The 57,671-nt window shown below is 39.1% G+C and carries 49 protein-coding genes and 2 tRNA genes (1 of these 51 only partly in view); 31 read left to right on the forward strand and 20 right to left on the reverse strand.

Annotated features, from left to right (window positions below):
• From WAO84_RS14045 to WAO84_RS14055, 3 genes are all read left to right on the forward strand, one after another.
• On the forward strand, window positions 1-284 hold the end of the coding sequence (locus WAO84_RS14045) for a hypothetical protein (protein ID WP_340066575.1). It extends 979 nt beyond the left edge of the window; 284 of the gene's 1,263 nt are visible here — the last part of the coding sequence; its start codon lies beyond the left edge, outside the window; it ends in the stop codon at window positions 282-284.
• A gap of 53 nt (window positions 285-337) precedes the next feature.
• Window positions 338-1,549: a Pycsar system effector family protein gene (locus WAO84_RS14050; protein WP_340066576.1), complete on the forward strand. Its 1,212-nt coding sequence runs from the start codon at window positions 338-340 to the stop codon at window positions 1,547-1,549.
• A gap of 107 nt (window positions 1,550-1,656) precedes the next feature.
• Window positions 1,657-2,190 carry a hypothetical protein gene (locus tag WAO84_RS14055; protein ID WP_340066577.1) on the forward strand — a complete coding sequence of 178 codons (534 nt, stop codon included), beginning with the start codon at window positions 1,657-1,659 and terminating at the stop codon, window positions 2,188-2,190.
• Window positions 2,191-3,250: 1,060 nt separating this feature from the next.
• On the opposite strand, the gene WAO84_RS14060 is transcribed toward WAO84_RS14055, so the two are convergent.
• Window positions 3,251-3,454, reverse strand: coding sequence for a hypothetical protein (locus tag WAO84_RS14060; RefSeq protein ID WP_340066578.1), 204 nt, complete (start codon window positions 3,452-3,454; stop codon window positions 3,251-3,253).
• A gap of 749 nt (window positions 3,455-4,203) precedes the next feature.
• Between WAO84_RS14060 and WAO84_RS14065 the strand changes: the two genes are divergently transcribed.
• The 7 genes from WAO84_RS14065 (at window position 4,204) to WAO84_RS14095 (ending at window position 8,342) form a co-directional block, all read left to right on the forward strand.
• The gene (locus tag WAO84_RS14065) at window positions 4,204-5,154 is read left to right on the forward strand and encodes a hypothetical protein (RefSeq protein WP_340066579.1); all 951 of its coding nucleotides are present in this window, start codon (window positions 4,204-4,206) and stop codon (window positions 5,152-5,154) included.
• Between the two features lie 48 nt (window positions 5,155-5,202).
• A complete protein-coding gene (locus WAO84_RS14070) occupies window positions 5,203-5,679 on the forward strand; it encodes an SRPBCC family protein (RefSeq protein ID WP_340066580.1) in 477 nt (158 codons plus the stop codon).
• Between the two features lie 64 nt (window positions 5,680-5,743).
• Window positions 5,744-6,589, forward strand: coding sequence for a metallophosphoesterase (locus WAO84_RS14075; RefSeq protein WP_340066582.1), 846 nt, complete (start codon window positions 5,744-5,746; stop codon window positions 6,587-6,589).
• A 55-nt stretch (window positions 6,590-6,644) separates the two neighbouring features.
• Complete coding sequence (locus tag WAO84_RS14080) at window positions 6,645-7,160, forward strand: hypothetical protein (protein WP_340066583.1); 516 nt, start codon at window positions 6,645-6,647, stop codon at window positions 7,158-7,160.
• Window positions 7,161-7,288: 128 nt separating this feature from the next.
• Entirely contained in the window at window positions 7,289-7,456 is a 168-nt protein-coding gene (locus tag WAO84_RS14085; RefSeq protein WP_340066584.1) for a Lacal_2735 family protein, read from the forward strand.
• A gap of 41 nt (window positions 7,457-7,497) precedes the next feature.
• Complete coding sequence (locus WAO84_RS14090; protein ID WP_340066586.1) at window positions 7,498-7,785, forward strand: TIGR03643 family protein; 288 nt, start codon at window positions 7,498-7,500, stop codon at window positions 7,783-7,785.
• A gap of 26 nt (window positions 7,786-7,811) precedes the next feature.
• Window positions 7,812-8,342 (forward strand): CIA30 family protein, encoded by a 531-nt coding sequence (locus tag WAO84_RS14095; RefSeq protein ID WP_340066587.1) that lies wholly within the window; start codon window positions 7,812-7,814, stop codon window positions 8,340-8,342.
• Between the two features lie 60 nt (window positions 8,343-8,402).
• Here WAO84_RS14095 and WAO84_RS14100 read toward each other — a convergent pair whose 3' ends face one another.
• On the reverse strand, window positions 8,403-8,528 hold the full coding sequence (locus tag WAO84_RS14100; RefSeq protein WP_340066589.1) for a hypothetical protein: 126 nt from the start codon (window positions 8,526-8,528) through the stop codon (window positions 8,403-8,405).
• Window positions 8,529-8,603: 75 nt separating this feature from the next.
• Between WAO84_RS14100 and WAO84_RS14105 the strand changes: the two genes are divergently transcribed.
• From WAO84_RS14105 to WAO84_RS14120, 4 genes are all read left to right on the forward strand, one after another.
• Window positions 8,604-8,978, forward strand: a complete 375-nt coding sequence (locus tag WAO84_RS14105; RefSeq protein WP_340066590.1) for a BlaI/MecI/CopY family transcriptional regulator — start codon at window positions 8,604-8,606, stop codon at window positions 8,976-8,978.
• Window positions 8,971-10,215: a M56 family metallopeptidase gene (locus WAO84_RS14110; protein WP_340066592.1), complete on the forward strand. Its 1,245-nt coding sequence runs from the start codon at window positions 8,971-8,973 to the stop codon at window positions 10,213-10,215. Before WAO84_RS14105 ends, WAO84_RS14110 begins: the two co-directional genes overlap by 8 nt.
• 12 nt (window positions 10,216-10,227) lie before the next feature.
• Window positions 10,228-11,637 carry a serine hydrolase domain-containing protein gene (locus tag WAO84_RS14115; protein WP_340066593.1) on the forward strand — a complete coding sequence of 470 codons (1,410 nt, stop codon included), beginning with the start codon at window positions 10,228-10,230 and terminating at the stop codon, window positions 11,635-11,637.
• Between the two features lie 218 nt (window positions 11,638-11,855).
• The gene (locus tag WAO84_RS14120; protein ID WP_340066594.1) at window positions 11,856-12,470 is read left to right on the forward strand and encodes an outer membrane beta-barrel protein; all 615 of its coding nucleotides are present in this window, start codon (window positions 11,856-11,858) and stop codon (window positions 12,468-12,470) included.
• 17 nt (window positions 12,471-12,487) lie between these two features.
• Here the strand turns inward: WAO84_RS14120 and WAO84_RS14125 are convergent, their stop codons facing one another.
• Complete coding sequence (locus tag WAO84_RS14125) at window positions 12,488-12,919, reverse strand: Lrp/AsnC family transcriptional regulator (protein ID WP_340066595.1); 432 nt, start codon at window positions 12,917-12,919, stop codon at window positions 12,488-12,490.
• Window positions 12,920-13,026: 107 nt separating this feature from the next.
• On the opposite strand from WAO84_RS14125, the gene WAO84_RS14130 reads away from it, so the two are divergent.
• A complete protein-coding gene (locus WAO84_RS14130) occupies window positions 13,027-13,965 on the forward strand; it encodes a proline dehydrogenase family protein (protein ID WP_340066596.1) in 939 nt (312 codons plus the stop codon).
• 152 nt (window positions 13,966-14,117) lie between these two features.
• Here WAO84_RS14130 and WAO84_RS14135 read toward each other — a convergent pair whose 3' ends face one another.
• The 5 genes from WAO84_RS14135 to WAO84_RS14155 form a co-directional block, all read right to left on the reverse strand.
• The gene (locus WAO84_RS14135; RefSeq protein WP_340066597.1) at window positions 14,118-14,882 is read right to left on the reverse strand and encodes a copper chaperone; all 765 of its coding nucleotides are present in this window, start codon (window positions 14,880-14,882) and stop codon (window positions 14,118-14,120) included.
• Window positions 14,879-16,405 carry a tyrosinase family protein gene (locus tag WAO84_RS14140; protein WP_340066599.1) on the reverse strand — a complete coding sequence of 509 codons (1,527 nt, stop codon included), beginning with the start codon at window positions 16,403-16,405 and terminating at the stop codon, window positions 14,879-14,881. Before WAO84_RS14140 ends, WAO84_RS14135 begins: the two co-directional genes overlap by 4 nt.
• Before the next feature lie 375 nt (window positions 16,406-16,780).
• Entirely contained in the window at window positions 16,781-17,452 is a 672-nt protein-coding gene (locus WAO84_RS14145; protein ID WP_340066600.1) for a DUF2459 domain-containing protein, read from the reverse strand.
• 147 nt (window positions 17,453-17,599) lie between these two features.
• Window positions 17,600-18,280, reverse strand: a complete 681-nt coding sequence (locus WAO84_RS14150) for a HupE/UreJ family protein (protein WP_340066601.1) — start codon at window positions 18,278-18,280, stop codon at window positions 17,600-17,602.
• Window positions 18,281-18,282: 2 nt separating this feature from the next.
• Window positions 18,283-19,326: a DUF4198 domain-containing protein gene (locus WAO84_RS14155; RefSeq protein WP_340066602.1), complete on the reverse strand. Its 1,044-nt coding sequence runs from the start codon at window positions 19,324-19,326 to the stop codon at window positions 18,283-18,285.
• 332 nt (window positions 19,327-19,658) lie between these two features.
• Here WAO84_RS14155 and WAO84_RS14160 point away from each other — a divergent pair, with 332 nt between their 5' ends.
• Both WAO84_RS14160 and WAO84_RS14165 read left to right on the forward strand, forming a co-directional pair.
• On the forward strand, window positions 19,659-19,994 hold the full coding sequence (locus WAO84_RS14160; RefSeq protein WP_340066603.1) for a PadR family transcriptional regulator: 336 nt from the start codon (window positions 19,659-19,661) through the stop codon (window positions 19,992-19,994).
• 10 nt (window positions 19,995-20,004) lie between these two features.
• Entirely contained in the window at window positions 20,005-22,587 is a 2,583-nt protein-coding gene (locus WAO84_RS14165) for an ABC transporter permease (RefSeq protein WP_340066604.1), read from the forward strand.
• Window positions 22,588-22,904: 317 nt separating this feature from the next.
• Here the strand turns inward: WAO84_RS14165 and WAO84_RS14170 are convergent, their stop codons facing one another.
• The 5 genes from WAO84_RS14170 to WAO84_RS14190 form a co-directional block, all read right to left on the reverse strand.
• Window positions 22,905-24,896: a heavy metal translocating P-type ATPase gene (locus WAO84_RS14170; protein ID WP_340066606.1), complete on the reverse strand. Its 1,992-nt coding sequence runs from the start codon at window positions 24,894-24,896 to the stop codon at window positions 22,905-22,907.
• 14 nt (window positions 24,897-24,910) lie between these two features.
• Window positions 24,911-25,327 carry a Fur family transcriptional regulator gene (locus WAO84_RS14175; protein WP_340066607.1) on the reverse strand — a complete coding sequence of 139 codons (417 nt, stop codon included), beginning with the start codon at window positions 25,325-25,327 and terminating at the stop codon, window positions 24,911-24,913.
• A gap of 151 nt (window positions 25,328-25,478) precedes the next feature.
• The gene (locus tag WAO84_RS14180) at window positions 25,479-26,735 is read right to left on the reverse strand and encodes an efflux RND transporter periplasmic adaptor subunit (protein WP_340066608.1); all 1,257 of its coding nucleotides are present in this window, start codon (window positions 26,733-26,735) and stop codon (window positions 25,479-25,481) included.
• 7 nt (window positions 26,736-26,742) lie between these two features.
• The gene (locus tag WAO84_RS14185) at window positions 26,743-31,176 is read right to left on the reverse strand and encodes a CusA/CzcA family heavy metal efflux RND transporter (protein WP_340066609.1); all 4,434 of its coding nucleotides are present in this window, start codon (window positions 31,174-31,176) and stop codon (window positions 26,743-26,745) included.
• Window positions 31,177-31,299: 123 nt separating this feature from the next.
• The gene (locus WAO84_RS14190) at window positions 31,300-31,614 is read right to left on the reverse strand and encodes a DUF6660 family protein (protein WP_340066610.1); all 315 of its coding nucleotides are present in this window, start codon (window positions 31,612-31,614) and stop codon (window positions 31,300-31,302) included.
• Between the two features lie 97 nt (window positions 31,615-31,711).
• Here WAO84_RS14190 and WAO84_RS14195 point away from each other — a divergent pair, with 97 nt between their 5' ends.
• Window positions 31,712-32,026: a hypothetical protein gene (locus WAO84_RS14195; RefSeq protein WP_340066611.1), complete on the forward strand. Its 315-nt coding sequence runs from the start codon at window positions 31,712-31,714 to the stop codon at window positions 32,024-32,026.
• A 283-nt stretch (window positions 32,027-32,309) separates the two neighbouring features.
• Here the strand turns inward: WAO84_RS14195 and WAO84_RS14200 are convergent.
• From WAO84_RS14200 to WAO84_RS14210, 3 genes are all read right to left on the reverse strand, one after another.
• A tRNA-Pro gene (locus WAO84_RS14200) sits at window positions 32,310-32,384 on the reverse strand.
• A gap of 44 nt (window positions 32,385-32,428) precedes the next feature.
• Window positions 32,429-32,512, reverse strand: a tRNA-Ser gene (locus WAO84_RS14205).
• Between the two features lie 133 nt (window positions 32,513-32,645).
• Window positions 32,646-34,691: an HD family phosphohydrolase gene (locus tag WAO84_RS14210; protein ID WP_340066612.1), complete on the reverse strand. Its 2,046-nt coding sequence runs from the start codon at window positions 34,689-34,691 to the stop codon at window positions 32,646-32,648.
• Window positions 34,692-34,816: 125 nt separating this feature from the next.
• On the opposite strand from WAO84_RS14210, the gene WAO84_RS14215 reads away from it, so the two are divergent.
• Together WAO84_RS14215 and WAO84_RS14220 are read left to right on the forward strand one after the other, a co-directional pair.
• Window positions 34,817-35,995 carry an acetyl-CoA C-acyltransferase gene (locus tag WAO84_RS14215; RefSeq protein ID WP_340066613.1) on the forward strand — a complete coding sequence of 393 codons (1,179 nt, stop codon included), beginning with the start codon at window positions 34,817-34,819 and terminating at the stop codon, window positions 35,993-35,995.
• Between the two features lie 23 nt (window positions 35,996-36,018).
• A complete protein-coding gene (locus WAO84_RS14220) occupies window positions 36,019-36,768 on the forward strand; it encodes a C40 family peptidase (RefSeq protein WP_340066614.1) in 750 nt (249 codons plus the stop codon).
• Between the two features lie 101 nt (window positions 36,769-36,869).
• Here the strand turns inward: WAO84_RS14220 and WAO84_RS14225 are convergent, their stop codons facing one another.
• Together WAO84_RS14225 and gyrA are read right to left on the reverse strand one after the other, a co-directional pair.
• Window positions 36,870-38,147 (reverse strand): tetratricopeptide repeat protein, encoded by a 1,278-nt coding sequence (locus WAO84_RS14225; protein WP_340066615.1) that lies wholly within the window; start codon window positions 38,145-38,147, stop codon window positions 36,870-36,872.
• A 47-nt stretch (window positions 38,148-38,194) separates the two neighbouring features.
• Window positions 38,195-40,714, reverse strand: a complete 2,520-nt coding sequence (gyrA, locus tag WAO84_RS14230) for a DNA gyrase subunit A (RefSeq protein WP_340066617.1) — start codon at window positions 40,712-40,714, stop codon at window positions 38,195-38,197.
• A 439-nt stretch (window positions 40,715-41,153) separates the two neighbouring features.
• Here gyrA and WAO84_RS14235 point away from each other — a divergent pair, with 439 nt between their 5' ends.
• The 4 genes from WAO84_RS14235 (at window position 41,154) to WAO84_RS14250 (ending at window position 46,190) form a co-directional block, all read left to right on the forward strand.
• The gene (locus WAO84_RS14235) at window positions 41,154-43,703 is read left to right on the forward strand and encodes an ATP-dependent Clp protease ATP-binding subunit (protein ID WP_340066618.1); all 2,550 of its coding nucleotides are present in this window, start codon (window positions 41,154-41,156) and stop codon (window positions 43,701-43,703) included.
• A gap of 176 nt (window positions 43,704-43,879) precedes the next feature.
• Complete coding sequence (rimK, locus tag WAO84_RS14240) at window positions 43,880-45,259, forward strand: 30S ribosomal protein S6--L-glutamate ligase (protein ID WP_340066620.1); 1,380 nt, start codon at window positions 43,880-43,882, stop codon at window positions 45,257-45,259.
• A 103-nt stretch (window positions 45,260-45,362) separates the two neighbouring features.
• Entirely contained in the window at window positions 45,363-45,755 is a 393-nt protein-coding gene (locus WAO84_RS14245) for an STAS/SEC14 domain-containing protein (protein WP_340066621.1), read from the forward strand.
• Window positions 45,756-45,800: 45 nt separating this feature from the next.
• The gene (locus WAO84_RS14250) at window positions 45,801-46,190 is read left to right on the forward strand and encodes a hypothetical protein (protein WP_340066622.1); all 390 of its coding nucleotides are present in this window, start codon (window positions 45,801-45,803) and stop codon (window positions 46,188-46,190) included.
• Here the strand turns inward: WAO84_RS14250 and hutH are convergent.
• Window positions 46,159-47,679: a histidine ammonia-lyase gene (gene hutH / locus WAO84_RS14255; RefSeq protein WP_340066623.1), complete on the reverse strand. Its 1,521-nt coding sequence runs from the start codon at window positions 47,677-47,679 to the stop codon at window positions 46,159-46,161. The two genes, WAO84_RS14250 and hutH, sit on opposite strands and share 32 nt — an antisense overlap.
• Before the next feature lie 61 nt (window positions 47,680-47,740).
• Window positions 47,741-49,285 carry an NAD(P)H-hydrate dehydratase gene (locus WAO84_RS14260; RefSeq protein ID WP_340066624.1) on the reverse strand — a complete coding sequence of 515 codons (1,545 nt, stop codon included), beginning with the start codon at window positions 49,283-49,285 and terminating at the stop codon, window positions 47,741-47,743.
• Window positions 49,286-49,565: 280 nt separating this feature from the next.
• On the opposite strand from WAO84_RS14260, the gene thrA reads away from it, so the two are divergent.
• The 7 genes from thrA (at window position 49,566) to WAO84_RS14295 (ending at window position 57,637) form a co-directional block, all read left to right on the forward strand.
• Window positions 49,566-52,013 carry a bifunctional aspartate kinase/homoserine dehydrogenase I gene (gene thrA / locus WAO84_RS14265; RefSeq protein ID WP_340066625.1) on the forward strand — a complete coding sequence of 816 codons (2,448 nt, stop codon included), beginning with the start codon at window positions 49,566-49,568 and terminating at the stop codon, window positions 52,011-52,013.
• Window positions 52,014-52,024: 11 nt separating this feature from the next.
• Window positions 52,025-52,951 carry a homoserine kinase gene (locus WAO84_RS14270; RefSeq protein ID WP_340066626.1) on the forward strand — a complete coding sequence of 309 codons (927 nt, stop codon included), beginning with the start codon at window positions 52,025-52,027 and terminating at the stop codon, window positions 52,949-52,951.
• A gap of 29 nt (window positions 52,952-52,980) precedes the next feature.
• Entirely contained in the window at window positions 52,981-54,279 is a 1,299-nt protein-coding gene (gene thrC, locus WAO84_RS14275; RefSeq protein ID WP_340066627.1) for a threonine synthase, read from the forward strand.
• 218 nt (window positions 54,280-54,497) lie between these two features.
• Entirely contained in the window at window positions 54,498-55,571 is a 1,074-nt protein-coding gene (gcvT, locus tag WAO84_RS14280; RefSeq protein ID WP_340066657.1) for a glycine cleavage system aminomethyltransferase GcvT, read from the forward strand.
• 3 nt (window positions 55,572-55,574) lie between these two features.
• On the forward strand, window positions 55,575-56,492 hold the full coding sequence (locus tag WAO84_RS14285) for a glutaminase (protein WP_340066628.1): 918 nt from the start codon (window positions 55,575-55,577) through the stop codon (window positions 56,490-56,492).
• A 3-nt stretch (window positions 56,493-56,495) separates the two neighbouring features.
• Complete coding sequence (locus WAO84_RS14290; protein WP_340066629.1) at window positions 56,496-57,323, forward strand: sugar nucleotide-binding protein; 828 nt, start codon at window positions 56,496-56,498, stop codon at window positions 57,321-57,323.
• Between the two features lie 26 nt (window positions 57,324-57,349).
• Window positions 57,350-57,637: a 4a-hydroxytetrahydrobiopterin dehydratase gene (locus WAO84_RS14295; RefSeq protein ID WP_340066631.1), complete on the forward strand. Its 288-nt coding sequence runs from the start codon at window positions 57,350-57,352 to the stop codon at window positions 57,635-57,637.
• Window positions 57,638-57,671 lie beyond the last annotated feature (34 nt).

Here is a 57,671-nt window from a genome sequence, read left to right on the forward strand (position 1 = left end):
CCGAACGGTTCAGGACGGAAGCTATTCGATTACAAAATCAGTTGAACAATAGGGAAATAGAAAAAGCTTTTAAAGCCTGGCCCGCAACTATCGATAGTTTGAATGGTCCCGAAATAAGAAAAAAAATAAAGGCAAGAAGAGCGGCACTTATAGACTATGCCGATGAATTTTATAGGATATTGAAAGAACGCCCTATGCAGAATATTGAACTGAAAGGTTCAGAAGAGCTTGAACTTTCCGGTCATCTTTTGCAGTGCTTTGATTGCAAAGATCCGGCACCTTAAAACTAAGTTAGTACGATCAGGCATGCAAGTCATTGAACCAAAACACTTAAAACATGAAAATTCAACAAGTTGAGGAATTCGTTACGAAATACCTTACCGAAAAATTACACCCTGAACATGTGTTCCATAGCTTGGACAGGACCAAAGAAGTCGTATCCAGAACAGAGGAGCTTTTAGAAAATTCAGAGATTAAAAACGTTGATAAAAGCATTACCCTTTTGGCGGCTTGGTTCCTTCATGTCGGTTTCGCCAAAGATTATCATAGCCATGTCAAGCAGAGCTGTATGCTGGCCGAAGACTATCTCTCCGGGGAAGATGCGCCAAAAGCAGATTACAACAAAGTACATTCCCTTATAGTTTCGGCCTGGGACGAGGAAGAACCCATAAGTAATGAAGCCAAGATCTTACGGGATGCACGCACCGCTTTTTATGGCTCCAAAGATTTTAAGGAACTCATTGAACTAAAGCGGATGGAGCTTGCCCATTTTGAAGCAGATGTACCCACGTTGACCGAATGGATGGAATACTTTCTCAAAATACTGCGTGGCAGGCACCATTATTTTACAAAGTACGCCAATGAAAACTGGACAGAACAAAAGGAAAAGAACTCTATTGCACTTGTAGGGGCGATCAAGAAGGTCAAAAAGAAGAAAAAAAAAGAAAAACTAAAGGTAAAGCTAAAGAACCAAAGCCCGGAGCGCGCCATCCAATCACTTTACCGGATACAATTGCGGAATCATATAAAGTTGAGCGATATTGCAGACACAAAGGCGAACATCCTTTTGTCTGTAAACGCTATTATCATTTCGTTATTGTTGGCCAATCTGCTTCCTAGGTTGGGGAGACCGGAAAACTCCTATTTGATCTACCCTACGGTAATATTTGTCATTTTCAGTATAGCCTCGATGATAATGTCTGTTTTGGCTACGCGCCCCAAGATAGAGAACGCAAAGTTGATCAAAAAGGAATTGGCCGATGCCGAGGTAAACTATCTTTTCTTTGGAAACTTTTATTCTTTAGAGTTAAAGGATTTTAAAAAAAAGATCGGAAGTATTATTCAGAGCAAAGAATCGGTATATGAGTCCCTGACGATGGATTTATATTATTTGGGAAAGGTACTTAAAAAGAAATATCAACTGTTGCGTTGGACCTATACCGTATTCATAATAGGTATAGTTCTATCTGTTTTAGCCTTTGCTATTGCCCTGAAGTACTTTGGGATGGGCGAGCAAATCCTGGATGCTGTAACACCTAAGGCACAATGATATCTCAACAGCGTTTTGAAGAGACTTCATAAGTGACGTACTCTTATTCTATATCATATTGGCTTTTGAATACCGATAAGCTTTGAAAGAGCTTTAAACTAAATAAAATGAAATTAAGCAGATACACGAGTAGGGCTCTTCTTGGAGGAGGCATATCACTTTTAGTCATTGCTACGGGAACCTATCTTTTGGGGCACCTTAGCGGATATGAAGCGAAAATATTGATCAAGAATTCGGTGGACGGCCTGAACACCCTTTGCAATACCATTGCCTTAGCCTCAGCTACTATTTTGGCACTTCTATTGACATTGCTGGGCCTTAGCTCAAGTTCAACATCCAAGCTCAAATCAGATCATTATCGACACGTGCTTTTAATTGCGAAAGTCGATACCGCGGTATTCATAGCCTCGGTAATGGCGTTTCTGTTTCTTAATTTGCCAATTACCGAGTCCGATTCGGTCCCGGAAAACTGGTTCAGTACCATCTATTATATTTCGTTGGCGATTTCAAGTGTTTTAAGTTCAGCTCTTATAGTCGTAGTACTTATGCTTTACAATACGGTAGCCAATATCATCAAAATAGTTGGCCTCGGGGTAACCGATCACTTTTTAACCATTCAAGAGGAAGAGGATAAGGAGTAATAGCTATGATCTAAAATAGGAAAAAGCCAATTACATTCTTTTGGAGAGAGATATGCGTTATATAGCAAAAACTGAGGGAACTATGGAAAAGAGAAAGTAGATGCTTAATATAAATGAGGGCCGCGAAGAATTAAAGGATTCCCCAATGGAGAAAGGGAGAAAATATACATCAAATATATTACCCAAAATACATTAGTAATCCTGTTTGATAGAGAAGAGATACAATTACATCTCCTGTAATTAGTAAATTCCCTATGAAACGGTATATAAGTGTATTAGTGGTTATTCTTAATTATAGCCAGTGCAGGTGTTTGAGTTCATTATGGAAATGTATCCAAATTCAACACACGCTTACCATAGTTTGGGAAAAGTATATGAGAAAAACAGACAAACAGAAAATACAATTATGTAATACAAGAAATCTTTATAATTAGATCCCGGGAACACGATGGCAACAGAAAGTTTAAAACAGTTAACTGAGAATTAAATAAATATGTATGCCCTACATAAAATGTACTTGCCATAAAGTATGGAGAGGAGAATACTCCTCTCCTGCTAAGAACGTTCTAGATTATTTTCCCAAATATGTAATACCTCTTTTGAAAACTCAGGTATTATATCATTATTCGTATGTAAAGTATGGTACATTTCGAGTAATTTATCAGGATTTTCTGTTACAAATTGCAACTTTTCATGTCCTCTGTGTTGCTCAATCTTCTATGGCGGCTTTTCTAAAGCCGCCATAGTGTATTTGAACAAGGATAATATTACAAACAGTTCCTAAAATCAGGAGCTGCCACTGCACATCTGAAGAGAACACCAGGGCTTCCTACTCTACCGCAGCAAAATCGGGAAGGACAGAAAGTTAGAGAATGAGTACCGCATTCCAAACCTTCATCAATCTCATCTTCTCTTTTAATTTTTCGCAATTCTTCTTTACGCAAGGGCTCTGATCCTGAAATACTAATTATTCTTTTTACGTATGTTTTTTTTAAATTATTTAGACAATAGCTCCCTTTATTTTACACCTTACACATGGGAAATAAATAGGGATCACCCTTTAAAGGCAGTTAATAAACCCCGGTAGCGGCACTACGCAGGCTTGTCGTATATTTTGTCCGCGACCACAACAATAACCCGGGGGACAGGATTGGCCGGGTCCGCCACAGGGAATTTCTCCAACAGGAACTATACCGCCTTCGATTTTTCTTAATTCTTCTTTTCCTAAAGGCTTTGCGCCTAAAACATTTAAAACTTTTTTCATATCTATTTAGTTTATTAATTAATTCAATTTTCGTGATTGTATAAGTGGTTGTAGCCTATTCTAAAAACAAGTGCTAAAGTTGGGAAAGGTGACACACAGGTATGAGGAAACTTTTGCTAACAGCCATAACAATAACCCGGAGAACCATTTTATCCCGAAGGTTTGCATTCTGTTCCAGGAGCTACCAAACTTTTACATGCCCTAATTTTCCCAAGTCCTTTCTTTGGTAAAACGTTTATCACTTTTTTTGGTCTTTATTCTTTTTACTGTACCGGTTTGAAAACATTTTATATCAAAAACTTCATAAGTAGATGATCGTAAAATACCGATTACATGTTATGTTCGGGGCATTTTCAATGGCAATTAATAGATCTGCGATCTGTTAGCACTCGGGTATTAAAAGAACCTCACCCCTACCACAACCGTAGCCGGTTGAGCAGCTAGCACATTGTCAAAGCAGGGCACTTCATCTGCTGTGATGCCCCCGCGACTAATCACTCTTAGATCTGATCTCCTTAAGTTTCATGAAACGTTTGTTTTTACAACTTTTTTGAATGTACGGTTCTGAGATCAGATTTTTCATAAATATAAGAAATATATTACATATAAAGTAATATTTCGTTTTATGAGTAAAAAACAACCTTTTAGTAAAACAATGACAAAACGCAGTTTTTATCGTATTTTATTTTTGTAAGATTGAACAGCAAAAAAAATATGTTTTTTACCATTATAACTTAAAATCTTATAAAATGACTTACTTTAAAATCAGTTTTCTTGTGTTTATCATCTTTTCATCACTAACGTTGTATTCACAAACCAATACCTTCCCCCCCAGCGGAGATGTAGGCATTGGCACCACAAACCCGCTGGCGGCACTGCATGTTGTGGGAAATGGTGTGCGGTCTGACAGGTTTTCTGTTTCCAATGTTAATGATCGTATTGACGACAGTCCCTGGTATGGTATGGGTAGAAACAGTTTTACCGGGCTCTCTAACACAGGTACTTCTACCTCTGTTCAAGTCGCAGGATTTTATGGATTGTTGCTAAGAACAAGAGATGGTTTATTTAGTATGCATGAAAATGGAAATATAGGTATCGGCCTCACAAATCCCGAAGCGACACTACATGTGGCAGGGAATGGAATTAGAACTGACAGGCTCTCTATTGATAATTTCAATGATATTGTTGATAATAGCCCCTGGTATGGTATCGGTAGAAATACCATCACCAGCCTCTCTACTACAGGTACTTTTACTTCGGTTCAACTTGCTGGTTATTATGGGCTCCTTCTAAGAACAAAAAATGGCTCACTGGGTATACATGAAAATGGAAATGTTGGTATAGGCACTTCCTCCCCGGATATGAAACTTACCGTAAAAGGAAATATCCATGCAGAGGAGGTAAAAGTAGATCTCACAGTACCGGGGCCCGATTATGTTTTTAAGGAAGACTACCCCTTAAGATCGTTACCGGAAGTACAAAACTATATTCAACAGCACGGGCACCTACCCAATATACCTTCTGCCAGGGAAATGGAAACAAACGGTATTTATCTCAGTGAGATGAATATGAAACTCCTGGAGAAAATAGAAGAACTTACCCTTTACAGTATCCAGCTTCTGGAAAAGGTAAACCAGCTCACAGAAGAAAATAAACAACAACAGCAACAAATTGATATGCTGTTACGACCTGAAAACTAGTTTTATAGAACGATTTGTATATACGAACCGTTTTTTTGACCATTCGTCATGTCCAAAATTTTACTATACACTCAAATCAAAGCAGATAAACATCTTGTATTTGATCTTTCACGAAGTATTGATCTGCATAAAATATCTACCCGTCATACAAATGAAACAGCTATTGCCGGAAAAACACAAGGGCTCATTTTAATGGATGAAACAGTTACCTGGAGAGCAAGACACTTTGGGATCTATCAGTACATGACAGTAAAAATAACTGTTTACAACCGCCCGGACTATTTTACAGATGAAATGGTGTCGGGCCCATTCAAACATTTTAAGCACGAGCACCGTTTTATATCACAAAAAGAAGGTACTTTAATGGTAGATGTTTTTGAATACACCTCCCCTTTCGGGCTTCTGGGCAAACTATTTGATGTCATTATTTTAAAAAGGTATATGGAAAAACTACTTCAAAAGAGAAACCTCATAATCAAAGACTTTGCAGAAACCCATAAATGGAAAAACGTCTTAAAAAGTTAATGAGTTTTTATGGGATGAATCCTAAACCTGTTAACTTTACATACACTAAGACCTACTCCAAACCATGAAAAGAAGAAGTTTTATTAAAAAAACAGCACTGGGTACAGCCGGCCTGGGGCTCGCCGGCGGACTCTATACATGGCAGGTTGAGCCTTTCTGGTTAGAATTTGTTTACCGAAAAATGGCAGTAGCACACCTGCCCGATCACCTGGTTGGAAAAACACTTATGCAAATTAGTGATGTGCATGTAGGTAACCGTTTTGACTACCGCTATATTATCGATTCCTTTCAAAAGGCCCGGGCCCTTTCACCTGATTTTGTAGTCTATACGGGTGACTATGTAAATTATGAAAATGCAGAACAACACACTCAACTGGATGCTGTGTTACAATATGCCGTAAGAGGAAAAAAGGGCACAGCAGCCGTTTTGGGGAATCACGACTACGGATTGGACTGGGCAGAACAGCCGGTGGCCGACAAGATTACCCATCAATTAGAAAGTGCCGGCATACGAGTACTTAGCAATGAAATGGCTGCTTTTAACGGCCTTCATATTATTGGACTGGACGATTACTGGGCTCTGAATTTTCACCCTCAATCGGCTTTCAGAGATTATGACCCCTCAACTGCAGCCATAGCCTTGTGTCATAATCCTGATGTATGTGACCTGGATGTCTGGCAGGGCTACCAGGGATGGATCTTATCCGGCCATACCCATGGCGGGCAATGCAAGCCTCCTTTTCTTCCGCCTCCCATGCTCCCAGTAAAAAACAGTAGGTATTCGGCAGGAGAAATTGATCTTAACGATGGGAGAATGCTCTACATTAATAGGGCCCTGGGACACTTATGGCAGGTACGATTTAATGTACGGCCTGAAATTACGGTTTTTACCCTGGAGCGTAAAACCTGATTTTTTTCTCTTTATCTACAGGTAGTTTCACTACAACCATTTTAAAAACAGCTATATGACCCCCATGATTTTTTTCAGACTTGTTATTAAGGTCTTTGGCCTGTATGCCTTTATTAACAGCTTCTATACCTTTATTCCAAACATTCCGTACATAATTGATCTTGGTTACCATTTATCACTTTTAGGCATACCCTTTCTGCATTTTTTAATAGCATATTTATTTCTTTTTCAAACCGATCGTATTATTCGAATACTTAGACTGGAACGAGGCTTTGAAAATACTACCATTTCTATAGCAAAACCTGATGGAAATGACATTCTTAATGTAGCTGTTATCGTAATTGGAGGTTTGCTTTTAGTGAATAATATAGCACAGTTCATTCACTATTGCTATCTGGCCTTTAAAAAGGAAGTATCAGCGAATGGACTGGATGAAACGAGCGGGTATCTTTTAGATGAACCCCTGGATCATACCTGGTGGTTTATTTCCGGTGCCAATACGATTACAGGATTTATTCTCATTACCAATTACAGTAGAATTGCAAAATGGTTAAAAACCCATAATACATAATGCTAACGGAACATTGAAAATAAATTTTCCTAAAAATGTTTAATTATTTCAAATAAAAGTTAAACATTTTGTATTTTTATGCTTTCATTCACGATATTCAAGATCGATAACTCTATAAAAGGTAAAAAATGCTGGGATTATTTAAAAAGAAAACAGAAAAAGAAAAATTACAAGATCAATACACCAGGCTTTTAAAGGAAGCACATACCCTTTCCACAACTAACAGAAGGCTTAGCGATCAAAAAGTATTTGAAGCAGAAGAGATCATGAAAAAAATTGAACAATTAGATCAATGATCTCTGTCCGGATACCCTGATAAAGAAAATACCCAAAATAAATGACTGCAAAAGAAGAATTAACAGAACGAGCGCTGGACCGCGTTATTGAAATGGCCTGGGAGGACCGTACGCCTTTCGAGGCTATTCTTTTTCAGTTTGGTTTATCTGAAAAAACGGTTATTTCCCTAATGCGTGACCATCTTAAAGAATCGAGTTTTAAGCGTTGGCGAAAGAGGGTAAACAGCGGTGTGAGCCAAAAACATTTGAAAAAGCGAAACCCGGAAATTACCCGATTCAAATGTTCCAGGCAAAAAGCAATTTCCGGGAACAGGATCAGTAAACGATAATACCTTCAATTTCATAAATTGAAGCTATGAAGAAAATAACTCTAATATTCGCTCTCTTGACCATTACACCCACATATACTATTTTTGATTTTGGCGAAAACAAAAAAGCCGAAAACTGGATTATTGTAGATGATGTAGTTATGGGCGGACGCTCCTCCGGTAATTTCTATATTAATGAAAACGGGCACGGGGTTTTTGAAGGAAATGTATCCCTGGAGAATAATGGAGGATTCTCTTCTTTACGATATCAATTTAATAGAGTTTCTACACAACCCTACTCGAAAATAGTACTCAGAGTTAAAGGAGACGCAAAAAGGTATCAGTTCAGGATAAAAAATAATACTTCAGACTATTACTCCTACATTAGTTATTTTATGGCACCTGAACAATGGGAAACTATTGAAATACCTATGAACAACATGTATCCTACGTTTAGAGGACGCAAATTGAATATGCCTGACTTCTCAGGCAATAGTATAGAAGAAATCGCTTTTCTTATTGGTAATAAGAAAAACGAATCTTTCAAACTCGAAATTGATCATATTTTGCTTAAATAATTCAGCCCCTTTTACAGCGTTGTTTTCAAAAAGTAAACAAAAAATAATAACCATTTTTTCTTAAAAATACGGTATATGCATTTCACGCCAAATGCGCGTAACTTCTAAAGTCCATTGGTTCCCGTAGGTCTGTGTTTTAACCTTACAGAACTGGTTTTCTCCTGTTAAGATTCCTTTCTTTTTCATGAATTTACCTTGGTTTAAATTATTTGTGTATATTTGCTCTATATTTTTAGAGTTAATACTAAAGGAATAGAGTTTATGCAGTTAACCAAATCAGAAGAACAATTAATGAGGTATCTCTGGAAACTTGAAAAGTGCTTTTTCAAAGAGTTGAAAGAAGAATATCCCGATCCTAAACCTGCCACCACTACCATTAATACTTTTTTAAAAAAATTAATTGAAAAAGGATTTGTTAGTTACCAGTTACATGGTAACAGCCGGCAGTATTACGCATTGATAAGTAAGGAACAGTACTTCTCAGGGCAAATGAAAGGTCTGTTAAAAAACTTTTTTAACAACTCGGTTGAACAGTTCGGATCTTTCTTCACAAAAGAAATTGATATTTCAGATGAGGATCTTATCAAACTAAGAAAAATTGTAGATGACAAAATAAAATCAAAATCTAATGATTGAATACTTAATTGAGTCTACGCTTTGTTTTGCTATTTTTTATGTAGGCTTTCACGTTTTTTTTAAAAACACCACAAACTACAAAGCAAATCGCAGTATTCTTTTACTGGCGCTTGTCTTTTCAGTATTAGTTCCTCTATTGGCTATTCCCCTCGACACATCTTCGATTAGTGATATAGATCCAAAAAATCAGGTAATGGAAGTTTTATCGGTTTCCAGTTATCTCTCTGCCGAAAACACACTGGCATTACCAACCGTTAATCAGGATTTCATTAGTATGCCATTATTGCTTATCTCTATTTATTTCATAGTTAGTTTTGCACTGCTTATAAGATTTGGCTGGCATCTAAAAACACTTCTTGTAAAACAGTATCGATCTGAAAAAGTAAATTACAACGGTCATACGCTATCTTTAATTGAAGAAAATGTTCCTCCTTTTACCTTTTTCCAGTCCATCTTTATAAATAAAACAGATTTTAAAAGTGGTAAATTCAAAAAAGAACTCATCATTCATGAAATTGCCCATAAGCATCAATGGCACTCTATAGATATTGTATTTATAGAACTTTTACAAATCGTGTTTTGGTTCAATCCTTTTGTATACCTGTTCAAACAAAGAATAAAAATAAACCACGAATACCTCGCAGATCGTTTTGTTTTGCTCTGCGGTACCAGGTCTGCAGAGTATGCAGATCAACTGCTACAATACACTTTCCCTCATAAAGTAGCTGGTTTTGCCAGTGCTTTCAATAATCCTTTAACTATTAAAAACAGATTGATTATGATTTCAAAATTTCAGGAAAAACGTCCTAAAGCCTATCGTCTCCTTTTGCTTATACCTATTGCCGTTTTTTTATTTGTAAGTACTGCTTTTAACAAGGTCCATTTCTTTGACTATCCTCAATGGATACAAACTGAAAATGAACAACTTCTGGAAAGCCCGGGTACGGTTTATGCAGATTATTTATTTTGGTCCAAAGCCGATAATGAATTGTATTTAAAAGGAGCAAACGTTAGAATAAAACACGGTGAAAATGATTTTGTTCTAAATGGCAGAGCTTCCTATTTAGGAAAGGTACACTATTTTGTTTTTAATAACGAGCCGGCTTCTTATGATAATGCTATTAACGTTTCCGGTAAAAAATGTATAGTGGTGAAACTTAGCCCTGAAAATGCTCAAAAAAAATATGGCTCTAAAGGAAAACTGGGCGCCGTTGAAATTACGACCGTTTCCAAATAACGCCCGTAGATCATGAAACTACAAATGCATTTTTTTAAAATCTCAGTATGTATCCTTTTCAGCATTATATACTGGGCTCCCCTTGCGATCTATGCCCAAAATGATGTAGATTCCGTAAAAGTTACCGGGAAGTTAATATGGCGGGATACCGCCATTAAAGGATTTCCTAAAAAGGTAAAGATTATTTCACGCTATAACCCTTTGTTTGTTTCATCGGCTGAGGTTGATTCTTTGGGTAATTATTCTACTGTTTTACCTACAGATTCTTATATGATTGCACCGGCTGTTCCTTATCATTATTACGATGCATTCATTCGGATTGATACAAAGCAGTCTAAATTATTCTGCGAATTAAAAGATAATAAAGAAATGGTATTACCCGCTTTAAAGATCGATACGCTGGGGAAAACGGGATATATACCGGAAAAAGGGATCCTTCACGGTGATTTTACAACAGAGAAAATAAAAAAGATAGACGCTTTTGTAGAAACAACCATGGCCTATTATCATGTGCCTGGCGCTTCTCTGGCCGTTATTAAAAACGGGAACGTCATACATAATCGCGTTTACGGGGTTGAAAACTTCATTACACATGAACCGGTAAATGAAAATACTTTGTTTGAGGCCGGTTCTGTTACAAAACCTGTTTTTGCCTACGCTGTAATGCGCTTAGTAGAAAAGGGGATCATTGATCTGGATAAACCACTTTATGAATATCTGCCTTTTGAAGATGTAGCCCATGATGATCGTTACAAACGTATTACGGCAAGGCTGATATTAAGCCATCAAAGTGGTTTCCCAAATTGGGCAGAAAGAAATGATGATGGCCAGTTTGATCTTCTCTTCACTCCCGGAACTCAATTCGGGTATTCCGGTGAGGGTTTTGAGTATTTAAAAAGAGTGACAGAGCACGTCACTCAAAAAGATATAGGAACCATTCTAAAGGAGGAAGTACTGGTCCCGCTCAATTGGAACGATGTGTATTTTAAAACTACCGAAGAGGTAAAACAAAGAATATCCAACGGTCAGAGTCTCAAAGGATTTCCCAGTAGGAATAGCAGGGTAAAAAACCCTATGATGGCCTATAGCATGGTAGTAGAGGCCCAAAGTTTTGTGAATTTTGCTCTGGGATTACGAAACAGGAAAGGGTTGCGCTCAGATACCTATGATGAGATGCTAAAAATACATTCTACTGAGGAGGATGGCTTTCACTGGGGGCTGGGTTTACATTTGGAGGAAACAAATCTCGGAATAGCTTATGGACACAGCGGTTATATGCCCTCCAGTGGTTTTCTTTGTAATTTTATCTTTTTTCCGGAGTTAGATATGGGCTATGTAATGTTTACCAATAGTACCACTGGTTGGTGGCTCACTATTGAACTACTAAAAGAGTTTTTAATTACAGGTAAAGGCAATTCCTAACGAATCGGGGTTCATTGCTTTTTAAAGTACTACAAGGGGGTACATTTTTTAACAAAACTACCCCCTTTTTGTTCTGAAATCATGCCAATTAAGATTCTCTGCTGTTATCAGTTCCGGAAGTGAGGTATTCTATAACTGCTTCCAGAAAGTTAAAGATTTACTATCTTCGAGGTGTAAATTAGATAGAACATCGTAATCACCTCCGTTTTTAGTACATCATGAAAACAACATCAAATAGAACCCCGTTGTTGGGCTATTTTTCCATTCCAAAAATAAGTATCGTTATTACATTTCTTCTGGTTTTAGCCACTCAAAAGGCAGATGCCCAAACCGGAAAGGAAAGAGCTATTGAGGTTTCTGTGGGCTACGGACTCACCGCCGCTTATGACGATGTTGAAGCAGATGGTTCGGGTTTATATGTGCAGGGAGAATACGTTTTTGGGCTATCACGATGGTTTCAGTTAAGGCCGTACGCCGGTTATATAATTACCGGGGCCGATGAAGATGATACCTCGTCCAACGATCCGGACTTAAGGGCTACTACCAATGCATTTTTAGTTGGTGGTAAAGGGCGTGTTACGGCACCTATTCCCTGGGTGGCTCCTTATCTGGAAGCAGGTATTGGCGTTTCTTTTGGGTCATTTGAAACATCTACCGCTTCTATTGATATAGAAAAAAGTGGTGTTCTTTTACATATTCCCTTCTCTATTGGCTTGGAACTGGGGCGAAAACGCAACTTTGACATTGCATTTACATATTATTTCCACCCGTCTGCCGAGCAATTTGCCGGGGCCTTTGCATTTGGTGTTTCTTTCCCCATAGATCGTAACTAATCCTAAGATTACAAAAATCAGGGTTTGAAATCAGTTTGATCACTGTAATCAGAAAGTATAATAGACGTATTGGGGTGCCCGTATAGCGTAAGCCTGTCTATAAGCTCTTCCAACTGATGATTATCCTGTACGGCAGCTCTTAGCAGTACACAATGCTCACCTGTAACCTTCACACAGTCAAAAATCTCAGGAAACTCACTGAGCTTTGTTATAAACATACGGAACCTTTGTGCATCTGTTTTTAAAGCAATGTTTGCCTGAATAGGGTATCCTAATTTCATAAGATTCCATTGTGCTTTATAACCGGTAATACAACCGGCATCTTCCATTTTCTGAATACGTTCGGCTACAGAAGGAGCCGATAACCCTACTATTCTCCCTATTTCGGCATAAGAACTACGGGCATTATTACGTAAAACTTTTAATATTTTTCTATTTAAACCGTCCATCCTGTAAAAATTGCTATAATCAAAGCCAAAAATACTTTATTTCCTTCTAAACAAAGGCAAAAACTATATATTCTAAAGTAATTTTATGATATACAAAACCAGTACTTATGGATCATGAACTATTAAAAACAGGAAGCCGGGCCCTTAAAAAAGCTGCACTGAATGAAAACGCCAAAAGTTATATTCTCCAAAACAAAGTGCTTTTCGATACGTTGAAAAAAGCAGCCAACCGGTATATTGGCGGTGAGAACATAGAAGAAGCAGTCACTGTAATACAAAAACTCAATAAACAGGGGTTTACCGTCACAACCGACTTCATGGGAGAGAGTAAACGTAATGAAGGAGATGCGAATCTTGCGACCAAAGAGTTTATTGATCTGGCAGAAACCATACGTATAGGTAACCTTAATTCTTCCATTTCACTGGATCTTTCGCACATTGGTTTACTCGTTTCTAAAGAGCTCGCAGCAAAAAATCTTCATAGTATCTGTCAGCAAGCTAAAAAAGGTAACCGGGAAGTTATTATAAGTATGGAAGGAACAGACCGTACCGATGCTATACTGGATATATATAAAGAAGCATTGAAACAGCATAACAATCTGGGCATTACCCTTCAGGCTTATTTAAAGAGAACAAAAGATGATCTTAAGGAAGCACTGCAACTGCCGGGTAGCATACGAATGGTGAAAGGGGCCTTTTCTACGCCAGAAGGAGTTTCTTTGGCAAGAGGAGAAAAGCTGGATACTATATACCTAAACTATACAGAACAGTTACTGGCAAAAAATCACCCCTGTGCCATTGCCTCGCATGACGAAAAGATTTTTAAAAAAACCCGACAATTAATAGATCTTCACAAACCAACCAACTACGTATTGGAGCGTCTTCTGGGTATTGAAAACGAAACTCTGGAAATTTATAAGAATGCGGGGTATCGTTGCCGTATATACGTAGTATATGGAAAAGAATGGTATTTATATCTCTGTAACCGCTGGGCCGAGTACCCTCTTAATGTTTTAAGAGGTATTGCTGACATGGTTAACGAATAATTCTATTTGGGAAAAGTATATGAAAGAACGTCTGTATTTTTTATGTATCTGTAAAAAAACTAAAAACAGGATTGACCGTATGCTTTACAAAAGTGAAGCAAACGGATGAAGATAGATCTTGCTATGCTTATTTATATTTGTTGTGATCTAAATTATAGTGCCTGTCTAATTTTAAGTTTGATTTTTGTTTGTGCAAAAAATATTCTTAGAAGTTTTAAACGCATATCAAATCGCCAGCGGGGGATCTGAGGATGTTCCATATGCTCACTTACCATGATAATGGCTACGACCAGCATTCCCGGGTTATGCCCCTGAGGTAAAAGCATGGGGAACAACATTAAGGCCCAACCGGAACACACACACCATACCCCATGTTTTAATCCAAAAGCTAATGCATCTCTATGAGCCGCCCAGCCAAACGCGGCCAGAACTCCATGATCGTGTCCGCGATTTAAAAACCTCTGTTTTATGGGTGAAAACTGCCATATTATGGCAATTACCCCTACCAACACTGCCGGAACAAATGAATTGGGTAATATAAGGTTTGACCCTAATATAACGACATTCATAAAAAACCCAACAACGCCCCAAATCAATGCGTACCCCAATATAAACAACAGTGCCGACTTAAAACGCTGACGCTTAAAACTACGTTCATAGATGTACTGAATGGGTATTATTAGTTTAGGAAGCATCATGGCAAACACCATTAGCATCCAGCCTGTCATCATGTTTGAAACAGGGTTCATTTCCAGTAACATCTCAAGAGAAGCTTCAGAAGGTCCTAAGGTGGTTACCGCACAATGCTCCACTGTCATAATATTGCCGGGATTAAACCATAATAATATCCATAATATCACACTTATGGCCAGAATTACCATAGTGATAGCATAATTAAGACGTCTGGTATTTTTCATATGTTTTGTTGTTCACGATAAATACTTACGCGCCCTACTACGATCTTTTGAGTGCCGGGAATGGCATTCTCAGGAAAGATCTTCACATCTATGGAATCTATATCAAGTGTATTCGTAAGATGCAGGTCATCAAAAATATTGGTAATATTGAAAATAAACGTAAGACCCTCACCGCCATGGTGGCCATCTTTCTTAGAGGCATTTCTAAGTCCAAAAAGAGCTACGTGTCCGGCAAGTCTGTCATTTACAGTAACTGTTAACATATTGGCATCCATAGCACCCTTTACATTTTCAATTTGAAGATAGATCTCATCAGGAACATTTAACTCAGAAGCTTTCATAAAAGTGTTTCGCATTACGTTAAATGCGCTCCTATCAAACTTCACATTGGTCTTTATCCCTGATGATTCCAATTCTAACGGTTCCTGATTGGCCCCTATTAATTCTGATTTACCTCCTGTGTCCATATGCATTTCTTTTGATACCCTCGCCGGTTCTACTCCAAATTTAGTTAACCTTGCAGTAAGTGCTTGATCAAAGTCTAATTCCTTAGCTAAGGTAAGATCATCATACACATAATCCAACTGGCTAAGACTGTTTACATCGGCCGGGGTAAATACCCACGAGTTCCCGTTGGCCATAGGCATTACAAATTCTCTTTCTCCGGATGCTGCCGGACCTTCCAGCCAGTTAGTTTCGGTAGGATTTTGATTTCCGGCAGCATTCCATGCGGCCCACATACGGTCTATATTGCAATGATGCAAATAGAATATGGGATCAAGTGCTGCCGTTTCAGGATATGCCATAATACCATAGTCCTCGCCATTAGGTGTGCCTCCCACCTGCATGTGTACCATATTATGCGGATTACTTTCTAAATTACCACTTACATTTCCCGAATGACTAAAGCGAGTAGCAGGACCTCCATAACCGGGTTTGGGAGTAGCCCTATTGCTTCCGGTATAAATGGTATTGCTTTGACACGCACCTGATATTGGGGGAATTTTGATAAATATATTACCATCTCCGTCAGGTCCGTATCGGGCGGTAACGTACAAAGGATTTGCGCTACCGTCCGGCAAAGTTTTTTCAGCAAAAGCAGGAGGCATTTTATACTGATTCCCGGAACCAAGATAATTCCAGTAAGGTAATGCCCAGTCGGCTGGTCCTCCCAGGCTTATTACTACTGAACGAATTTGATCTTCTAGAGCAATAAGATAGCCACGATGCCAGGGTGGGAAATACCAGCTTTGGTGCTGGCACTGGTTCCAAAATGTATCCTGAACAGACCGGGGAGGAACCGGGCTGGTGGGTACGTTAGGAGGTGGAGGGATCTCTCCCCATCCCGGAAATGTACTTTCTTCTATTTCCTCTCCATGAATAGCGGCAAAGAACCACCAACTGTTTTGATCGTTTAATTGCCTGGACTGCATCTCTTTTACTCCTTTTGCATACCACAAAAGATCAGGGTTGTCAAATGTACCCTGTTGATTCCATGCATTTTTTCTTTGAAATTTAGCCATTGTATTATTTTTAATTAGTTTTAATTGCAAGGTTTTACACCTAACACTGTTTGGTAGCTTTTTTAATTATTTAATTTAACCTTAATGGTGGTCAGTAGTTCTGAAAACAAGACAAAGGCTTGACTTAACTATATCTTCGCTCCTCCGAAAACCAGTATAACCATAACTCAATTAACAGACTAAAAGCCTGCTTACCGTAGTACTATTTTCTGTAAACATAGAAACACCCCTAGTATTACTTACTGTTTGTGTTTTAGCGCTTCTAAATGTAAGAAATTTCTAATTTGTAACCAATAACTTCTTTAAATCATAAGTTTTTTTACACTGTTTGTGCTTATTGTGTTTTTTGTGAAGTGTATAGCAGTTGGCAGAGGTTTATTTATATTTATAGATCAACCCAAAATCAAAAGGGGTCCACAGGCAGGATCTTAAACCGCTTTTTTTGAAAATGGTATTTACCCATGAATTACAGGTATTAAAACAGGAATACTTACCTACGGCTTTATAAAAGTCATCATTTTCTGTATAACCTTTTCCTTTTAAAAGCATCTTATCTCCATTGACTTTGGTATTGAATGACTGAAGGATCAATTCATTTATTCTGGCTAATTCTGATTTGCTTACTTTGACCTCGATCCAATGTGTTTGGAGGTTACGGTAACGGGTTAAATGGATGAGACTGGAGCCTCTTAAGAACAAGGCATTAAATGCATTTGCAAATGTGAGATCAGACCACGTGGGTGTGTTTAAATAAAAATCTTCATGCCCCCAGCCAAATGAGAAAAAATTATCAGACGGAAAATGAGCAAGTCCTTTTATTAAAGGTTGAGAGACATCCTTTTTTTCCAGAATAATATGCAAATGCACGCCATTGGTACTCAGGTATATTCTTTCAGTTTTATTAACAGCCGTATAAGATGTATTTACCGGTATAAAAGTAAGTATTAAAGAGACGGCCAGGTAAATAGCAGGAATGGCCAGTACTAACATTAGTACCTTAAGAACCTTCTTAATAATTTTGATTATTGAATATGTTTTCTTAACCATTTACCGACCTCTTTTTCAAAGGGTTACTTATAGTAGTGCCAACGGTATATGCAAACGTATTAATGGCTCCCAGCCGTTATTGTTGTTTTTACTTTTAACAGGCATATTTTTGATGTTTTTTATCATACATATAACCTATTTTTCATTTTATGAATGCCCGGTGAAGTAATTGTATATTTGATATATAAACAACCCTATCCCTACTAATACCAGATACCAGTTCACTGCTTTGTAAAAGGCAGCAAACTGTTTATACTTTCGCGAAAGTGTAATTATAAAAACAATAGGAATTAATGCCAGCACCTGCCCTACTTCAACACCTAAGTTAAAACACAGGATTTTTACTAGAAATTGCTCGCTACCCATATCAAACGATTGTAATCGTGTGGAGAGTCCGAAGCCGTGTATCAATCCGAAAAGACCTACCATGAGCAGTAAATTTGGAGATGCTATCTTCAATTTTTCAAAACCGCCCAAATTCTCAAACCCTTTGTACAAAACACTCAGGGCGATGACCGCATCTACCAGGTGTTCATTTGCCGTGATTCCAGTGTAAGTAGCGCCTATCAGGGTAATACAATGTCCTATGGTAAACACGGTAATGAACGTCAAAATGTCCTTAAAGCTGTTCAAATAGAATATAACACCGGCCAGAAAAAGTAAGTGATCGTAACCGGTGAGCATGTGCATTGCACCCACTTGAATATACGCCCATAAACCACCATTGCGTAAGATCTCCTGGTCAGCACTTGTAACGTCATGAGCAGATGCTAAAAGCGGAACGAATAATAACAACAGTGAAAGCGCCTGCTTTAAATTCACGTGCATTGTCAGTTCTTTTTTCTAAAGATAAAAAATAACAATCCTATGATCAGTAAACTACCCAGTATAAAGATCCAGGCAGGAAAACTGTCTTCTTGATCATGGTCATGTGTATGTGTAGTAGCATCATGCTTATGGCTCACTTCAAAGGTGAGTGTCGCCCATTTAGATCGATGCGTTAATTCATCGCTATTTGTAACTTGGGTCATGTAAATGGTACGTAGATAGTAAATACCGTCTTCTGGCAGATCTACAATGACCATACCTTGATCATTGGTACGTAATTTTTGACCACTGATATGTGAATGTGCTTCCTCTGTCTGCGATTTGTGAGAATGGTTGTGCTCACCGTCTGTATGTGTGTTATCATGCGAGTGTTCTTTTCCATCATGCTCATGGCTGTGATCGCTATGTGAATGAGCGTTAGTATTTTTGATATAGTCAGCATAGACCAGTTGGTTGGATAACGGCTTACCATCTAGCAGTAACTGTACTTCCAGCTTTTCACCACTATATTTTTCATAAGGATTTGCTTGTGGAACCAACTCGATAGGATAGCCTAATACGGTACTCCAGTCGTTTGTTTTGATATCACCTACCTGGTAGATAGCTTTTACATGTTTTTGATAACTCTCAACTGCATCTTGATCTAATAAACTATCCTTTGTGCGTTTTTCAAGCATGTCTAAAACACCATCGTGCTCTAAGTAACTGTTAAATTTTTCAGCGGTGAGTTCTATGTTCCTTGCTTTGGTAGAGACACCTACCACATAGGTCCCTGCTTCACCGGTTTTAAAAGTTAAGTGTGTAATGGTGCTGTCTTGGTCTTTCCATTGATCCGGATCGATAACTACTCTTTTCCCTTTAGCGATAACAGAAGCGTCTAGTATGCGATCGCGAGCGATCCTGTTTTCGCTCTTTTCAAACGTCCCATTGTACAGGCTCAAGGTCGCTTCCTGATCAGGCTGTAAGAAATAAGTTTCCATTTTTATATACAGATCGTGACTGCATAATAATATAAGGGCCAATAGTAGGTAAAAGGATTTACGCATAAATTGAAACTTTAGCTTCAAATATACAAAGAAAGCATGCTAATGATTATGTATTAGGAGGTAAAATTCGCTCTCGATGGTCATTCCAAAACCTGCTTTTCTTATTAATCTAAAAATGATCGATTTTTTAAACAGTCTGAAAATCAGAGAAGCTTTCAAGAATTTTTGTTCAATTTCAACTGTTTTTAAAGAATTAAAAGTAATTTCAATTTAATTATATACTAAATTGTAGAATAAATAAAACTTTATTTCTACATTTGTTCTATAATTAGGTATCATATATATTTTTATTTTGATTTTCAAATAGTTACATCATATTAGATTTTTTTAGAATGAAAGAAACACGTTTAGGAGAGTTTGAGGAGATCATACTTTTATTGGTTGGCATTCTTGATGATGACGCCTACACCCTGAAGATTGCAGAAAGGTTTGAATCGGAAACAGGAAAAGGGGTCTCTATTGGCGCGACCCACTCTACTTTAGACAGGCTTTGTAAAAAAGGCTTTTTGACCTCGAAGTTGAGTGAGCCAACGGCAGTACGGGGAGGACGCAGAAAAAGAATATATACTATTTCAGCGAGCGGTCAAAAAGCACTTGCTGCATCAAGAGAACTCAGGACCTCTCTTTGGAAGCAATATCCGGCATTTACAAAATTTGGATTTAAGTAAAATAGTCAAAATGTCTGATAAAAAAGGTACACCCCCTCAACTACCCAGAAGACTTCTGGACTGGATTATAAGAGATGATCTGGTCGAAGAAATATTAGGCGATCTGGAAGAAAGATTCCATAAAGATACTACAAGAAAATCTTCTTTTCGGGCCAAAATTAATTACTGGTACCAGACTATGAATTACCTAAGACCTTTTGCAATTCAAAAATCAAAATTATTCACAGTAATGGATAACAGTTTATATAAGCTTCACTTTAAGATTTTCTTTCGAAACGCTATAAGGCAGAAAAGCACTTTTTTTATAAAGATCATTGGGCTTTCAACCGGGTTGGCATGTGTAATGTTAATAGCTCTTTGGGTTTTTGACGAACTTAGTATGGATAAATTCCATGAAAATGATACACGATTGTACCAGATAATTGAAACTCCTGAAATTGATGGTTACAGGATAGAGAACCCAAGTACAGCAGGGTTGGTAGGAGAAACACTGGCGCAGGAGTTTCCGGAAATTCAGAACAGTACCAGTGTAAAAACGATCAAAGATCTCTTGTTCTCCTATAAAGATATCCATCTTAAAGCTCATGGATTATTTACAGACCCGAGTTTTTTTGATGTATTTACCTTTAAACTTGCTCAGGGTGACAAAAAGAACATACTCCCCACTAAAAACTCGGTTTTACTATCAGAAGCTCTGGCCACAAGACTTTTTGGAAGTACCAACAATGTAATTGGCAAAGTCATACAGCTTTATGAAAACAGGCCATTCAGGGTCACAGGAATTTTGGAAAAAGTGCCTAATAACTCCTCTATTAAATTCGATTTTGTTTTACCCTTCGAATTATTTAAAGAGATATCTCCCAATTCGTTAAACTGGGATTATAATACGACCAATGTGTATGTGGTGTTGAAAGAAGGCACCAATATGGTAGATTTTAATGCCAAGATAAAAGATTTTATAAGCACAAAGACCGAGGCAAATGGTAGGCTGCTTTCAACACGATTATTTTCCGATAATTATCTGTATGACAAATTTCAGAATAGAGAGGAAAAGTCAGGGAGAATAACCTATGTACGGCTTTTTTCGCTGATCGCTTTTTTAATTCTGATAATTGCATGTATCAATTTTATGAATCTTTCCACTGCAAACGCATCGCGAAGGCTTAAGGAAATCGGTATTAAAAAAGTCATAGGATCAAAACGAAACTCTTTAGTGTCACAATACCTAATGGAATCGCTTTCAACTACCATTATTTCCTCAGTGTTGGCCCTGCTTATCGTAGTATTGTTACTGCCTCAGTTTAATACTCTTGCTTCGAAGGAAATGGAACTAAGCTTCAAGCTGGAATATGTATGGTTCTTAGGAGTAATTGTATTGGTTACGGGTCTTTTGGCAGGTAGCTATCCTGCCTTTTATCTCTCGAGACTCAATACCATAAATACATTAAAAGGAAAACTCAAAACATCTTTTGGAGAAGTATTTGCACGCAGGGGTCTTGTAATATTTCAATTTACCATTTCCACAATCTTGATTCTTTCTGTCTTTGTCGTTTATACACAGTTAGAATTTGCCCAAAAAAAGAATTTGGGTTATGACAAAGATAACCTTGTCTATTTTGATATGGACCCGAAAATCAGACAAAATTTACATACATACCTATCGGCCTTAGAACAACTTCAGGGAGTAAAGTCGGCAAGTAGCATTTCTACTAATATCGTAGGTGGGAACAATACCAACAACCGTTTAAAATGGCCCGGGCAAACACCAGATAAACAGGAAGTATTTCAGGTACGTCCTGTAAATTATGGAATGATAGAGACTTTGGATATTGGTATTCTTGAAGGAAGATCATTTTCAAAAGACTACGGGGCAGAGGAGTCAAAGATCATCTTTAATCAGACTGCAATCAATGCTATGGGACTCAAGGATCCCATTGGTAAAACAGTTTCTATAGAGAATGCGGTTTTTGAAATTGTGGGCATTACCAAAGATTTTCATTTTGCAACTATACACGAAGAGATCAAACCTATGTTCTTCGTTCTGAGACCAGAATGGACCCGCACCATCATGGTTAAGATACAGGCAGGTAAAGAAAAAATAGCTTTAAATAATCTTCAGGACTTTTACGAACAGTACAGTCCCGGAATGGATTTCAATTACAAGTTTCTTGATGAAACTTACGCCTCACAATATGTTTCAGAACAACGGGTCTCTACCCTGGCCAGATATTTTGCCGGACTCGCTATTTTAATTTCCTGTCTGGGTTTGTTTGGACTGGCCATCTTTAATGCAGAAAGGAGAAAAAAAGAGATCAGTATACGTAAGGTACTTGGTCAAAGCGCTACCCGCATTACTATTATGTTAGCCAGTGAATTTGCCAAACCTGTCTTAATCTCCATTATAATAGCGCTTCCAATAGCTTACTTTTTGATAAAAAACTGGCTTTCCAGTTTTGCCTATCGCATTCCATTATATATGTGGTATTTTCTGGCTGCCGGGTTTATAATCCTAACGGTAGCTATGTTAACCGTTGGAGGACAGGCAATAAAAGCGGCAAACAATAATCCGGTTGACGGGCTAAGAAATAATTAAATAATCGTGTAAGTACATTATACTTTTAATATACATTACTCTTCACTAAAAGCAAAAAGTTCTCTTAAAAACGTAAATTTTCCAAGAGAACTTTTCTGCTATCATGTATGGGGGTGGTAGTATAAACTCCATTCATTATGACATTGAGTATGGCTCAGGCAGGTCTAACACGGGTACCCTTTGTGTTCTTTTTATTTACCATTTATCCTTGGAAGAACTGTTTTATTACTGGTCTTATTCTCGATATTGTTCCATAATGATCATCTGGCATTTGCCAGTGACCGTGATGACATGGCAAAAACAGTATAGCTTTTTAGTTATACAAGTCTATACCTTAACAGCCTCAATGCATTTATGACCACTACCAAAGTAGAGCCTTCGTGAATAGCTACGGCGATTCCTATATTAGCCCACCCCATAATTGTAGAGGGTATAAAGAGGGCAACAATCCCAAGACTTATCCATAAATTTTGCTTTATGATGGATTTGGCAATTCTGCTTAAACCAATGGCAAAAGGCAAAGTTTCCAGTTTATCTGCCATTAATGCAATGTCTGCAGTTTCCAGTGCCACATCACTACCTGCGGCTCCCATAGCAATGCCTACCGTACTGTTTGCTATAGCAGGGGCGTCGTTTACCCCATCACCTATCATGGCTATCTTTTTTTCTTGTTGTGCCAGTTGCTTTATGGCTTCAACTTTTTCTTCCGGGAGTAAACTTCCCCTGGCTTCGGTCAATCCTATTTCTTTAGCCACGGCATCTGCTACTTTTTGGTTATCACCCGTAAGCATTATCATTTTTTTAATGCCTATTTTTTTTAACCGTACTAAAGTCTCTTTTGCTTTTTCCCTTGGTGTATCCATAAGCCCCAACATGCCCATGAATTCATGGCCACGTTTCATCAGCATTGTTGTCTTTCCTTCGCCTTCTAACGAACGTACTTTTTTAACCACCTCATCGGGAATACCATTGTCTGTATTTTCAAACAGTTCCAGATTACCTATATAAACGGATTCGCCCTGATATACTGCTTTTATTCCTTTTCCATGTACGGCTTCTATATGACTCGCATTTGGGATATCCAAACCAGGAGATAGTTGCATTCTTCCATCTCTAACTACTGCTTTAGCTAACGGATGGTCACTTAATTCTTCAACGGCAATGGCCACTTTCAGCAGGTCTTCATTTGTGGTATTTCCAAAACTAATAACATCGGTCAATTTTGGTTTTCCTTCTGTAAGGGTCCCTGTTTTATCAAATGCCAAAGCAGTTAAAGTACCTAAGTCTTCTAATGGGCGGCCTCCTTTTATCAAAACCCCTCCACGGGCTGCTCTGGCTACGCCACTAAGTACTGCCGATGGTGTTGAAATGGCCAATGCACAGGGGCTTGCAGCGACTAAAACTGCTAAGGAACGGTATAAGCTTTCACTCCAGGTTTCGTCAATTACCAGAAAAGCAAAATTGAGTAGGATGACTAACAGGATAACCGAAGGCACAAAGATCTTTTCAAATTTATCGGTCAACAATTGCGTAGGCGATTTTTGTTCTTGTGCATTCTGGACCATGGTAACCAATCTGCTCAGGGTAGAATCCTGGGCTTCCTTGATTACTTTAACCTCCAAAACATTATTTCCATTTATGGTTCCTGAAAAAACACGACTTTCTTTGGGGATATTGTTATGATTCTCATAGTTTTTATGAGGATCTTCAATGGCTTTTTTATCTACAGGAACACTTTCGCCGGTAATAGGTGCCTGATTGATGCTACTTGCCCCTTTGACAATAATACCATCTGCCGAAATTTTGCTGTTGGGACGAATAACAATGATATCACCAATTTTTAATGTCTCAATAGCTACTTCTTCGGTTTTCTCCCCTTTTTTTAACAATGCGGTTTTAGGGGCTAGATCGGTAAGGGCGGCAATGGATTTTTTTGCTTTTCCCATAGCATAATTTTCTAAGGCATGGCCCAAACTAAAAAGGAACAACAACAAGGCACCTTCTGCCCATTCTCCCAAATAAGCTGCTCCTGCCGCTGCTACAAGCATTAGAAAATCGATTTCAAATTCTCCTTTTGAAATTTTTGTAATGGCTTCTTTTAAAGTAAAATACCCTCCAAAAAAATAAGCAGAAAGGTAGAGGCCAAAAGGAAGGTTATCTGGAATACTTGCATATATTTCCAGTAGATATCCTATCAATAAACAAGTTCCACTTAAAATTGCAAAGTAGAGTTCTGTATCCTTCCCAAAAATACCTCCGTGGGCATGATGATGTCCATCTTCTTTATGATGTTTTTCGTTTCCCTTCATTATTTCCTTTTGTTTTAATCCATATTACATTTTTCACAAATCCCTTTTACGGTTAGGTTCATGTCTTCTGAGACATACCCTTTTGGAAGGTTAATTTGTGGGATTTTATAGTCAGTTAAGCAAACCGTTTCCTGGCATTTGTTGCATCTAAAATGTAAATGCAGATCATTATTTTCCCTAGAGGTAAAATAGTCTTCACAAATAGCATATTTTATGATACCCGTACCATCTTCTATCGAGTGCACGATACCCTTTTCTTCAAATGTTTTTATAGTGCGAAAAAGCGTACTTCGCTCTGAGGTTTTAAAATCTGTTTCCAATTCACCCAAGCTTATGGCATTTTCTCTTTTTGCCAATAACTTATAGACCAACAATCGCATTGCTGTTGGGCGAACCCCTTTATTTTCAAGTATTTTTGCTATTTCTTCCATTTTTTTAACGAATTATTTCTAATGATCTCAAAAATCCCTAATGTTTTGTTATGCTCTATATCGGTTTTTAAAAGGGTTTGTTGTTTATTTTCCAATGGGAAGATGTCGAACAGACCCTAACTAACCAATCAAAATCAATTTTAATATTTTATCAATGACTATGCGATGTTTCACCTTTTTGCATTTCTGATATCAGGTAATACGCATTATTAAATACAACCTGTGTGTTTTCCGGAAGTGGCTGCAATAACTTTATTTCTACCCAACCATCTTCGGTTATTCCTGTACGAATTTCAATAGGCTTTAACTCCCACTCGACTTCTCCGTTTTCCATATGTTTTTGTGCTGTAAAAATAAAAGGCTTTCCATCTTCTTCTATAATGGCATCTTCTGGTAAAGCCGTTACTGGTTCGGCACCAACCCTGATCTTTCCATTTATGTACATCCCTGGAATCAGGAAGTCCTCTTTATTGTCTATTTCGGCGTGAACGTGCACTGCTTTGGGGTTCTGCTCAAATTGCTTCCCTACGGAATAGATCTCACCCGAAAGATTACTGCCAGGAACCGATTCCAACGTAAAAGAAATTTTTTGTCCCTTTTTTACTTTATGTATGTCTTTTTCAAAAACCATCAGATCGGCATGTATATGCTCATTATCCACAATCATGAACATAGGGGTTTGGGATGCCACGTACTGCCCAATTTGAACAGTTACCTTTTCAATATAGCCATCAATAGGGCTTGTTACAGGAACATATTCGTAAATTTCACCGTTCCTGATTTTTGAAGTATTTATATTCAATTGACGTAACTGCGATTCATAGCCTTTTACCTCTGCTTTGATAGATCGATACTCCGATTGTGTTTGCTGGAAAGTTTTTCCAGAACCTACCTTTTCCTCATACAATCGTTTTTGGCGTTCGTATTCTTTTTCTAAAAACTGCATGCTGTTATAGGTTTTGATATAATTGGTCTGGATTTGGGCAAGATCAGGATGAGAAAGATAGGCCAGGGTCTGCCCTTTACGCACTTTATCACCTTCTATGACTTTAATGCTGCTTACGTTACCACCCAAAATAGCGGTTACCGTGGCTTCATATTGAGGGGGCACCTCCAATTGTCCGTTGGCTTTTACCACACCTGAAAGCGACTTTGTTGGTAAAGCACCTACTTTAATTCCCAAGCTATTGAATTTTAGCTCGGATAGATGCACTGCTTCACCTTCTTCTTCAGAACTCTCTTCATTTTCTTCGTGTTCCTCTCCTTCTTTATGGTCATGGGTTTCTTCTGTTTTTGAGGCTTCCTCCCCTACTGCTTGTTCTGTTCCTTCCTTGCAGCCCGTAAAAATGGCAAGCACAAGCGATACTATTAAAAATTTTATGATTTGTATTTTGATCTTATTGTTCATCTTAAGTTTATTTAGAATTTTTCAGGTAATATTCCAATTGGTAACGACTGTCTAAGTAACTGTTGAAGGCTTCCCAACCGTTTACTTCAATACGAATGACGTCCCTTATATTCTGTAAGAAAGCTACATAGTCGATGGCCCCTTCTTTAAAGGCCAATATGGAACCTCTTTGCTGTTCTTTGGCCAATGGAAGCGCTTTATCCCTGTAATAGTTCCACGAGTTTTGCCACTTCATAAAATCTTCCCGCATATTGTCGTAGGCCGTTTTTACTTTTAGTTTTTCGGTATAAAAATTCTCTTCGGCTATTTTTTTATCAATTTTCGCCCTTTGGGCCCTTCCCAGTTCAGGTCCAAAAAACAAAGGTATTTGTATGCCTACCTGATATTGATAAAACCCTGATTCTCCGTTGATTTGTTGCCTGCCGTATTGTGCCTGGAACTTTGGCAGGAACTCAGATCTTTGCACTTTGGTAAGTGTATGGGCAACGTTAATTTCCTGCTTAGAGGTTTGCAGTAGCGGATGATTTTCCAGGGATATCGTTGTAAGATCAAACGGAACTTCTAAAGATGCTAATGAGACGTTTGGCACACTGTATAAAGTGTCATTTACAAACCATTGGTTTAATTGTTGCAAAGCTTTATTGTATTCCCTAAATGCCTGTTCTTTTTGGATCTTGACCTCATTGGCTTGATTGGATGTGGCCAAATACTCCAGATTGGAAGAAGCTTCTGTCTCATACCTGATCCTGGCCGCTCTCTGGATATCCTGAAAAACGGAATCCATTTGTTTATAAACCAGATACGTCTTCCTTTTTGTATATACATTTGCCCAAGACCTGCTTACTTCTCGTTCTATTTCCAAGGCAGTTAGGTTCACAAGGTTTTCTGCTAAATTGATACGTTCCTTTTGCAACTTTAATTTGGGAGCAATACCAAACACATTAATGTCCTGCTGCTGTACCCCAATGGTATTAGATATGCCTTTGTCGCCATTGCCAACCTCTTCCTTTCCTGTAAATACTTGGGTATTTCCAAAATCAAAGGCTGTTTTTCGCATCGCTTTCTCTACTTCGATTCCGAGCTTTGCTGCTTTTAATCCTGGATAGTTGGCAAGGGCCATTTCCCTGGCTTTTTCCAGACTTATAGTTGGCAGACTATCCTGTAGAATCGTTTTGTTTTCTTGTATGCTTTCCTGGGCAGAAGCTGGAATGGAAAAACCCAATACGCATCCTATGATCAAGATAGTGGTTATCGCTTGTGGTTTTAGTGACGAAAACTTCTTCCGGTCTTTGTTCTCTCTCCTCTTTTCGATGAATGTATATAAAATTGGAAGTACAACAAGTGTCAATAAGGTAGCCGTCAACATACCTCCAATGACCACGGTTGCCAATGGTCGTTGTACTTCGGCACCGGCCGATGATGAAAATGCCATGGGCATAAAACCTAAAATATCTGTAGTCGCTGTTAACATAATTGGTCGTATTCTTTCTTTAGTTCCTGTTATTATTCTTTCCCGTATGTTGGTCATGCCCTCTTCCTTTAATGAATTAAATCGGTTTATAAGTACCAATCCGTTCAGTACGGCAACCCCAAACAACACTATAAATCCGACCCCTGCCGAAATACTGAATGGCATATCCCGTAACCACAAGGCAAATATGCCGCCAATGGCTGCCAGTGGAATAGCGATGTATATCATTATGGATTGGGAAAAAGATTTTAAGGCAAAGTATAAGAGCACAAAGATCAAGAACAGTGCTATGGGCACTACGATGGTCAATCGCTCTTTGGCGCGTACCAGATTTTCAAACTCTCCTCCGTAGGTAATATAATAGCCTGGAGGCAGGTCTAGCTCGGCATCCAATTTCTGTTGAATATCAGTTACTACCGATTCCACATCACGCCCTCTTGCATTTATGCCCACGTAGGTCCTTCGAAAGGTGTTGTCGCGGGATATCTGCATAGGTCCCGGTACATAACTTATGTCTGCCACTTCTTTGATGGGCACCTGGGTGCCGTTGTCCAGATCAACATACAGAGAGCGCAGGTCTTCGATACTTTTTCGATGTTCCTCATCAAACCGGATAACCATATCAAAGCGTTTTTCCCCTTCAAAAATAACTCCAGCACTACCACCCGCGAATGCGGCACTTATATAATCGTTTACTTTTTCAATATCAAGCCCGTATTGAGCCATCTTTTTTCGGTTGTACCTCACGGTCATCTGTGGCAGCCCTGATGTTCGCTCTGGGTTGACATCTCCCACACCTGGAACGGTTTGGATAATGGCTGCCATTTCCTCGGCTTTTTGGGAAAGCACCCCTAGATCTTCACCATATAGTTTTACGGCAACATCTTCCCGTACTCCCGTTAACAATTCGTTGAAACGCAATTCTACAGGTTGGCTAAATACCAGGTTTACGCCTGTAAGTTCACTGTCCAGTTTATCCTTGATCTTATCGATGAGTTCCTCTTTTGAACTCGCAGAGCTCCATTTGTCCATATCCTTTTCCAGGATGATGAACATATCGGCAATATCCATTGGCATGGGGTCGGTAGGAATATCGGCAACCCCTATTCTCGCCACGGCAGTTTTTACCTCTGGAAAGTTATCGATAAGGATACTTTCAATCTTGTTCGATACATCTATCGCCTCTGTCAATCCTGTTCCCGGGCGTAACAACGCTTGCATGGCAAGGTCGCCCTCATCCAATTGGGGAACAAATTCGCCTCCCATCCTTGAGAATACAAATCCTGAAACCAGTAATAAAGCCACAGCAGCCCCCACAACCAGGTTCTTTGTTTTTAATGCAGCCTTTAATATTGGCAAGTAGGCTTTTTGAATGCTTCCTATAATTTTATCACTGATTCTTTCCAGCCAGCTTTCAAATTTCCCGAACCAATTGTTTTTGTTCTTAACGGGTTTCATAAATAAAGCGGACATCATGGGAACATAGGTCAGACAGAGGAAAATAGCCCCTAGCATGGCAAACCCAAATGTGAATGCCATAGGGCGGAACATCTTTCCTTCAACTCCTGTTAGAAAAAGAATAGGGGCAAAAACAATAAGAATGATGATCTGCCCAAAAAATGCAGAGCCCATCATCGTACTTCCTGCATCATAGGCAACCTTATCCATTATCTCCTGATTGAATTTGAGTTTTCCGGAACGTATCCGTTTTTGGATTTCATAGACTGTGCCTTCAATAATGATCACCGCACCATCTATTATGATCCCAAAATCAATGGCTCCCAAACTCATCAGGTTTGCCCAGACACCAAACTGTCTCATCAGGATAAAGGCAAAGAGTAGTGACAACGGTATTGTGGTAGCAGTTATCAATCCTCCCCTTAAACTTCCCAATAAAAAGACCAGGGCAAAGATGACGATAAGTGCTCCCTCCAAAAGATTTTGTGTAACAGTGCTTGTAGTACGCTCTATAAGGTTGCTTCTATCCAAAAAGGGTTTGATTTCCAATCCTTCAGGCAGTGATTTTTCAACTTTTTGCATTCTTTCCTGAACATTGGCAATGACCTTATTGGGATTGGCTCCTTTCATCATCAACACCATTCCACCAACGGCTTCACGTCCATCCTGGGTAAAGGCCCCGTAACGGACCTGACTCCCAAATTGTACTTTTTCGGCTATATCGGCAATAGTGATCGGCAGCCCGTTTTCATTTTTTATGGAGATGGCCTTAATATTGTCCAGGGACCTTATCAATCCTTCCCCTCTTATGAAGTTTGCCATTTTGCTTTTTTCGATATAGGCACCCCCTGTATTGACATTGTTCCTTTCCAGAGCGGCAAATACCTCAGATATGGAAACACCCATGGCATTGAGCTTTTCGGGGTTTATGGCTATTTCGTATTGTTTTATGTTTCCTCCAAAAGAATTGACTTCCACAACACCATCTAACAGGGTCATTTGGCGTTTTACGATCCAATCCTGAATGGTACGTAAATCGGTAGGGGTGTACTTATTTTCAAAGCCCTCTTTTGGCTTGATGGTATATTGGTATATTTCTCCCAATCCGGTGGTAATTGGCCCCATAGAAGGGCTTCCAAATTTTTCCGGGATGCTTTCCCTGACCTCGTTCAGTTTCTCCTGTACCAATTGTCTGGGTTTGTAAATGCCCATGTCATCATCGAAGACGATGGTTACTACGGAAAGTCCAAAACGGGAAACGGAACGGATTTCGGTCACATTCGGCAAGTTGCCCATCGCCAATTCTACGGGATAGGTCACGAATTGTTCAATGTCTTCTGTGGCAAGGTTCTTAGATACCGTAATGACCTGTACCTGGTTGTTCGTGATATCTGGCACCGATCCCAGATTTACGGTGAACATGGACCAAATACCGGTTACGATAAGAGCCAGGGTCAGCAGTCCAACAATAAATTTATTATTAATGGAGAACGCAATGATTTTATTGATCATTAGAAAGAAAATTTAACTCAGTTAAACTTTTCGATAGAAAGTGCATATAACAAAATCAACGAAATGAAAATATTGGCCTATCAGGATAGGTCTGAAAAGGATATAGTTATCCTAAAAACTGAATTAAACTTGTGGTGGTTGTAATAAGGAATGGGTGAACTCTTTGCCCACGTTATCGAAATGGATACAAGGTTCCATAGAAATATCCATCATTATTGGCTCAAAACCTGGAAGCCCAAAATCTAAGATATGTACATGACAGCAATGACATGTGCAAAACGGAGTACATAGGTCTAAAGCCCCCTTTTCAGAATGGTCTAAGTCCATGTCCATAGCAACTTCCATTTGAGCTATATCATCAGGAAAGTCTGTATCATTACAAGGTTGCAAATTAAGTGCAAGGATGTAAAAAGATAATATGAGTGCTGCTATTTTCACAAAACAAAAATACAAAATTAATAATGCACAGGCTGTGCAAAGTAACAACAGCGACAATTACAAACTTGCTTCTTCCCTTAGTTTCTAAAACTTCTGGATGTGGTTGTCCATATTAACGGTAGTTTTCTCAACGATTGCCTTTCTCCGGTATCCTGACCGTACTTTTCTTCTATCTGGAAGTTTCATGAATACAATGGTATTGGAAGATGTTATCAAAAGAATTGAACGACTTGTCCTTTTCAAGATATCTTTACTTAATGGCCTGGAAAGTGATCACCGCCCTCTCTTTGAATACAATTGTCTATGGCACTCCAGTAACCTGGCGTGTATATCGTCAAGATACTTATTGATTTCTTGTGCGCCTTTGGCCCTATGGTCAATTTTACCCGAAATAGGACACCAACATTCTTAGATAGTGGATCTATGGAAACTGATATTGGCAAGGATGCCTTCAAATCGGATGGCGGGCATAGATAGGAATCTGCCCATTTTTCTTTTTGGTGTTTTTTTATACCCACAAAATCAAAGTTTGTTGGGGTGGCAGGATTTTTTTGCATGATCTAAGAGAGGAAGTGTTGCTCAGAAAAACCCAACACCACTTTAGATACGGTCGTTTTTATGGCTCCGGTTTCGTAAATGAATTTACAGCCCGTTGCCAATAAAAAAAGCCAATGCAAATGCATTGGCTTTTTTTGTCGGGGTGGCAGGATTCGAACCTGCGACCTCCGCGTCCCAAACGCGGCGCGATGACCGGGCTACGCTACACCCCGAAAATGTACCTATTATCAAAGATATATGTTATCCATGAACTATGCGGAGAGACTGGGACTCGAACCCAGGCGACACTTTCGCGTCGACAGATTAGCAATCTGCTCCGTTACCACTCCGGCACCTCTCCTTATTTTAACTGAACGTATAATTATAAATTGCGGATGCAAATGTAACAGTTCGTCTGAAAGAACACAACTATTTTACGCTTTTTTTACTTAATTTTTTTATGAAAATGATAACCTGCTGATACTCAAAAATGCCTATTCAGGATACTCTATACGCAAATGGTAAATATTAGTAAGCTTACGTTTCAATACTTTTTTAATTGCCAGTATTTCCTTAAAGGTTATATTGGCATTTTGAAATTGTTTCTCTTCTATCTGTTTATCAATAATACGTTCCACAAAAAGGTCAATTTCTTTAAAATCGGGATTCTTCAGGCTCTTAGACGCAGCCTCCACCGCATCACACATCATAAGAATTGCCGTTTCTTTAGAAAAAGGAATGGGGCCCGGATATCTAAACAGAGTTTCATCTACTTCTTCTGAAATAGTAGTTTGCTTTTTGTAAAAATAATATACCAGAGTAGTACCATGATGGGTACGGATAAAATCGATGACCCTGTCGGGCAGATTTGCCTTTTTAGCCATTTCAATCCCGTCAAGTACATGTTTAATAATTATACGGGCACTCTCTTCGGGTTCGAGTTCGTTATGCAGATTCACATTGGTAGTTTGGTTTTCTGTAAAATAGGCCGGATCATTCATTTTTCCGATATCATGATACAGCGCCCCAACTCTTACCAGCATGGCATTACCTTTTACTTCATTAGCACAGGCCTCTGCTAAGTTGGCTACCTGCAAAGAGTGGTGAAAAGTTCCTGGAGCCTTATCAGAGAGTTCTTTGAGAAGCTTTGAATTGGTATCTGATAGTTCTAGCAAGGAGATATCAGAAACAAGCCCAAAAACTTTTTCATACATATAGATCAAAGGTTGCACAAACAACGTAGCGAGTCCGTTGAGAATGAACAAGCCAAACATAATCCAGTTTATATTGGTAATGTTCCCTTCGTGTATAATGTAGAAAGCGAAATAAGCAATAACATAGATAAGAGTGATTTGCCCTACCGAGATAAAAAGGTTGGCTCTCTTATACAATTCTGAAATAGTTTGTATGGTCACAATACCGGCTATGATTTGCAGAAATACATATTCAAAGCTATTGGGAACGATAAAACCAAGCAGTAGTACGGTTAACACATGGGTAAACAGCCCCAGGCGGGCATCAAAAAATGCTTTGAGAATTAGTGGAAGTATGCAAAGGGGTACTACATACACATATGCTACATTATATTTGAGCACGAGAGTGGTTAAAAAGATCATCACCACTACGTTGAAAAAAATAAAAGTTACTTTGGTATTATGCGCATAAATGGCCGGTCTGTACTTTTTGAGGAACAACAGGAGCATGAGCAATGCCAGAGCTACGAGTATGATATAACCAAAAACGATCCATCCGTAGTTTTGATCGTTCCACAATTGCGACTGGTACTCTTTTTTGAGAGAGGCAAGCATATTTAACCGTTCGCCCTCTACTACTTCTCCTTTTGCAATAATGAGCTTTCCTTTATCTACATTTCCCCGGGTAAGCGGAATTTTTTCCAACTCGTCTTTAAGGGTACGCTCAGTCAGGTTTTCATTGTAGGTCACGTTGGTCTTCACCTTATCAAAAAACAGATTGTAAAACCGTTCTGAAAACCGCTGTTCCCTGGAATCGGCCAGACGATCCTCAATAAAAGACTGTAATTGCTGAGCTTTAAAGAGCCTGCCAAAAGTAATAGTACGCTGCTCATTATTTTGAACTATATGAATGAGTTGGTCGTCTCTATAAGCATCGGTAGCATTTATGACCCCATAGGCATATATATCTTCTAGTAACTGATTTCCGGTTTTGTAAAGCCGAGTGACGAGATAGGGTTCTTCTACATCATTAAAGTAGGCTGAAAAACTGGTTTCGTACTCGTCAAATACACCGGCAGCAATCTCCGTATCATAAGAAAAATAAGGAATGTGCCCATTAATAATTTCCTGTTTCTCCTGTTCCAGGTCATCAACATCTTTAAAAAGCACAAAATCAAACGGTGCATAGAGGTTTTCATATTGCCACGGTTTGCCTTTTTGGAACTCGTATTTAAATTTTCCGCCTTTGGGAAACAAATACACAATAAGAATAGTAGCAGCAATAAATAAAAAAGCTTTATAAATTAACGACTGATTTTTATATAGTGTATCTGGTGAAAGGCGCATTCTATTTTTGTGACTAATTCTTCAAATGTAGCAAAAAATACCATGAAAAAGGATGTAAGTTAAATGGTTTAAGTATATGAATATCCTTTTAAATTAATTAATTTCGCAACACAAAAAACAGAATTATGTCTAATAAAGTAGTTATAGTTTCAGCAGCAAGAACCCCTATTGGAAGTTTTATGGGAGCCCTTTCCGGTATTCCGGCCCCCAGACTTGGGGCCATTGCCATAAAAGGCGCTCTTGAAAAAATAAACCTGGACCCCACTCTGGTAAATGAAGTACTTATGGGAAATGTGGTACAGGCTGGCGAAGGCCAGGCACCTGCCAGACAGGCAGCTATATATGCCGGCATACCCGATACGGTACCCTGCACTACGGTAAACAAAGTATGTGCCAGTGGTATGAAAGCGGTAATGCAGGGAGCACAGGCTATTGCCCTGGGTGATGCAGAGATTGTAGTGGCCGGAGGTATGGAAAATATGAGCCTTATTCCGCATTATGTACATTTGAGAAAAGGTACCAAATTTGGCCCGGCCGGTCTAACAGATGGTATGCAAAAAGACGGTTTGGTAGATGCGTATGATGAAAATGCTATGGGCGTTTGTGCTGATCTGTGCGCTACAGAACATAACTTCTCCAGAGAAGAACAGGATGCATTTGCCATCCAGTCCTACAAAAGATCTGCAGATGCCTGGGCCAGTGGCAAATTTGCGAATGAGGTAGTGCCTGTTTCCGTACCTCAACGAAAAGGAGATCCTGTTATAGTTACGGAAGATGAAGAATACAAAAATGTGATCCTTGAGAAAATACCCTCACTACGGCCAGCCTTTACAAAAGATGGTACGGTTACAGCTGCCAATGCTTCTACTATTAATGACGGAGCAGGAGCGGTTGTGCTGATGAGCGAAACCAAAGCTAAAGAAATGGGCATTTACCCTCTGGCTGTAATCACAGCTTATGCCGATGCTGCCCAGGAACCCAAATGGTTTACAACAGCCCCGGCAAAAGCATTACCCAAAGCGCTCGCCAAAGCAGGTATTACGCTGGATGATGTTGACTTTTTTGAATTCAATGAGGCTTTCTCTGTAGTAGGACTTGCCAATATGAAATTACTTGGGCTAACAGATAAAAATGTAAATGTAAATGGTGGTGCGGTATCTTTAGGACATCCTCTGGGATGTTCAGGCGTACGGATACTCATTACACTTTTGAGCGTTTTACAGCAAAATGATGCCAAAACCGGTGCGGCTGCTATTTGTAACGGTGGTGGTGGTGCCTCTGCTATCATTGTTGAGCGTGTTTAACCTTTACGACCCCCTCTAAGTTAATGCAGTACGGCGTTTGTAACTTAAGTACGATCTCTATTAGGTCACAACCTGTTGATACGTCAGAACAGGTATCACAATTGTTGTTTGGCGAACACTTTAAAGTGCTTGAACAACGAAAATACTGGAGTTATATAAGGCATGCATTTGATAAGTGTGAAGGGTGGATAAACAACCGGCAGTTAATACTTATCACCGAAGACGTCTTTAAAAAACTGGATGCGGAAGAAACCCTGCTTTCAGATAATCTGGTGGATTATGTATCAGATGGCATCAACCTCATTCCTATAGTGCTGGGTTCTCATATTAATGCTACCCGTGTATTAAACTTTGATTTTGAGGGGAATGTAAGACAGGGAGTAAAAAACCGGGAAGAAGTGATACAATCTGCCTTGTTTTATCTCAATACACCCTATTGCTGGGGAGGAAGAAGCCCTTTTGGTATGGATTGTTCCGGATTTACGCAAATGGTGTATAAACTTAATGGTTATAAGCTTTTAAGAGATGCAGAACAACAGGCTACACAGGGTGAACCTTTAAGTTTTATAGAGGAAAGTGAACAGGGAGACCTGGCTTTTTTTGATAACGACGAAGGAAAGATCATTCATGTAGGTATAATTATGAAAGATAATTACCTGATCCATTCACATGGAAAAGTACGAATAGACCGTATTGATCATACCGGTATTTTTAATACTGAAATGGGCCTGTACTCGCATAAACTAAGAGTAATTAAGAGAATTATCCCCTAAATTTAATTACGGACAGATTAACTATTAAACAATGGTTACTGTAAATAAAAATCCCGGTCAATGACCGGGATTTTTAATATTATTAAGCTTTAAACAGTATATTATTGTTCAAGAGCACTCAGTTTTGCTTTTAACTCTTTGTATTTCTCTGTTTCACCTATAGTACCATAAATATTAACCAGGGTTTTGGTAGCATCCACATGGTTGGGATCTATAGAAAGTAGTTTTTCCAGATAAGGTACTGCAGAAAGGTAAAGTTCTTCTCTTTTCTTTTTCAGTTCTTCATAACGCACATTATCGGCCCTGCTGGTACCAAGACTGTTCATTTCTTCAACAATGCTTTTTTCCTGCTCCAGCGTAAGTGCTGCGAGGTTAAGATAGCTATCTTTATAGTTAGGATCTACTTCTAAAGATTTTTCATAGTACTTACGTGCCCCTTCGGTATCTCCCTGATCGGCAGCAATGACTCCCAGATTAAAAAACAGAGCCGGATTGTCTGGATTTCTTCTGGCTGCCTCCTCCATAACAATCTTATATTGATCTTTCTGACCGTTCTTGATATACAGGTTGGCTTCGGTTAAAAGAAGATCTACATCATCCGGATTAGAGGCTCTCGCTTCTTTTACAGCAGCAATGGCTTCGTCGGTTTTTCCCTGCTGTGTATAAATAAGTGCAATATTCTTTACGATTTCAGGTAGTCTTGAAGCGGTTTCTTCTTCTCTGAAGTTTGAATATTCCTTAGACTTTTTATACAGGTCATATTCTGTCTTTGATACTTCTGATTCTTTTCCTGTGGCTACTTCGGTAACATAGTACTTTGTAGTAATCCCGGTATATCCAATATCTTTTAATTCCTGATACCGCAACAAGGCTGTATCATAATCTCCGCTACTTACCGCAGTGGTGGCGGCAAAGTAAAGATAATCAGTATTCTCTTTGTTTAGCTGGTAAGCCATGTACAGCTTTTTACCTGCTACCTCATAACTTTCATTTTTATTGGCCTCTATGGCTTCATTCACCAGGTCCACACCAATTTGGTTTAATGCTTCCTGGGCTGCATCTGAAGAACGTTTTTTACCCATGTTCTCTTCCAGTGCAATTACTTCTTTATAAGCACTGACAGCTTTTTCATATGAAGCGTCGGTCTCCAGGCCTTTGGCGGCCATATCCTTGTACAACTGCCCTTTTAACATATGGTACTGTACCTGATATTTAATATCAGCTCCGGCAATCATAGGTTCCGCACTTTGAAGAGCTGTTTTTGCTGCAGCATTATCACCGGTTTTCAACGCTTTTTCTGCAGCTTTTAATTCAGTTTTCTGCGCAAATGTAACGGTAGTACATATAAGAGCCGAAAAGATCAAAAATTGTTTTCTCATGGTCTCAATCATTTATTTTTTTTCAAAATTACACATTTCATCACTACTTAATCAATAGTTGTGCCATTATTTTCATCTTCTATATCTTCATCTATCTCAGTTTCTTCTTCACGCATCACCTTTGCTACCGCAGCTATAGAGTCATCTCCTTTTATATTGATCAGTCGTACTCCCTGGGTGGCACGCCCCATTACTCTGAGATTTTCTACAGTAAGGCGAATTGCTATTCCCGATTTGTTTATGATCATTAGATCATCTGAATCGGTTACGCTTTTTATGGCAACAAGATTTCCGGTTTTTTCGGTTATGGATATAGTCTTAACTCCTTTACCTCCCCGGTTGGTAATACGATAAATGGCTTCTCCGTCTTCCGGATCATCAATGTAGGTACGTTTTCCAAAACCGTTTTCAGAAACCACTAATACGGTTTCTTCTTTGGGGTTTTCAATAGCTATCATACCAATTACCTCATCTTTATCATCAGCAAGGGTTATTCCTCTTACTCCGGAAGCATTTCTTCCCATAGGCCTGGTCTTCTCTTCTTCAAACCGAATGGCCTTACCTGATTTTACAGCAAGCATCACCTGGCTTTTACCAGTAGTGAGTCTTGCTTCAAGCAACTCATCGTCTTCACGTATGGTAATGGCATTTATACCGTTTTGGCGAGGTCTTGAGTACTGCTCTAACGGTGTTTTCTTAACCACTCCTTTTTTGGTAGCCATAATTACATAATGATTATTTATGTATTCCTCATCTTTAAGATCCTTGGTACAAATAAAGGCTTTCACTTTATCGTCCTGTGCTATATTAATAAGGTTCTGTATGGCACGGCCTTTAGAGGCTTTGCTACCTTCGGGAATTTCATATACCCGCATCCAGAAACATTTTCCTTTTTGGGTAAAAAACAGCATATACTGGTGGTTGGTACCTACAAACAAATGCTCCAGAAAGTCTTCATTACGAGTAGCTGAGCCTTTTTGCCCCACCCCTCCTCTGTTCTGTATTTTATATTCTGAAAGTGGTGTGCGTTTTATATAACCGGCATGCGAAATAGTGATCACTACCTGTTCGTCAGGTATCATATCCTCAATACTCAAGTCACCTCCGGAATATTCTATGATAGATCGCCTTTCATCGCCGTATTTTGATTTAACTTCCAGCAACTCTTCTTTTATGATTTCCATTCTGCGTTCTTTTCTGGCAAGAATGTCTTTCAGATCTTCAATAAGTTTCTTGATGTCTTCATACTCAGCACGTAATTTATCCTGCTCCAGTCCGGTAAGCTGACGCAAGCGCATTTCTACAATAGCACGAGCCTGTATTTCTGTAAGGGAAAAACGTTCTATTAATTTTTCCCGTGCTTCTTCAGCATTGGCCGATGCCCGGATAAGTGCAATTACCTCATCTATATTATCTGAAGCTATAATGAGCCCTTCAAGAATATGTGCACGCTCTTCGGCTTTTTTCAATTCAAATTCGGTACGTCTTACCACAACTTCGTGACGATGATCTACAAAATGTACGATCATATCCCTTAAATTGAGTAATTGCGGACGCCCTTTTACCAGCGCTATATTGTTTACACTAAAAGAGGACTGTAGCGCAGTATATTTATACAGTGTATTAAGAACTATATTAGGTATCGCATCACGTTTGAGGATATAGACAATACGCATCCCATTACGGTCTGACTCGTCACGAATGGTAGCTATTCCTTCAATTTTTTTATCATTGACAAAATCGGCGGTTTTCTTGATCATTTCCGCCTTATTCACCTGATACGGGATTTCGGTAACTACAATGGCTTCACGCCCACCTACTTCTTCTACATTGGCTTTGGCCCGCATTACGATCCTGCCACGGCCTGTTTTAAAGGCTTCACGAACCCCTTCATATCCATATATAGTACCTCCGGTTGGGAAATCCGGTGCTTTTATATGTTGAATGAGTTCATCTATTTCAATAGTATTATCTTCTATATAAGCTACCGTACCATCTACCACTTCACTCAAATTATGAGGTGGCATATTGGTAGCCATACCTACGGCTATTCCGGAAGCTCCGTTTACCAGCAAATTGGGTACCCGGGTGGGTAAAACGGTAGGTTCTTTAAGTGTATCGTCAAAATTAAGTTGATGATCTACCGTATCTTTTTCAATATCTGCCAACATGTCTTCAGATATTTTCTGCATACGGGCTTCGGTATAACGCATGGCTGCCGGACTGTCTCCGTCTATCGAACCGAAATTACCCTGTCCGTCAACAAGTAAATATCGTAAGCTCCATTCCTGAGCCATCCGTACCATTGTATCATAAACAGAAGTGTCTCCGTGAGGGTGGTATTTACCTAGAACTTCCCCCACAATTCTGGCGGATTTTTTGTAGGCTCTGTTACTGAGAACGCCTAATTCATACATCCCGAAAAGAACCCTGCGATGTACGGGTTTCAAGCCGTCACGAACATCGGGTAAGGCCCGGGATACAATCACCGACATTGAATAGTCAATGTAGGCCGATTTCATTTCATCTTCAATATTAATAGGAATCAGTTTTTCTCCTTCTGCCATATTAAAAACTTTAATTATTGGGTGCTTTTACAAATCGAGCCAATATACGTAAATTATCTACTTTCAAAAGTTTTTTATCAGGCATTTTTAATGTTTTTATTAACAAAAATAAGTGCCTAAAACCCCCATAGAAAAAGGCTTTGCAGGAATTGACCTTCTTGTAAGCTATACCTTAAACAGGGATCTGTAAGGTTACTTGTTACTACCTGACAAATTTTCATAAAAAGACCATAACACTCCCGTTAACCTACTTATTTAACAGACTAACGGTAAAATCATACCCCATGTAGTATGAATATTGAAACTGGCACAAATATTGAACAGTATATTTTGATGGCTTTTCCAAAGAGGTTTTAAAGAGCTGTTAGTTAATTTTAAGTTCAATTTTTGAACGGTTAGCTTGTTTTTACTATTTTTAGATACTGAAAGGATAGAATATATGGATGATAATTTTTCCCCAAGAGTAAAGGACGTGATAGCCTACAGCAAAGAGGAAGCACTTCGTCTGGGCCATGACTTCATTGGCACTGAGCATCTTATGCTTGGGCTTTTGAGAGATGGCAGCGGAAAGGCTATTAATATCCTGAATGCATTAGATGTTGATCTGGACCACCTTCGACGTAAAGTTGAGATCCTGAGTCCGTCTAATTCAGGTTCGGGAGTACTCTCTAATGACAAAAAAAACCTGCACCTTACCCGTCAGGCAGAAAGGGCCCTGAAGACTACTTTTCTGGAAGCTAAGCTTTTCCAGAGTTCTTCAATTAATACGGCACATTTACTTTTGTGCATTCTGCGCAATGAAAACGACCCTACTACCAAATTACTTAACAAACTAAAAGTTGATTACGATAACGTGAAAGAACAATTTAAATACATGACCACGAGCGATGATGATTATATAGATTCGCCTACTTCAGAGTCGTACTCAGATGAACCAGGTTCGTCAGATGATTCTCGCGAAAACCCGTTCAGTAGTTCCGGCTCAGGAAAATCAAATAAAAAATCGAAAACACCAGTACTTGATAATTTTGGGCGCGACCTTACACAACTGGCAGAAGAAGATAAACTAGACCCCGTAGTGGGCAGGGAAAAAGAGATTGAGAGAGTTTCTCAAATACTTAGCAGACGAAAGAAAAACAATCCTTTACTTATTGGTGAACCCGGAGTGGGAAAATCTGCCATTGCAGAAGGATTAGCCCTCAGGATTATCAAAAAGAAAGTTTCCCGAATACTTTACAATAAAAGAGTAGTTACACTGGATCTGGCAAGTCTTGTTGCCGGTACCAAATACCGCGGACAGTTTGAAGAGCGAATGAAAGCGGTAATGAACGAGCTGGAAAAAAACGATGATATTATTTTGTTCATAGATGAAATACATACCATTGTTGGAGCCGGTGGAGCAACCGGTAGTCTTGATGCGTCCAACATGTTCAAACCGGCATTGGCCAGAGGTGAGATCCAATGTATAGGTGCTACCACCCTAGATGAATACCGTCAATACATAGAAAAAGACGGAGCTCTAGAAAGAAGATTTCAAAAAGTGATTGTAGAACCTACCACCGTAGAAGAAACCATTGAGATACTCAATAACATTAAAGAACGGTATGAAGAACACCATAATGTAAATTATACCGATGCTGCTATTGATGCCTGTGTACGACTTACCCACCGGTATATGACCGATCGTTTTTTACCAGACAAAGCCATAGATGCACTTGATGAATCAGGGTCACGAGTTCATATTACCAATATGCATGTCCCCAAGCAAATACTCGAGCTTGAAAAACAACTGGAAGACGTTCGTGAACTCAAAAATTCGGTAGTTAAGAAGCAGAAATATGAAGAAGCCGCTAAATTAAGAGATGATGAAAAGAGGCTTGAAAAAGAACTGGCTACAGCTCAGGAAAAATGGGAAGAAGAAAGTAAAAGACATCGGGAAACAGTTACAGAAGATAACGTAGCCGATGTCGTTTCTATGATGAGTGGTATTCCTGTAAACAGGATCGCTCAGACAGAAAGTAATAAACTGGCACAGCTTCCTGAACTTATAAAAGGAAAAGTAATAGGCCAGGATGAAGCTGTAGGTAAGGTTACCAAAGCTATACAACGAAATCGTGCAGGACTTAAAGACCCTAACAAACCCATAGGCTCTTTTATATTCCTGGGTCAAACAGGTGTGGGTAAAACCCAGCTTGCCAAAGTGCTTGCCAAAGAGTTATTCGACTCAGAAGATGCGCTTATTCGCATTGATATGAGTGAATATATGGAGAAATTTGCCGTATCGCGACTTATAGGTGCGCCTCCGGGATATGTGGGTTATGAAGAAGGCGGACAATTGACCGAAAAGGTAAGAAGAAAACCTTACGCCGTAGTTTTATTGGATGAGGTAGAAAAAGCCCACCCCGATGTATTTAATATGCTCTTACAGGTATTAGATGACGGGTACCTTACCGATAGTTTGGGAAGAAAAATAGATTTCCGAAACTCCATTATCATTATGACCTCCAATATTGGAGCGAGACAACTTAAAGATTTTGGTCAGGGTGTCGGGTTTGGTACCTCTGCCAGAAAAGCACAGGCTGAAGATTACCAGAAAAGTGTTATCGAAAATGCCCTTAAAAAGGCATTTGCTCCGGAATTTCTTAACAGAATTGATGACGTAGTTGTATTTAACTCTCTTGAAAAAGAACACATTGATATCATTATCAATATAGAGTTGGATAAGTTATATGCCCGAATACGTGAATTAGGGTATGAACTGAAGCTAAGCAAAAAAGCAAAAGATTATATTGCTGATAAAGGCTTTGATAAACAATACGGTGCCCGACCGTTAAAAAGAGCTATCCAGAAGTACGTAGAAGATGCCCTTGCAGAAGAAATTATTACCTCAAAATTAGATGAAGGAGATAAGATTATTATGGATCTGGATACCAAAAAAGATGAACTCGTAGTTACTATTCAAAAAGAAGAAAAAGAAACAGAGTCATAAAAACATTACGTCACGTTATTTATAGAAAGTGTGCTCTTAAAAGAGCACACTTTTTTTTAATCATATCTTTTATCTCCTTCCCGCCGGCAATACGTTAAATTCTAAATTTATTTTCCCTTTGCCTTTTTCCTTACGTAATTTCTTTATTACATTCGTGTTTTTATAACCAAAAGCAAATGAATAAGGACAAAACCATTGTTGGGAGCCAGGAATGGATATCTCTTCCCGAACTTTCTATACCTGCCATTAAAGTACGGGTTGACAGTGGAGCAAAAACATCAGCACTGCACGCAGTTAATATACACCCTTTTAACAGAAATAATGAGGCATGGGTTACTTTTGATGTCTTTCCCATTCAACACAATGGGAAAAAAGTAATTCATTGCGAAGCGAGGGTTATAGATAAACGTGTTATTAAAAGCTCTACGGGAAACCGGGAAAACCGATATGTGATTAAAACAACACTTAAGGTTAACGACCTTTTATTTGACATTGAACTTACCCTTACCAACAGGGATTCCATGGGGTATCGTATGCTTTTGGGCAGGGAAGCTATGGCGGGGCGTATGGTGGTTGACCCTGAAGGAAGCTTTCTCATGGGGCGTTTGGAAGATGAAGAAGTAGAAAATCAATATAAGCTCCAAATACAGAGTCGTGCAGGACTTAAAATAGGAGTTTTGGCAAGTAATCGCGAACTGTACAGCAATAAGAGAATAATTGAAGCAGGTGAACGACTTGGGCACGATATGCAATTTTATAATATACGGCAATGTTATATAAAATTAGATGCCAAAACTCCCGAGATTCATTATAGAGGAGGTAAAGTTTTAAACGACCTGGATGCCGTAATTCCCCGAATACGCCCCAGTATGACTTTTTACGGATGTGCACTGCTTCGTCATTTTGAATCACTCAATGTGTTTTGTCTTAACTCTGCCTCTGCTATTAGCTATTCCCGTGATAAACTGTATTCTTTACAACTATTACTGAAAAGTGGTATTGAAATTCCCACTACCGGATTTGCCAACTCACCTCTGGACACCAACGATCTCATAAAAATGGTGGGGGGTTCTCCTTTAATTATCAAACTGCTGGAAGGTACTCAAGGTAAAGGAGTCGTACTTGCTGAAACTAAAAAAGCAGCAGAGAGTGTTATCAATGCATTTAAAAGTCTTCATGCTAACATACTAGTACAGGAATTTATTAAAGAAGCCAATGGTAAAGATATCAGATGCTTTGTAATAAACGGAAAAGTCGTAGCCTCCATGCAGCGGGAAGCACCTCCGGGAGAATTCAGAGCCAATATGCATCTTGGCGGGAATGCTTCTATTATAAAAATCACTCCCGAAGAAAAGCGAATAGCAATTAAGGCTGCTAAAGCCATGGGATTACATATTGCCGGGGTAGATATCATACGATCGTCTAAAGGGCCGCTTCTTCTGGAAGTAAATTCTTCTCCAGGTCTGGAAGGGATAGAGGCGGCAACCAATAAGGACATTGCCTCTCTTATGATCAAATCTATTGAGAAAAATATGAACTGGATATCTCCTGCTTGAATTGTGTGTGGACTACAATTCATAAGGAATTAATAGCCTTTCATCTATTATTTTTTTAAGGTTGCTACCAATTGAAGTAACTTTAAATTAATGATGGAACTAAATGTCGCTTAATTCAAAAGATATTATCAAAAAATATGAGTTAGAGATAGGCAAAGTTGAAGTTTATAAAAACTATATGATAGCATATTTAAATGAAGGGATCATTTTATCGCTGGAAAGAGCCTATGAACTAAACGGTATTTCCGAAATTCATTTCGGGAACAGAGATTTTGCATACATAGCTGTAAGAAACCATTCCTATTCAGTAGATCCTTTTATTTATACTCATACCAAAAAAATTAAAAACCTAAAAGCATTTGCGGTAGTCTCAAAAATGGAACTTTTAAAACACAGTTTTAAAATTGAACAGCATTTTTTTGGAGACAAACCTATGAAAATGTTCAACAATATTGAAGAGGCTCTGCAATGGGTTAAAAGTATCCTTAATAAATGATTATATAACCTCAAATTACAACGCACTCTCTTTACCCCCAAAGCTATGAACAGAAAAATTATATTTGATTTTGGTTTTTTAGAACTACATGAATATTTAGCCATTGGCACCATAAATGAAGGTGAAGACCTTACATTTGACCAGAACAAACTGCTTTTCGATGCTTGTATCCAGCATTATGATACCAAAAATTTTGGCTACATTTCAAATAGGTTACACTCTTATTCTGTAAACCCAATGGGTTACATAAATGCCTCTCAGATATCACAATTACAGGCCATAGCAGTGGTCATTACTCATCCGGCACAGCGATTAAGTGCCGAAGTTGAAAAAATATTTTTCAATAAACCCTTCGAATATTTTGAACATCTGGACGAAGCCAAGGCCTGGATACGAAAAATTGTCATTCTGGCAAATCAGAAAGGAATAGTTTAGAAGGTGCATAACTACTTATAAATAGTACCGAAGCCTCAATATCTTTGTAGAGAATACGATCGTGATCTACAAAATCTACCAGTTTTCGGTATTCTTTCAGGAACTGCTGTAAAAAAGAAGATGTTTTTAAAGGTTTTCTAAAAAACATAGCCTGAGAAGCAGTGAGTAATTCGATAGCAAGAATACGCTCCAAATTCATGAGCACTCGGTAAGCCTTTGTAGCTGCGTTAGCTCCCATACTTACATGATCTTCCTGCCCGTTTGACGATGTAATGCTATCTACACTGCAGGGTGTACACAGTTGCTTGTTCTCACTAACTATGCCTGCAGCCGTATATTGAGGGATCATTAACCCTGAGTTAAGACCGGGGTCATTCACCAGGAAAGCAGGGAGTTTACGCTCTCCTGAAATTAACTGATAAGTTCTCCTTTCTGAAATATTCCCCAACTCGGCCAACGCTATACATAAATAATCTAATGCCATGGCAAGAGGTTGTCCGTGAAAATTGCCGCCGGAAAGTATGCTATCTTCTTCTACAAAAATATTAGGATTATCGGTTACTGAGTTGATTTCTGTTTTAAAAACCTTATGTACATGTTTAATAACATCTTTGGTCGCACCGTGTACCTGTGGGACACATCTAAAGGAATACGGGTCCTGCACTTGTTTTTTAGTCTGTGCAGCCAGCTCGCTGCCCTTTAGAAAATCACGTATTCTGGAAGCCGTTTTTACCTGTCCTCTATGTGGACGGATAAAATGTATGCGCTCATCAAAAGGTTCTGTCGTGCATAAAAAGGCATCTATAGAAATACTGGCTATCAAATCTGCCATATAGGAAAGTCGGTACCCTTTAAGCAATAGGTAGATACCATAGGCACTCATAAACTGTGTGCCGTTCAAAAGAGCGAGTCCTTCCTTGGATTGCAGTTCTACAGGAGACCACCCCATTTCTGCCAATACTTCTTCCGATGGTCTTTTTTCACCTTTATAAAATACCTCCCCTTTTCCCAATAAAGGTAAGGCCATATGCGCTAATGGAGCGAGATCTCCAGAAGCTCCTAAAGACCCCTGGGTATAAACAACTGGCGTAACTTTGTGATTATAGAAGTCCATGAGCCGTTTTACCGTGACCAATTGAACACCACTATGCCCATAACTAAGTGACTGGATTTTGAGTAATAGCATAAGCCTTACAATATCGACAGGAACGGGAGCCCCTGCTCCACAGGCATGAGACATTACCAGATTTTCCTGGAGAGTGATCAGGTGTTTAGGTGATATTTTTACCTTACAAAGAGACCCAAAACCCGTATTGATCCCATAAACCGGTTTTTGGTCTGTTTGTAACTTTTTATCGAGAAACTTACGGCATTTTTCAATATTGTGCCGAGCCTCTTCCGAAAGGTCCAACAGTTTGTCATTTATAAGTATATCGTGAATTTCTGTGAGGTCCAGTATATCAGAACTCACATAATGTGTTTTTTTCATCACCGGTTCGGGTTTGAGGTTCAAAATTCAACCTTTTCGCGTAAAAATCAAACAAAATTAACTAAGTTAAGGAAGAGGTTTGTTTTTCTCTTTTCTTTTTTTGTGGAAAAAGGGAAAGAAAGGCTTCTCCCAAACAATCTGTTATACTGCCTGCCGTGAGAGCTTCATATCCTTTTTGTGAAGCACTGATATCTCCGGCCCGCCCATGTAGAAATACACCAAAAACAGCTGCTTCCAAAGGTGCATACCCTTGAGACATTAAACCTGCTATGATCCCTGAAAGTACATCTCCGCTGCCCGCCGTTGCCATTCCGGGATTACCTGAATTGTTAACAAATATAGAGGTATTGTGAAGGATAAGGGTATGTGCCCCTTTAATAACCAGAATGATCTTATGTGTATTTGCAAAAGCTTGTGCCCTGGCAATTTTTTCAAAATCATCCTTCCATTCACCTATTAAGCGGCGTAATTCTTGAGGATGTGGTGTAAGTATGCTTTGTGCTGGTATTTCAGTTAACAGTTTAGGGTTTTGGGAAAGTATCGTAAGTGCATCGGCATCCAAAACTAAAGGTATTTGCGTTTTTGATAAAAATGATTCAAGCATACGTACAGTGTCTGCATGCAAGCCTATTCCCATACCAAGGGCTACCGCATCAGGTTTAATATCGGTTGCAATTTCGGTAAGGTAGTGTTCATTCAAATCGGTTTCTACCATAATCTCGGGTAAAGCAGTTTGAGCCGGTAAATACCCGCATTTTGGAAGATAAAGACTTACTCTTCCGGCTCCGGAAACCAAACTGGCCTTGCCTGCAAGTAAACAGGCTCCAATTTTTCCATAGCTTCCCCCTATCACAAGGGTATGCCCATAAGTACCTTTATGAGTAAACTTCTCTCGGGAGCGGTAAAACGACAACACTAAGGAGGTATCTATCAATGTTGCCAATGGTTGGGTTTCTTTCATGTACTTTTGAGACAGGCCAATATCTATCACCTCCCAATTCTTTACATACAAAGCATTATCAGGGAGAAAAAAAGGTAACTTGGGTACCTGAAAGCTCAGGATATGATCTGCCAGAATTACGTGATCACTACTCTCGGGAATAGCATTCATAAAAAGTCCTGAGGGAATATCTACAGAAAGTATAAAAGCACCACTGGTATTAATATTCTGCATAATGAAACTAACCCAAGCGTCTGGTTTGCGGTTCAAGCCTATACCAAAAATAGCATCGATCACCACATCGTTTACCCCTATGGAAGGGAGGTCACTATGTTCGTCCAGATACTCAGGCCAGTAGCCAATATCTTTAATTCGCTTCAGGTTTAATAAAAAATCGGCTGCTCGCTGATCACTGAAATTGACAATGTATAGGTTTACAGTGTATCCCTGTTGCAAAAGATATCTTGCTATGACCATACCGTCTCCTCCATTGTTGCCAATACCGCAAAAAACATGAATGATTACCTTTGCACCTTTTAATTGCCCATGTAACCAGTCAAAAACAGCTTTTCCTGCACTTTCCATAAGCTCGGCACTTGCCATACCTCTATCTTCGATTGTGAATTTATCAGCCTGGTAAATCTGTTCCGTAGAAAAAATCTTCATTTGCTAAATAAATAAGAGTTACATTGCTAAATTGGTAAAAATCAGCACTTCTTTTGTTTAGAAAGGTAAATGTACTACTTTTGATTGGAAATGTGCCGGGTAAATGAAACACTTCACAAACACATATAATCTTATCAGTCTCTGTTCGGGAAGGCACTTTTCTATGATCTCTTCTTTTGGTGTTACCACTATTACCCCTTAGGGGGGCACTTCATCATATATTATTCCGGGACATCACTTATTATGTAAGATTAACCTTTCTTTTTAGTATTATTGCGTTATGAAAGTCTTAAAGTTTGGTGGCACTTCAATTGCCAATGCTGAAAATATAAAACTCGTTAAAAACATAGTTGAGCAGGAAGCGGTTCATGAACAACTGGTAGTAGTGGTATCTGCCATGGGGGGCATTACTGATATGCTTCTGGAAGCCCTTAACGAGGCTTCCCATAAAAATGAGAATTACCGCAACACCTTCGATGCCATAGAAAAAAGACACCTGGAAACAATTACTGCTTTGTTACCTGCCCGCACACGTGGTGAAGTACTGGGTTATGTAAAAAAAGAATTAAATACACTGGAGACCTTATTAGAAGGTGCTTTCCTAATTGGAGAAGTAACTCCAAAACTATCTGATAAAGTAGTTAGTTACGGTGAACTCCTGTCTTCTTTTATTATTAGTGAATTTTTTATCTCAGAAGGTATTGATGGTATTTATAAAGATGCCAGAACCCTTATTAAAACCAATGAAACGTTTGGAAAAGCTACTGTAGATTTTAAAAATACTCATACACTTTGTTCCCGATATTTTGGTACGGTAACGTATCAGGTAGTAGTAGTTCCCGGATTTGTAGCGTTCTCAACTCAGGGCAATGCCACTACATTGGGAAGAGGAGGTTCTGACTATTCAGCCGCAATAATTGCCGGTGCTATCCATAGCAAAGAACTGGCGATATGGACCGATGTGAGCGGTATGTACACAGCAAACCCTAAAATTGTAAAACAGGCATCAGCCATTACAGAGATCTCTTATCAGGAGGCCATGGAACTATCACATTTTGGAGCTAAAGTGCTGTATCCTCCTACTGTACAACCGGTAGTTTCAAAAGAGATCCCCATTCGTATTAAAAATACATTTAAACCGGAAGATCCCGGTACCTTAATATGTAAAAGCACCCATAATCAAAACAAACCGGTACGGGGAATAAGCCATATAAGCAATATAGCATTGCTCACGCTGGAAGGTAGCGGTATGGTTGGGGTGCCGGGTGTATCAAAAAGGCTTTTTGAAGTATTATCGTATAAAGAAATTAATGTAATTTTTATAACACAGGCTTCTTCCGAACACTCCATTTGCCTGGGTATCTCCCAAAGCCGTTGTGATGAAGCAAAAAAAGCTATCGACAAAACGTTTGAATATGAGATCTCACGTCGCAGGCTACAACCCTGCTATGTTGAAAAGGATCTGGCTATAGTAGCGCTTGTAGGTGATAATATGAAAAGTCATCAGGGATTAAGCGGTAAAATGTTCAGTGCTCTGGGACAAAACAATGTAAATATCAGGGCTATTGCCCAGGGTGCTTCCGAAAGAAATATCTCTGCTGTAATTTGCAAAGAAGATGTAGTAAAAGCGCTAAATACGCTTCATGAACGTTTTTTTGAAGAGCAGGTAAAACAACTGCACCTTTTTGTAACCGGAGTGGGTAATGTGGGAAGCAAATTCCTAAACCAGATACATCAGCAAAGAAAATACCTAAAAGAACAACTTAAGATACATATTCGGGTGGTAGGCATCTCCAATTCCCGAAAAATGTATTTTGACCCAAAAGGAATTTCGCTTACAAATTGGGAACATACTTTAGAAAACGGAAAAGCAGCATCGAAAGAGACATTTTTTGAAAAAGTAAGATCCCTGAACCTGCGTAACAGCATTTTTGTAGATAATACGGCAAATGCCTCCGTGGCAGGTATGTATCATAAATACCTTCAAAACAGTATAGGTGTGGTAACCTGTAATAAAATTGCCTCTTCTTCCGAATATACCAATTATGTATATTTAAAAGAACTCGCGCGAAGGTATGGGGCTTCTTTTCTTTTTGAAACTAATGTAGGTGCAGGCTTACCGGTAATAGATACGCTAAAACACCTTATTGCATCCGGCGACAAAATATACAGAATACAAGCCGTACTTTCCGGAAGCCTTAATTTTGTTTTCAATAATTTTGACACAAAACAACCTTTTCACAATGTAGTCAAACAGGCTCAGGAAGAAGGATATACCGAGCCAGACCCCAAAATTGACCTGAGTGGTATTGACGTTATGCGTAAAATACTTATCCTGGCACGCGAAAGCGGGTATTCTTTAGAAATGGACTCTATTGAAAATCAATCATTTTTACCTAAAGAAAGTCTGGAAAGTAAAGATGTAGATGCCTTTTACAGATCATTAGAAAAACATAAGGAGCATTTTAACACTCTCTATACAGAAGCCAACTCCAAGGGTTGCCGGCTCAAATATGTAGCCCAATTTGAAAATGGCAAGGCGATGGTAGGCCTGCGGCACATCCCCAAAGAACACCCGTTCTATAACCTGGAAGGAAAAGACAATATAGTACTTTTTCATACCGAGCGCTATAAAGAACAGCCTCTGCTTATAAAAGGGGCCGGCGCCGGTGCCGAAGTAACAGCTTCCGGTATTTTTGCCGATGTGATAAGAGCAGGTAACTATTAAAGAAAGATCGTATGACAAAATCAATAAAAGTTCATTGCCCGGCCACCATAGCCAACATTTCCTGTGGTTTTGATGTATTAGGCTTATGTCTGGAAACCATAGGAGATGAAATGCAGGTGCGTACCCTTCCCGAAAATGAAATACGTATTTCAGAGATAAAAGGCGGTGATCTTTCGCTTGATCCTTTGAAAAATGTAGCAGGGGTAGCTGCCCTGGCTTTAAAACAACATTTGTGTACCGATACAGGTTTTGAGATCTCTATACATAAAAAGATCAAACCCGGAAGTGGTATAGGGAGCAGTGCCGCCAGTGCTGCCGGAGCAGTTTTTGCTATTAACGCTTTATTGAATATGCCGCTCACGCCTGAAGAACTCATCCCCTTTGCGATGGCGGGTGAAGAACTCGCCTCAGGCACGAAACATGCTGACAATGTTGCTCCTGCGCTTTTGGGAGGTTTTACCCTGATCAGGAGTTACGAACCATTAGATGTGATAAAAATACACACCCCACCCGAACTTTACGTATCTGTAATACACCCACATATAGAGGTAAAGACTTCTGATGCACGGGCTATTTTAAAGAAAAAAATACCCATGGAAAAAGCCATCACTCAATGGGGAAACGTGGGAGGGCTTATAAGCGGTTTGTACACTGAAGATTATGATCTGATAGGACGGTCACTTGAAGATGTCATTGTAGAACCCCTGCGAAGCATTCTTATTCCGGGATTTTATGATCTCAAAAAAGCAGCATTACAGGCAGGAGCCCTCGGATGTGGAATTTCAGGATCAGGGCCTTCCGTTTTTGCACTTAGTAAAAGTAAAGAAACCGCAAAACATGTTGCCAAAGCAATGAGTGAAGTTTATACTGTAACAGGTATTCCTCATCAAGTATATCTCTCGGGAGTAAACAAAAAAGGCATAAAAATAATTGCGTAAAATTCAAGAGCAAATAAATAGTTTCGTATATGTATTACAAGAGCCTTAACAACCATTCTGCAAAAGCATCTTTTAAAGAGGCCGTTATTAATGGGCTTGCTCCCGATAAAGGGCTTTATTTTCCGGAGGCCATCCCATCGCTCTCTCGTAATTTTATAGAAAATCTGCATACACTCTCCCATAGTGAGATCGCTTTTCATGTTATTCAACCGTTTATTGGAAAGGAGATCCCATCTAAAACACTATCTTCTATTATTGAAGATACTCTGTGTTTCGATTTTCCACTTGTAGAGATCCTGCCTTCGGTGTTTAGTCTGGAACTTTTTCACGGCCCTACCATGGCTTTTAAAGATGTTGGAGCTCGATTTATGGCACGATGTCTCGGTTATTTTAATTCAGATAAAAATGAAAATAAAATAACCGTACTGGTCGCTACTTCCGGAGATACAGGAGGGGCCGTAGCCAATGGTTTTTTGGGAGTTGATCATGTAAATGTTGTGATCCTTTACCCCAGTGGTAAAGTAAGTGCTATACAGGAAAAACAGCTAACCACCCTGGGCCAGAATATAACGGCACTTGAAGTAAACGGCACTTTTGATGACTGTCAGGAAATGGTAAAAACCGCTTTTCTCGATCAGCAACTGGCTTCATTGCGGCTAACTTCTGCCAACTCTATTAACATTGCCCGATGGTTACCACAGATGTTCTACTATTTTTTTGCTTACAAAACACTGCAGGAGAAAAAAATACAGGATGACCTCGTGATCTCAGTCCCCAGTGGAAATTTTGGGAATATCTGTGCCGGAATGATAGCCATGCGCCTGGGTTTGCCCGTCACTCATTTTATTGCCGCCACCAATGTGAATGACACCGTAGTAAAATTCCTGGAAACCGGTATTTATGAACCCAAATCATCTATACAAACAGTTTCAAACGCTATGGATGTAGGAAACCCCAGCAATTTTGTTCGCATACAAAAACTTATGAATAATGACATTCACAAATTAAAATCTGTATTTTCATCTTACAGCTTTTCTGATAAAGCAACTCGTAAAGCTATGAAACACGTGTATAAAAAAACAGGATACATATTAGATCCTCATGGTGCTATAGGATATCTGGGATTAATTGAACATTTTAAATCCCATCCCCAAAAGACCGGTGTATTCCTTGAAACCGCACACCCCGCGAAATTTTTAGATACGGTTGAAAGTGTTATAGGAGAAAGTATAGACATACCCGAACAACTCGCTCTAGTAATAAACCAGAAAAAACATAGCATTCAGATCAAAGATTATGAAGCGCTTAAAAGCTACCTTTTAAGCTAAAAGCCACTAATGGGTTATTTTCCTCTATTAAGTACGCTACCTGACTATTGTTAATAAACATTGGGAGAAGCCTGTGAGACTTTATGACATATTTTCAATAAATTTGCGCCGATCTCAAGTCGCCTTCCCTTGTTGCGAACGCATGCTTGCGGTTGTAGTATCTCCCGTAATTATGACTACGGGCCTGTTCAAATTAATTAAAAATTAAAAAGTTCATGATGAAAAATACCGCACTTACTGAAACACACATTGCCTTAGGCGCTAAAATGGTTCCTTTTGCAGGATATAATATGCCCGTACAATATGAAGGAGTGAATATTGAACATGAAACCGTACGAAAAAGCTCAGGTATTTTTGATGTAAGTCATATGGGTGAATTTCTCGTTAAAGGCCCCAATGCATTGGCTCTTATTCAAAAAGTAAGCAGCAACGACGCGTCCAAGCTTATTGAAGGGCAGGCACAATACAGTTGTCTTCCCAATGAGGATGGGGGTATTGTTGATGACCTGATCATCTACAAAATAAAGGAAGAAGAATATTTACTTGTGGTAAATGCTTCTAACATAGAGAAAGATTGGAACTGGATAAGTGAGCGAAACACCATGAATGCAGAACTTGTCAATATTTCTGACGACTTTTCTTTGTTGGCCGTTCAGGGTCCTGAAACTACGCGCTTATTGCAGTCGCTTACCTCTGTGAATTTGCAGGATATAAAATATTACCATTTTGTAGTAGGAGACTTTGCAGGGGTTGCGCATGTCATTATTTCCAATATCGGTTATACGGGAAGCGGTGGTTTTGAGATTTATTGCCATAATAAAGATGCCCAGGTTATTTGGGATGCTATCGCAAAACTGGATATAAAGCCTATTGGCCTGGCAGCGCGTGACACCTTAAGACTGGAAATGGGGTTTTGTCTTTACGGGAATGATATAGATGACCAGACCTCTCCCCTGGAAGCCGGATTGGGGTGGATCACCAAATTCACAAAAGATTTTACCAACTCAGAGGCTCTTAAAAAACAAAAAGAAGAAGGCGTAAGCCGAAAACTGGTAGGTTTTGAACTTACTGAACGAGGTATTCCCAGAAAAGGATATGAAATAGTTGATCAGGAAGGACAGGTAATTGGCATAGTGACCAGCGGTACGATGTCCCCTTCCCTGCAAAAGGGAATTGGATTAGGATATGTACCTGTGGCATTTTCAATGCCGGGTAGTGCCATTGCTATTCGAATCCGTAAGAATGATGTACCTGCTACCGTAGTGAAGCCCCCTTTTTATAAAAAGAGTTGAGTTATGAACTACCAGAAGGTTCTTAACAACATTCATTCAAGCATACAAAAAGAAGAAAACAAAGGAGCCGTTGCCTCTTATATCCCAGAGTTATCAGGAATAGATATTACCAAATTCGGTATGTACCTGCAGATGCTTGACGGAGCCGAATATCATACAGGAGCGGTAGATGAAAAGTTCTCCATACAAAGTATTTCTAAAGTATTTAGTCTTATTCAGGCTACCGGTATGGTAAATAATACGAATGAAATATTGAAGCGCGTAGGCGTTGAGCCTTCTGGTAATCCTTTTAATTTCCTTTCACTTCTAGAACTTGAACAGGGTATTCCCAGAAATCCGTTCATAAATGCAGGAGCGCTGGTTATTTCAGATATCCTCATCTCAGGTTTGGACTCTCCTAAAAGTCAGTTTTTAGATTTTGTTAGGACCTTAACAGGCGACCATGATATACATTATCACGAAAAGGTAGCCCTTTCTGAAAAAAGAACAGGACACCGAAATGCTGCTGCTGCACATTTGTTAAGATCATTTGGCAACCTGGTAAACGATGTTGATGAGGTACTGGATTTTTATTGTTATCAATGTGCCATTGCCATGTCATGCCGGCAGCTCGCCAAAGCTTTTTGTGTTTTTATAAACAAAGGAAAATGCCTTCGCAACTGCCCCTACCTTTCTGTTAATCAGGTAAAAAGAATCAATGCCATAATGCTTACCTGTGGTTTTTACGATGAAGCCGGTGAGTTTGCCTTTGAAGTAGGACTACCCGGTAAAAGTGGTGTAGGCGGTGGCATTGTTGCCGTACATCCCGGTAAATACAGTATTGCTACCTGGGCACCGGGTCTCAACCCAAAAGGCAACTCAAAACTGGGTATGCAGGCCCTGGAGCTATTTACCACCCAAACCGGTTATTCAATATTCTAGATCTTGAACAGAATACTCATATTAGGAGGCAGTGGTTTTATAGGGTACACACTCTACAAAGAACTCTGTCAGTACATGCCTACTTATGGTACTTACTTTTCCAATAAATCTTTTGTTGAGAATCAGCATTTTTTGAGGTTTGATATGGAGACAGAAGGGCTGGAACCCATTTTAAAAAGGCTAAACCCTACTCATATTATCTCCAGCATTCGCGGGGATTTTGAAGCTCAGACCGAACTCCATCAGGAACTCGCACAATATAGCAAGCAAAGTCGTTGTAAAATAATCTTTCTTTCTTCTGCCAATGTTTTTGATGCTTTTTCAAACTACCCTTCATACGAGTTTGACAAAACATTATCAGAGAGCATTTATGGAAAAGTCAAAATCAAGGCTGAGAACCTGTTTTTAAGGCTTCCTCAAAAACAATACGTAATTGCCCGTTTGCCTATGGTTTTTGGATCACAGTCTCCCAGAATAAAAGAGCTTAAAACCTTCTTAACTCAAAAGAACGCTTATGAAGTGTTTCCCAATCTGGTTATGAACGTTACCACAGCCAGTAAACTGGCACAACAAATTCACTATATTATTAACAGAAGTAAAGATGGGATTTTTCATCTGGGTACGTACGATCTGGTACATCATGACGAATTTATACAAGAGCTGTCTCATAAACTGGGGTTTGTAAAACCACTTTTTAAAAAAGTATATACCTCCAATCAGGATCGTTTTCTGGCTGTATTGCCTAAAGATAGTTTATTGCCAAAACACCTTCAGATAAATAGTTATGAAGTAATTGATGAAAGTGTTTTACCTTTACGTAACTATTCATAGATTTTAAAAAAATAAAGAAAAAATTCATGGAAAAACTCACCTCACAACAGATCGATGAAAAGCTAAAAAGCTTTGAAGGCTGGGAATACAAGGAGAATGCCATTGAAACCACCTTCGAATTTTCTGATTTTAAAGACACTTTTTCGGTTATGACCCGAATAGCATTCGAAGCTGAGATCATGCAACATCATCCAGACTGGAGCAATGTTTACAATACCCTTACCATACGCCTTTCTACTCATGATGCCGGAGGGGTAACGCAAAAAGATTTTGACCTGGCTCAGGTAATCGAGAATATTATAGAAAGCGAATAAATTGCTTTTTAAAAATATCCCAATTTAATTACAT

It is taken from the genome of Ascidiimonas aurantiaca (assembly GCF_037646345.1).
GTDB classification, from domain to species: domain Bacteria; phylum Bacteroidota; class Bacteroidia; order Flavobacteriales; family Flavobacteriaceae; genus Ascidiimonas; species Ascidiimonas aurantiaca.

Bases quoted from the DNA above. Each gene is read 5' to 3' on its own strand.
- WAO84_RS14055 (WP_340066577.1), top strand. From the start codon at position 1,657: ATGAAATTAAGCAGATACACGAGTAGGGCTCTTCTTGGAGGAGGCATA.
- WAO84_RS14075 (WP_340066582.1), top strand. From the start codon at position 5,744: ATGAAAAGAAGAAGTTTTATTAAAAAAACAGCACTGGGTACAGCCGGC.
- WAO84_RS14175 (WP_340066607.1), bottom strand. From the start codon at position 25,327: ATGGAAGAAATAGCAAAAATACTTGAAAATAAAGGGGTTCGCCCAACA.
- WAO84_RS14065 (WP_340066579.1), top strand. From the start codon at position 4,204: ATGACTTACTTTAAAATCAGTTTTCTTGTGTTTATCATCTTTTCATCA.
- WAO84_RS14130 (WP_340066596.1), top strand. From the start codon at position 13,027: ATGGATCATGAACTATTAAAAACAGGAAGCCGGGCCCTTAAAAAAGCT.
- WAO84_RS14215 (WP_340066613.1), top strand. From the start codon at position 34,817: ATGTCTAATAAAGTAGTTATAGTTTCAGCAGCAAGAACCCCTATTGGA.
- WAO84_RS14050 (WP_340066576.1), top strand. From the start codon at position 338: ATGAAAATTCAACAAGTTGAGGAATTCGTTACGAAATACCTTACCGAA.
- hutH (WP_340066623.1), bottom strand. From the start codon at position 47,679: ATGAAAAAAACACATTATGTGAGTTCTGATATACTGGACCTCACAGAA.
- gyrA (WP_340066617.1), bottom strand. From the start codon at position 40,714: ATGGCAGAAGGAGAAAAACTGATTCCTATTAATATTGAAGATGAAATG.
- WAO84_RS14210 (WP_340066612.1), bottom strand. From the start codon at position 34,691: ATGCGCCTTTCACCAGATACACTATATAAAAATCAGTCGTTAATTTAT.
- WAO84_RS14145 (WP_340066600.1), bottom strand. From the start codon at position 17,452: ATGGTTAAGAAAACATATTCAATAATCAAAATTATTAAGAAGGTTCTT.
- gcvT (WP_340066657.1), top strand. From the start codon at position 54,498: ATGAAAAATACCGCACTTACTGAAACACACATTGCCTTAGGCGCTAAA.
- WAO84_RS14245 (WP_340066621.1), top strand. From the start codon at position 45,363: ATGTCGCTTAATTCAAAAGATATTATCAAAAAATATGAGTTAGAGATA.
- WAO84_RS14180 (WP_340066608.1), bottom strand. From the start codon at position 26,735: ATGAACAATAAGATCAAAATACAAATCATAAAATTTTTAATAGTATCG.
- thrA (WP_340066625.1), top strand. From the start codon at position 49,566: ATGAAAGTCTTAAAGTTTGGTGGCACTTCAATTGCCAATGCTGAAAAT.
- WAO84_RS14185 (WP_340066609.1), bottom strand. From the start codon at position 31,176: ATGATCAATAAAATCATTGCGTTCTCCATTAATAATAAATTTATTGTT.
- WAO84_RS14165 (WP_340066604.1), top strand. From the start codon at position 20,005: ATGTCTGATAAAAAAGGTACACCCCCTCAACTACCCAGAAGACTTCTG.
- WAO84_RS14100 (WP_340066589.1), bottom strand. From the start codon at position 8,528: ATGAAAAAGAAAGGAATCTTAACAGGAGAAAACCAGTTCTGTAAGGTT.
- WAO84_RS14090 (WP_340066586.1), top strand. From the start codon at position 7,498: ATGACTGCAAAAGAAGAATTAACAGAACGAGCGCTGGACCGCGTTATT.
- WAO84_RS14120 (WP_340066594.1), top strand. From the start codon at position 11,856: ATGAAAACAACATCAAATAGAACCCCGTTGTTGGGCTATTTTTCCATT.
- WAO84_RS14220 (WP_340066614.1), top strand. From the start codon at position 36,019: ATGCAGTACGGCGTTTGTAACTTAAGTACGATCTCTATTAGGTCACAA.
- rimK (WP_340066620.1), top strand. From the start codon at position 43,880: ATGAATAAGGACAAAACCATTGTTGGGAGCCAGGAATGGATATCTCTT.
- WAO84_RS14160 (WP_340066603.1), top strand. From the start codon at position 19,659: ATGAAAGAAACACGTTTAGGAGAGTTTGAGGAGATCATACTTTTATTG.
- WAO84_RS14135 (WP_340066597.1), bottom strand. From the start codon at position 14,882: ATGAAAAATACCAGACGTCTTAATTATGCTATCACTATGGTAATTCTG.
- WAO84_RS14260 (WP_340066624.1), bottom strand. From the start codon at position 49,285: ATGAAGATTTTTTCTACGGAACAGATTTACCAGGCTGATAAATTCACA.
- WAO84_RS14170 (WP_340066606.1), bottom strand. From the start codon at position 24,896: ATGAAGGGAAACGAAAAACATCATAAAGAAGATGGACATCATCATGCC.
- WAO84_RS14270 (WP_340066626.1), top strand. From the start codon at position 52,025: ATGACAAAATCAATAAAAGTTCATTGCCCGGCCACCATAGCCAACATT.
- WAO84_RS14105 (WP_340066590.1), top strand. From the start codon at position 8,604: ATGCAGTTAACCAAATCAGAAGAACAATTAATGAGGTATCTCTGGAAA.
- WAO84_RS14155 (WP_340066602.1), bottom strand. From the start codon at position 19,326: ATGCGTAAATCCTTTTACCTACTATTGGCCCTTATATTATTATGCAGT.
- WAO84_RS14125 (WP_340066595.1), bottom strand. From the start codon at position 12,919: ATGGACGGTTTAAATAGAAAAATATTAAAAGTTTTACGTAATAATGCC.
- thrC (WP_340066627.1), top strand. From the start codon at position 52,981: ATGTATTACAAGAGCCTTAACAACCATTCTGCAAAAGCATCTTTTAAA.
- WAO84_RS14095 (WP_340066587.1), top strand. From the start codon at position 7,812: ATGAAGAAAATAACTCTAATATTCGCTCTCTTGACCATTACACCCACA.
- WAO84_RS14250 (WP_340066622.1), top strand. From the start codon at position 45,801: ATGAACAGAAAAATTATATTTGATTTTGGTTTTTTAGAACTACATGAA.
- WAO84_RS14150 (WP_340066601.1), bottom strand. From the start codon at position 18,280: ATGCACGTGAATTTAAAGCAGGCGCTTTCACTGTTGTTATTATTCGTT.
- WAO84_RS14140 (WP_340066599.1), bottom strand. From the start codon at position 16,405: ATGGCTAAATTTCAAAGAAAAAATGCATGGAATCAACAGGGTACATTT.
- WAO84_RS14085 (WP_340066584.1), top strand. From the start codon at position 7,289: ATGCTGGGATTATTTAAAAAGAAAACAGAAAAAGAAAAATTACAAGAT.
- WAO84_RS14295 (WP_340066631.1), top strand. From the start codon at position 57,350: ATGGAAAAACTCACCTCACAACAGATCGATGAAAAGCTAAAAAGCTTT.
- WAO84_RS14110 (WP_340066592.1), top strand. From the start codon at position 8,971: ATGATTGAATACTTAATTGAGTCTACGCTTTGTTTTGCTATTTTTTAT.
- WAO84_RS14115 (WP_340066593.1), top strand. From the start codon at position 10,228: ATGAAACTACAAATGCATTTTTTTAAAATCTCAGTATGTATCCTTTTC.
- WAO84_RS14225 (WP_340066615.1), bottom strand. From the start codon at position 38,147: ATGAGAAAACAATTTTTGATCTTTTCGGCTCTTATATGTACTACCGTT.
- WAO84_RS14285 (WP_340066628.1), top strand. From the start codon at position 55,575: ATGAACTACCAGAAGGTTCTTAACAACATTCATTCAAGCATACAAAAA.
- WAO84_RS14060 (WP_340066578.1), bottom strand. From the start codon at position 3,454: ATGAAAAAAGTTTTAAATGTTTTAGGCGCAAAGCCTTTAGGAAAAGAA.
- WAO84_RS14235 (WP_340066618.1), top strand. From the start codon at position 41,154: ATGGATGATAATTTTTCCCCAAGAGTAAAGGACGTGATAGCCTACAGC.
- WAO84_RS14195 (WP_340066611.1), top strand. From the start codon at position 31,712: ATGTGGTTGTCCATATTAACGGTAGTTTTCTCAACGATTGCCTTTCTC.
- WAO84_RS14080 (WP_340066583.1), top strand. From the start codon at position 6,645: ATGACCCCCATGATTTTTTTCAGACTTGTTATTAAGGTCTTTGGCCTG.
- WAO84_RS14070 (WP_340066580.1), top strand. From the start codon at position 5,203: ATGTCCAAAATTTTACTATACACTCAAATCAAAGCAGATAAACATCTT.